51 protein-coding genes (2 of these 51 only partly in view) are annotated in these 57,058 nt (G+C 71.7%); 18 read left to right on the top strand and 33 right to left on the bottom strand.

All coding sequences use genetic code 11. The features are described from left to right. The 3 genes in view from ABD714_RS02780 to ABD714_RS02770 are tightly spaced (at most 39 nt apart) and all read left to right on the top strand, a layout consistent with a single transcriptional unit that may run on beyond the window. On the top strand, positions 1–34 hold the 3' end of the coding sequence (locus ABD714_RS02780) for a T3SS effector HopA1 family protein (RefSeq protein ID WP_344810739.1). It extends 1,082 nt beyond the left edge of the window; 34 of the gene's 1,116 nt are visible here — the last part of the coding sequence; its start codon lies off the left edge, out of view; it ends in the stop codon at positions 32–34. Further along, complete coding sequence (locus ABD714_RS02775; RefSeq protein ID WP_344810738.1) at positions 31–1,332, top strand: lanthionine synthetase LanC family protein; 1,302 nt, start codon at positions 31–33, stop codon at positions 1,330–1,332. Before ABD714_RS02780 ends, ABD714_RS02775 begins: the two co-directional genes overlap by 4 nt. Before the next feature lie 39 nt (positions 1,333–1,371). Next, entirely contained in the window at positions 1,372–1,605 is a 234-nt protein-coding gene (locus ABD714_RS02770) for a hypothetical protein (RefSeq protein ID WP_344810737.1), read from the top strand. A gap of 100 nt (positions 1,606–1,705) precedes the next feature. Here ABD714_RS02770 and ABD714_RS02765 read toward each other — a convergent pair whose 3' ends face one another. From ABD714_RS02765 to ABD714_RS02740, 6 genes are all read right to left on the bottom strand, one after another. Next, entirely contained in the window at positions 1,706–3,052 is a 1,347-nt protein-coding gene (locus tag ABD714_RS02765; RefSeq protein WP_344810736.1) for a M14 family zinc carboxypeptidase, read from the bottom strand. Between the two features lie 372 nt (positions 3,053–3,424). Next, positions 3,425–4,408: a cation diffusion facilitator family transporter gene (locus tag ABD714_RS02760; protein ID WP_344810735.1), complete on the bottom strand. Its 984-nt coding sequence runs from the start codon at positions 4,406–4,408 to the stop codon at positions 3,425–3,427. 45 nt (positions 4,409–4,453) lie between these two features. Then, positions 4,454–5,476 carry an SIS domain-containing protein gene (locus ABD714_RS02755; protein WP_344810734.1) on the bottom strand — a complete coding sequence of 341 codons (1,023 nt, stop codon included), beginning with the start codon at positions 5,474–5,476 and terminating at the stop codon, positions 4,454–4,456. Between the two features lie 3 nt (positions 5,477–5,479). Continuing rightward, positions 5,480–5,887, bottom strand: a complete 408-nt coding sequence (locus tag ABD714_RS23015; RefSeq protein ID WP_425562324.1) for a Trm112 family protein — start codon at positions 5,885–5,887, stop codon at positions 5,480–5,482. 54 nt (positions 5,888–5,941) lie between these two features. After that, entirely contained in the window at positions 5,942–7,297 is a 1,356-nt protein-coding gene (locus tag ABD714_RS02745) for a phosphomannomutase/phosphoglucomutase (RefSeq protein ID WP_344810733.1), read from the bottom strand. Between the two features lie 33 nt (positions 7,298–7,330). Next, entirely contained in the window at positions 7,331–7,711 is a 381-nt protein-coding gene (locus ABD714_RS02740) for a DUF3499 domain-containing protein (RefSeq protein ID WP_344811267.1), read from the bottom strand. A gap of 38 nt (positions 7,712–7,749) precedes the next feature. On the opposite strand from ABD714_RS02740, the gene ABD714_RS02735 reads away from it, so the two are divergent. Beyond that, a complete protein-coding gene (locus ABD714_RS02735; protein ID WP_344810732.1) occupies positions 7,750–8,172 on the top strand; it encodes a metallopeptidase family protein in 423 nt (140 codons plus the stop codon). Between the two features lie 22 nt (positions 8,173–8,194). Here ABD714_RS02735 and ABD714_RS02730 read toward each other — a convergent pair whose 3' ends face one another. The 4 genes from ABD714_RS02730 to ABD714_RS02715 all read right to left on the bottom strand — a co-directional run bounded on the left by ABD714_RS02730 (position 8,195) and on the right by ABD714_RS02715 (position 14,606). Next, positions 8,195–9,649 (bottom strand): DUF5719 family protein, encoded by a 1,455-nt coding sequence (locus ABD714_RS02730; RefSeq protein WP_344810731.1) that lies wholly within the window; start codon positions 9,647–9,649, stop codon positions 8,195–8,197. Further along, the gene (locus ABD714_RS02725) at positions 9,646–12,924 is read right to left on the bottom strand and encodes a glycosyltransferase (RefSeq protein ID WP_344810730.1); all 3,279 of its coding nucleotides are present in this window, start codon (positions 12,922–12,924) and stop codon (positions 9,646–9,648) included. The genes ABD714_RS02730 and ABD714_RS02725 overlap by 4 nt, the downstream gene beginning before the upstream one ends. Positions 12,925–13,102: 178 nt before the next feature. Next, positions 13,103–13,354, bottom strand: coding sequence for a WhiB family transcriptional regulator (locus tag ABD714_RS02720; protein ID WP_344810729.1), 252 nt, complete (start codon positions 13,352–13,354; stop codon positions 13,103–13,105). Positions 13,355–13,625: 271 nt separating this feature from the next. Further along, complete coding sequence (locus ABD714_RS02715) at positions 13,626–14,606, bottom strand: hypothetical protein (protein WP_344810728.1); 981 nt, start codon at positions 14,604–14,606, stop codon at positions 13,626–13,628. 38 nt (positions 14,607–14,644) lie between these two features. Here ABD714_RS02715 and cofD point away from each other — a divergent pair, with 38 nt between their 5' ends. From cofD to ABD714_RS02700, 3 genes are all read left to right on the top strand, one after another. Next, the gene (gene cofD, locus ABD714_RS02710) at positions 14,645–15,628 is read left to right on the top strand and encodes a 2-phospho-L-lactate transferase (protein WP_344810727.1); all 984 of its coding nucleotides are present in this window, start codon (positions 14,645–14,647) and stop codon (positions 15,626–15,628) included. 13 nt (positions 15,629–15,641) lie between these two features. After that, positions 15,642–16,553, top strand: coding sequence for a coenzyme F420-0:L-glutamate ligase (gene cofE, locus ABD714_RS02705; RefSeq protein ID WP_344810726.1), 912 nt, complete (start codon positions 15,642–15,644; stop codon positions 16,551–16,553). Between the two features lie 64 nt (positions 16,554–16,617). Next, a complete protein-coding gene (locus tag ABD714_RS02700; protein WP_344810725.1) occupies positions 16,618–17,355 on the top strand; it encodes a DUF3105 domain-containing protein in 738 nt (245 codons plus the stop codon). Between the two features lie 44 nt (positions 17,356–17,399). On the opposite strand, the gene ABD714_RS02695 is transcribed toward ABD714_RS02700, so the two are convergent. Beyond that, positions 17,400–18,479: a mannose-1-phosphate guanylyltransferase gene (locus ABD714_RS02695; protein ID WP_344810724.1), complete on the bottom strand. Its 1,080-nt coding sequence runs from the start codon at positions 18,477–18,479 to the stop codon at positions 17,400–17,402. Positions 18,480–18,540: 61 nt separating this feature from the next. Between ABD714_RS02695 and ABD714_RS02690 the strand changes: the two genes are divergently transcribed. Continuing rightward, the gene (locus ABD714_RS02690) at positions 18,541–19,323 is read left to right on the top strand and encodes a TIGR03089 family protein (RefSeq protein ID WP_344810723.1); all 783 of its coding nucleotides are present in this window, start codon (positions 18,541–18,543) and stop codon (positions 19,321–19,323) included. 87 nt (positions 19,324–19,410) lie between these two features. Here the strand turns inward: ABD714_RS02690 and ABD714_RS02685 are convergent, their stop codons facing one another. Then, complete coding sequence (locus ABD714_RS02685) at positions 19,411–20,220, bottom strand: VIT1/CCC1 transporter family protein (protein ID WP_344810722.1); 810 nt, start codon at positions 20,218–20,220, stop codon at positions 19,411–19,413. Positions 20,221–20,339: 119 nt separating this feature from the next. Here ABD714_RS02685 and ABD714_RS02680 point away from each other — a divergent pair, with 119 nt between their 5' ends. Next, a complete protein-coding gene (locus tag ABD714_RS02680) occupies positions 20,340–21,959 on the top strand; it encodes a hypothetical protein (protein ID WP_344810721.1) in 1,620 nt (539 codons plus the stop codon). 58 nt (positions 21,960–22,017) lie between these two features. Here ABD714_RS02680 and ABD714_RS02675 read toward each other — a convergent pair whose 3' ends face one another. The 10 genes from ABD714_RS02675 to ABD714_RS02630 form a co-directional block, all read right to left on the bottom strand. Further along, entirely contained in the window at positions 22,018–23,511 is a 1,494-nt protein-coding gene (locus tag ABD714_RS02675) for a CoA-acylating methylmalonate-semialdehyde dehydrogenase (RefSeq protein WP_344810720.1), read from the bottom strand. Between the two features lie 55 nt (positions 23,512–23,566). Continuing rightward, positions 23,567–24,484, bottom strand: coding sequence for a TIM barrel protein (locus ABD714_RS02670; RefSeq protein ID WP_344810719.1), 918 nt, complete (start codon positions 24,482–24,484; stop codon positions 23,567–23,569). A 53-nt stretch (positions 24,485–24,537) separates the two neighbouring features. Next, positions 24,538–26,436: a 3D-(3,5/4)-trihydroxycyclohexane-1,2-dione acylhydrolase (decyclizing) gene (gene iolD / locus ABD714_RS02665; protein WP_344810718.1), complete on the bottom strand. Its 1,899-nt coding sequence runs from the start codon at positions 26,434–26,436 to the stop codon at positions 24,538–24,540. Between the two features lie 2 nt (positions 26,437–26,438). Then, positions 26,439–27,326: a 5-deoxy-glucuronate isomerase gene (gene iolB, locus ABD714_RS02660; protein ID WP_344810717.1), complete on the bottom strand. Its 888-nt coding sequence runs from the start codon at positions 27,324–27,326 to the stop codon at positions 26,439–26,441. An 11-nt stretch (positions 27,327–27,337) separates the two neighbouring features. Next, positions 27,338–28,198, bottom strand: coding sequence for a Cgl0159 family (beta/alpha)8-fold protein (locus ABD714_RS02655; protein ID WP_425562342.1), 861 nt, complete (start codon positions 28,196–28,198; stop codon positions 27,338–27,340). A gap of 53 nt (positions 28,199–28,251) precedes the next feature. Beyond that, on the bottom strand, positions 28,252–29,280 hold the full coding sequence (iolC, locus tag ABD714_RS02650; RefSeq protein ID WP_344810715.1) for a 5-dehydro-2-deoxygluconokinase: 1,029 nt from the start codon (positions 29,278–29,280) through the stop codon (positions 28,252–28,254). A 115-nt stretch (positions 29,281–29,395) separates the two neighbouring features. Then, on the bottom strand, positions 29,396–29,785 hold the full coding sequence (locus ABD714_RS02645; RefSeq protein WP_344810714.1) for a tautomerase family protein: 390 nt from the start codon (positions 29,783–29,785) through the stop codon (positions 29,396–29,398). Between the two features lie 286 nt (positions 29,786–30,071). Beyond that, a complete protein-coding gene (locus ABD714_RS02640; protein ID WP_344810713.1) occupies positions 30,072–30,698 on the bottom strand; it encodes an endonuclease domain-containing protein in 627 nt (208 codons plus the stop codon). A 660-nt stretch (positions 30,699–31,358) separates the two neighbouring features. Continuing rightward, positions 31,359–32,381, bottom strand: coding sequence for a glycosyltransferase family 2 protein (locus ABD714_RS02635; RefSeq protein ID WP_344810712.1), 1,023 nt, complete (start codon positions 32,379–32,381; stop codon positions 31,359–31,361). Between the two features lie 35 nt (positions 32,382–32,416). After that, positions 32,417–33,994 (bottom strand): LCP family protein, encoded by a 1,578-nt coding sequence (locus tag ABD714_RS02630; RefSeq protein WP_344810711.1) that lies wholly within the window; start codon positions 33,992–33,994, stop codon positions 32,417–32,419. Between the two features lie 129 nt (positions 33,995–34,123). On the opposite strand from ABD714_RS02630, the gene ABD714_RS02625 reads away from it, so the two are divergent. Then, entirely contained in the window at positions 34,124–35,431 is a 1,308-nt protein-coding gene (locus ABD714_RS02625) for an LCP family protein (protein WP_344810710.1), read from the top strand. A 72-nt stretch (positions 35,432–35,503) separates the two neighbouring features. After that, positions 35,504–35,815, top strand: a complete 312-nt coding sequence (locus ABD714_RS02620) for an EthD family reductase (RefSeq protein WP_344810709.1) — start codon at positions 35,504–35,506, stop codon at positions 35,813–35,815. Positions 35,816–35,820: 5 nt separating this feature from the next. Here the strand turns inward: ABD714_RS02620 and ABD714_RS02615 are convergent, their stop codons facing one another. The 3 genes from ABD714_RS02615 to ABD714_RS02605 are packed head-to-tail and all read right to left on the bottom strand — an operon-like array spanning position 35,821 to position 40,507. Continuing rightward, a complete protein-coding gene (locus tag ABD714_RS02615; protein ID WP_344810708.1) occupies positions 35,821–36,567 on the bottom strand; it encodes an AAA family ATPase in 747 nt (248 codons plus the stop codon). Positions 36,568–36,627: 60 nt separating this feature from the next. Further along, a complete protein-coding gene (locus tag ABD714_RS02610; protein ID WP_344810707.1) occupies positions 36,628–39,297 on the bottom strand; it encodes an AAA domain-containing protein in 2,670 nt (889 codons plus the stop codon). A 40-nt stretch (positions 39,298–39,337) separates the two neighbouring features. Next, positions 39,338–40,507 carry an acyl-CoA dehydrogenase family protein gene (locus tag ABD714_RS02605; RefSeq protein WP_344810706.1) on the bottom strand — a complete coding sequence of 390 codons (1,170 nt, stop codon included), beginning with the start codon at positions 40,505–40,507 and terminating at the stop codon, positions 39,338–39,340. Between the two features lie 94 nt (positions 40,508–40,601). Here ABD714_RS02605 and ABD714_RS02600 point away from each other — a divergent pair, with 94 nt between their 5' ends. After that, positions 40,602–43,142, top strand: a complete 2,541-nt coding sequence (locus tag ABD714_RS02600; RefSeq protein WP_344810705.1) for a glycoside hydrolase family 2 protein — start codon at positions 40,602–40,604, stop codon at positions 43,140–43,142. A 172-nt stretch (positions 43,143–43,314) separates the two neighbouring features. Here the strand turns inward: ABD714_RS02600 and ABD714_RS02595 are convergent, their stop codons facing one another. Next, positions 43,315–44,418, bottom strand: coding sequence for a Gfo/Idh/MocA family protein (locus ABD714_RS02595; protein WP_344810704.1), 1,104 nt, complete (start codon positions 44,416–44,418; stop codon positions 43,315–43,317). Then, positions 44,418–45,182 (bottom strand): sugar phosphate isomerase/epimerase family protein, encoded by a 765-nt coding sequence (locus ABD714_RS02590; RefSeq protein WP_344810703.1) that lies wholly within the window; start codon positions 45,180–45,182, stop codon positions 44,418–44,420. Before ABD714_RS02590 ends, ABD714_RS02595 begins: the two co-directional genes overlap by 1 nt. A 147-nt stretch (positions 45,183–45,329) precedes the next feature. Here ABD714_RS02590 and ABD714_RS02585 point away from each other — a divergent pair, with 147 nt between their 5' ends. After that, positions 45,330–46,343 (top strand): LacI family DNA-binding transcriptional regulator, encoded by a 1,014-nt coding sequence (locus ABD714_RS02585; protein ID WP_344810702.1) that lies wholly within the window; start codon positions 45,330–45,332, stop codon positions 46,341–46,343. 14 nt (positions 46,344–46,357) lie between these two features. Here the strand turns inward: ABD714_RS02585 and ABD714_RS02580 are convergent, their stop codons facing one another. Genes ABD714_RS02580 through ABD714_RS02570 form a run of 3 tightly spaced genes read right to left on the bottom strand, consistent with a single transcriptional unit; the run spans position 46,358 to position 48,837 of the window. Further along, entirely contained in the window at positions 46,358–47,149 is a 792-nt protein-coding gene (locus ABD714_RS02580) for an EI24 domain-containing protein (protein ID WP_344810701.1), read from the bottom strand. Positions 47,150–47,152: 3 nt separating this feature from the next. Continuing rightward, complete coding sequence (gene purE / locus ABD714_RS02575) at positions 47,153–47,665, bottom strand: 5-(carboxyamino)imidazole ribonucleotide mutase (RefSeq protein WP_344810700.1); 513 nt, start codon at positions 47,663–47,665, stop codon at positions 47,153–47,155. Beyond that, on the bottom strand, positions 47,662–48,837 hold the full coding sequence (locus ABD714_RS02570; protein ID WP_344810699.1) for a 5-(carboxyamino)imidazole ribonucleotide synthase: 1,176 nt from the start codon (positions 48,835–48,837) through the stop codon (positions 47,662–47,664). The genes purE and ABD714_RS02570 overlap by 4 nt, the downstream gene beginning before the upstream one ends. 137 nt (positions 48,838–48,974) lie before the next feature. Here ABD714_RS02570 and aztD point away from each other — a divergent pair, with 137 nt between their 5' ends. Continuing rightward, a complete protein-coding gene (gene aztD / locus ABD714_RS02565; RefSeq protein WP_344810698.1) occupies positions 48,975–50,258 on the top strand; it encodes a zinc metallochaperone AztD in 1,284 nt (427 codons plus the stop codon). A 7-nt stretch (positions 50,259–50,265) separates the two neighbouring features. Here the strand turns inward: aztD and ABD714_RS02560 are convergent, their stop codons facing one another. From ABD714_RS02560 to ABD714_RS02550, 3 genes are read right to left on the bottom strand one after another with little or no spacing between them, the layout of a single operon-like run. After that, positions 50,266–51,249 carry an aldose epimerase family protein gene (locus ABD714_RS02560; RefSeq protein WP_344810696.1) on the bottom strand — a complete coding sequence of 328 codons (984 nt, stop codon included), beginning with the start codon at positions 51,247–51,249 and terminating at the stop codon, positions 50,266–50,268. Further along, positions 51,239–52,420, bottom strand: a complete 1,182-nt coding sequence (locus ABD714_RS02555) for a mandelate racemase/muconate lactonizing enzyme family protein (protein ID WP_344810695.1) — start codon at positions 52,418–52,420, stop codon at positions 51,239–51,241. Before ABD714_RS02555 ends, ABD714_RS02560 begins: the two co-directional genes overlap by 11 nt. Beyond that, positions 52,420–53,259: an IclR family transcriptional regulator gene (locus ABD714_RS02550; protein ID WP_344810694.1), complete on the bottom strand. Its 840-nt coding sequence runs from the start codon at positions 53,257–53,259 to the stop codon at positions 52,420–52,422. Before ABD714_RS02550 ends, ABD714_RS02555 begins: the two co-directional genes overlap by 1 nt. Before the next feature lie 132 nt (positions 53,260–53,391). Here ABD714_RS02550 and ABD714_RS02545 point away from each other — a divergent pair, with 132 nt between their 5' ends. The 4 genes from ABD714_RS02545 to ABD714_RS02530 all read left to right on the top strand — a co-directional run. Then, the gene (locus tag ABD714_RS02545; RefSeq protein WP_344810693.1) at positions 53,392–54,342 is read left to right on the top strand and encodes a carbohydrate ABC transporter permease; all 951 of its coding nucleotides are present in this window, start codon (positions 53,392–53,394) and stop codon (positions 54,340–54,342) included. Next, positions 54,339–55,208, top strand: coding sequence for a carbohydrate ABC transporter permease (locus ABD714_RS02540; RefSeq protein ID WP_344810692.1), 870 nt, complete (start codon positions 54,339–54,341; stop codon positions 55,206–55,208). Before ABD714_RS02545 ends, ABD714_RS02540 begins: the two co-directional genes overlap by 4 nt. A gap of 69 nt (positions 55,209–55,277) precedes the next feature. Then, positions 55,278–56,627: an ABC transporter substrate-binding protein gene (locus tag ABD714_RS02535; protein WP_344810691.1), complete on the top strand. Its 1,350-nt coding sequence runs from the start codon at positions 55,278–55,280 to the stop codon at positions 56,625–56,627. After that, positions 56,627–57,058 carry the beginning of a zinc-dependent alcohol dehydrogenase gene (locus tag ABD714_RS02530; RefSeq protein WP_344810690.1) on the top strand. 618 nt of this gene lie beyond the right edge of the window, so 432 of the gene's 1,050 nt are visible here — the first part of the coding sequence; its start codon is at positions 56,627–56,629; the stop codon falls past the right edge of the window. Before ABD714_RS02535 ends, ABD714_RS02530 begins: the two co-directional genes overlap by 1 nt.

Here is a 57,058-nt window from a genome sequence, read left to right as displayed (position 1 = left end):
CGACGTCGCCGCGATCGAGCGGGTGGGCCGATGACCGGTCGGACAGGCGGTGGAGACACCGAGTACGCCGCCGCGGCCCGGCACCTGGCCGACCGGCTGGAGTCGCTGGCCACCGCCGGGGCGGACGGCAGCGCCACGTGGTCCGGCGACGACGTCGACCCGGACCGTTCGAGCGGGGACCGGGTGGTGCTCACCCACGGCCCGCTCGACGACGCGCTGCACACCGGTCGTGCCGGTGTCGCCGTCGCCCTGGCGGTCTGCGCCCGGCTGCCCGGTGGTCGGGCCTCGTGGGCTCGGCTGGCCGGCGAGGTCAGCCGGTCGACAGTGCGCCGGGCCCTCGGCGACGCGCCGGCCCCGGCGGCTCTGGGCTGGTCTGGTGGCTGGCTGGGCATCGCCCGAGCCGCCACCCTGGTCGCCGGCTGGACCGAGGACGCTCGGCTCGGGGCGGCGGCGACGGAGCTGGCCCGCCGGGCGGTCGGGGCGCTCGCCGAGGATCCGGAGCGCTGCCCGGACTACCCGGACCTCCTCGACGGCTGGGCCGGACACCTGACCGCCGTCCTCGCCGCCGACCTGGCGCCGGACCTGGAGCCAGCGCGCCGCCGCGCCGCCACCGCCCTGCTCGACCGGTTGCTGCCGTACGCCGACGACCGCGGTGCACCGGACGGACCGGTGAGCTGGCCGATGGCCGGCACCGAGCAGCCGGTGATCGGGCTGGCGCACGGCGGCTCGGGCATCACCGTGGCTCTGGCCGCGGCCCGCGCGGCCGGGCTGCCCGCCCCGGTCCCGCTGGACGAGCTGACGGCGCGGACGCTGCGGTGGGAGGACGGCCACTTCCGCGCCGACACCGGCGGTTGGCCCGATCGGCGCAGCCCGGACGACGCCCCGGGTCTGGCCTGGTGTCACGGGGCCCCCGGGGTGGGCATCGCGGCCGCCTACCGGGCGCGGGCCGGTTCCCCGGACGGCACGCAGCGCACGTACGCCCGGGCCGTCGCCACCGTGCAGGCGGACGGCCTCCCGGCCGGCGGCGGCCCGTTCGACGGCACCCTGTGCCACGGTCTCGCCGGCCTGGTCGAGCTGCACCTGGCGGGGGTGGACGCCTGGCCGGCCGCGGCGCCGGAGCACCTGGCCTCGGCCCGGTTGCTGGCCCGGCACCTGACCCGGGCCGGGCGCTCCGGACCGGGCTGGGTCTGTGGCGTCCGCGGCGGCCGCACCCCGAACCTGCTGACCGGGTTGGCCGGGGTCGCGTACACGCTGGCTCGCTGCCACGACCCCGCGCTGGCGCCGAGTCTGGCCCACCCGGGTCTGCCGGCGCTCGTGGCCGCCACCGGGTGATCCCTTCCCACGGTCGCCGCCAGGGTCGACGATGACTGCATGCCGACGCGTGTCCTCGTCACCCTGCAGCCCGACGCCGACCCCGGGGAGGTGGCTGCCGCCCTGACCGCCCTCGGGGCGCTCGAGGTCCAGCCGCCCCGGCCCGAGCTCCCTGACGTGCTCGTCACCGACATCGACGAGGAGCAGCACCCGGCGCAGGCCTGGGCCACGTCGGCGACGCAGGTGCCGGGCGTGGCGAGGGCCGAGGTCGACCAGCTCCGGTGGAGCATGTGACCTCGGCCCTGCCCGCGTACCTGAACAGCAGGCGACGCCCTGAACAGCAGGCGACGCCCTGATCAGCAGGCGACGCCCTGATCAGCAGGCGACGCCCTGATCAGCAGGCGACGGGGGTCCCGTCGGCGATCTTGTACTGCGACCGGCTGTCGAACAGCAGCGGGATCAGACCCCGGGTCGGCTGCGCCAGGGTGACGTAGCGGCCTCCGGCGTCGTTCCGGCTGGTGATCCCGTGCAGCGCCAGCTCGTCCCTGACCTCGGTGAAGGTGGCGGTGGTCAGCTGGTAGCCGCACATCGGTCGGGGCTCGACCTGCGAGGCGCTGGTCGGGATCATGTCGTCCTGGCCGGCGAAGTAGATCACTCCGGAGCCGGTCCGACCCGCTTCGGTGTTCCGGGCGGCGGCCGCCAGGGTCTCCCGGGCGAGCAGCTCGCGGTTCTCGATGAGCATCTGCACGGAGCCGACAGCGCTCGCGTAGTTGACCTCCACCCGCCGGCGGTTCACCAGCGCCGGGTCGGCCTCCTCCGCGTCGTCCAGGGCGTCGTTGGCCGTCTCCGACAGCATCCCGGCCACGTTGACCAGCCCGGCGTAGTTGCGCAGGATCCTCGCCTGACCGTCACCCGCGACCTGCCGGAACGGCTCCCCGTCCTTGACCAGCTGGCCGTAGACGCCGGAGCTGTAGCCCAGGCTGGTCACCTGCGCCGAGGAGTACTTCTCGCTCATCTCCCGGGCCAGGTCGTGCATGATCGGGTCGACGTTGCGGTTCCGCGGCCACAGGTGCAGCAGGTCGGTGTCGTAGAACTCGCCGGGACCGTACTCGTGCAGGTCGTTGAGCACGTCCGGCTTCCAGTCCCGGATGATCTTGACGATGGCCCGCGCCTCCGGGGTGCTCAGCGCCATGTAGTCCCGGTTCACGTCCACCCCCTCGGCGTTGCCCCGGGTGTCAGCCACCCAGCCGTCGGGGTTCGGGTTCACGAACAGCACGGTGGTCCGCTCCAGGAACCGGTTCAGCGCGGCGTCGGTGGTGAAGGCCAGATCGCGCGCCATCTGCAGGCAGGCCTCGCGCCCGGAGTTCTCGTCCCCGTGCACGGAGCAGGTGAACAAGGCGACCGACCCGCCGGCCGCGGCCGCCTGGGTGGCCGGCGCCGGTGACCCCACGGCCACCAGCTGGATCGGCCGGTTCTGCAGCGACCGGCCCACTGTCTGCACCCGTACGCGCTCGCTGGCGGCGTCCAGGTCGCGCAGGAACCGCTGGGCCTGCGGCTGGGTCGTCCACGCCGCCCCGTTCGCGGTCTCGAACGGGGTCTTGAGGTTGTCCGGGGCGGCGGCGAGCGTCGCCTTCAGACCGGCACCCTTCGGTGGATCCGCCTCTGCCTGGTTGCCCGCGACCAGCACCAACGAGGCGGCCAGTCCTGCCGCCAGCGTGGCGGCCATCATCCGTCGTCTCACCCTCAGTCCTCCCGGCTGAGACCGCGCAGCTCCCACGATCCGACCTGCACGGCCGTCTGTTCCCCGAGCTGAAGAGTCCAGCCAAATGTCTACCGAACAGAATGTCAATGGGTGAAGAATTGACGCGGACTCGGGCTCGAGCGGCCCGGTGGCCTGAACATTCCGTCACCCGACGGCATCTGCCCCACCCGAGGCCGTACGCAGCCGAACATTCCGTCATCCGACGGCATCTGCCCCACCCGACGCCGTACGCAACCGAACATTCCGTCGAGTGACGGAATGTTCAGAGTCGAAGCAGGGAGCAGGGAGCAGGCAGGTGGCAGCAATCAGGTGGCAGCAATCAGGTGGCAGCAATCAGGGGGCGCGGGCAGATCAGTGCGTCGGGGCGCCGGGGCGTTCCGGGCGTTCGGCCGGTACGTAGTCCTCGTGGTAGATGTCCGGCTCCAGGTAGAGCGAGGTGACCATCGGCTCGGCTGCCCGGACCGCGACCTCGGCCGCGTCGATCGTGTCGGCCACCGCCTGGGCCGTGGACGCCGCACGGACCCCGATCTTGGCCGCGACCAGGATCTCCTCCGGTCCGAGGTGCAGCGTCTTCATGTGGATGACCCGCTCTACCCCGGCGACGCCGGTGAGCGCGGTCTCGATCCGGCCGATCGCCTCCGGGGTCGCGGACTCACCGAGCAGCAGGCTCTTGGTCTCGATGGCCAGGGTGATGGCCACGCCGACCAGCAGCAGGCCGATCATCGCCGTGCCGATCACGTCGAAGATCCCGTTGTGGGTGATCAGGGTGAGACCGACGCCGAACAGCGCGAACAGCAGGCCGAGCAGGGCCGCGAAGTCCTCCAGCAGCACCACGGGCAGCTCGGGCGCCTTGGCCGACTTGATGAACCGCGCCCAGGACTGGTGGCCCTTGGTCTTGGACGACTCCCTGATGGCGGTCCGGAAGGAGAAGGACTCGGCCACGATGGCCAGCCCCAGCACCAGCAGCGGCACCCACCACCACGAGCTCTCCAGCAGGCTGTTCGGGTGCCCGGAGCGGACCTCCTCGTACTTGTGGAACGCCTCGTACAGGGCGAACAGACCGCCCACCGAGAACAGCACGATGGAGACGATGAAGGCGTAGATGTAGCGGTCCCGACCGAAACCGAACGGGTGCTCCGGGGTGGCGGCCCGCTGGGACCGCTTGCCCCCGATCAGCAGCAGGGCCTGGTTGCCGGAGTCGGCCACCGAGTGGATGGCCTCGGCGAGCATCGACGACGCCCCGGTCAGGGCCCAGGCGGCGAACTTGGTCGCGGCGATGAACAGGTTCGCCGTCAGCGCGGCCACGACGGCCTTGTTCCCGCCCTCGGTGCTCATCGGGTCCCACCTTCGCTGCTCATCGGGTCCCGCTCTCGGTCGTCATCAGCTCTCCAGGTAGCGGCCGAGGCCGACCGCCAGGTAGACGGCGGCGTACATCCCGGTCTGCAGCAAGGTCGCATACCGCTCCACGTCGGACCCGGTGGCGTGCTGGATCACGCAGACGCGGGCGTCGTTGCGCTCCGCGGTCGCCTTGAGCCGGGCATCGGCGGTCCGGATCGGGGACTCCGGGTTGCCGTCGTCCAGGATCACCAGAGCGGGTCTCCGGTCGGCCGACACCGCGTCCACGAACGGGTCGGCGAACGGGTCGCGGGGAGCGGCCGACTCGAGCACCGGGATCAGCTCGTCCGCGTCGGCGGCGAGCGCGGCCCGACCACTCGCGGCGCGGAGCGCCTCGGCGACCCGCCGGCTCGCCCGGGAGGCCAGCACGGATCCGCCCCAGACCAGCGGCTGGGCCTCGGCCAGACCGGTGGCCAGGTCCTTGGCCGGGTTCTCGGCCACGTCGGTGTACGGCGAGCAGTCGGTGGCCACCTGGTCCATCGCGTCCGCCACCTGCCACGGATCCACCTCCGGACCCAGCTGCATCCGGTGCAGGGCGGCCAGCGAGACGATCGCGGCGGCCAACGGGTCGGCGGTCGCGGTGGGCAGCAGGATGGTCGAGCTCGAACCGGCGTGATCGGCGATGGTGGAGGCCGGCGGACAGGCGATCAGCAGCTGGGCCCCCCGGCGCACGGCTTCGTGCACGGTGGCCACCAGGGCCGGCGAGCTCGCCTCGCTGGCCATCACCACCACCAGGTCAAGCGCTCCCACCCAGCCCGGCAGACCGTACGCCGGCCAGGCGACGAACGGGACGGGGCAGACCGGCTCGAGCATGGCCCGGATGAAGCGGGCCTCGCTCCCGGCGGCGATCACCGCCCGGGGTCGGTCGAGCTGGCCGATCTGCAGCAGCGGTTCCTCGGCCTCACCGATCTCACGGCGCAGCCGGGCGCCCGCCTCGGCCAGCCGGCGCAGCCCCACGTCGGCCCGACCCAGGGCCTGCTGGTCCTCCAACCAGGAGTCGTCGAACATCGGTCAGGGACGCTCGTCGGCGTCGGTCGCCGAGGCACCGGTGGCCGGGCCCGAGACCGGCCCGGAGGCCGAACCCGGGGCCGAGGCCGAGCCGTTGCTGCTGGCGTCGGCGCCGGCGGCCGTGGTCGGGTCGGCGGCGCCGGCGGCCGTGGTCGGGTCGGCGGCGCCGGCGGCCGTGGTCGGGTCGGCGGCGCTGGCGGCCGAGACGGCTGAAGGCGGCGGCAGATCGGGTCCGGGCCGACGCGCCTCGTCGATCAGCAGGACCGGGATCCCCTGCCGCACCGGGTAGGCGAGCCCGCAGTCGGCGGCCAGGCAGACCAGCTCGTCGCGGTCGTGGTCGACCGCCAACGACCCGTGGCAGTTGGGACACGCCAGGATGTCCAGCAGCTCGGTCGCCAGGTCGATGGCCATGCAGTCTCCTCAGTCAGGACGATCGTCGGTCGACGCTCCAGTTCTACCGCACGATCAACTGCGGATGACGGCCAACGCCTCGTCGCGCAGCGCCACCACCTGCGCCTCGGTGGGCGCCTCGACGTTGAGTCGCAGCAGCGGCTCGGTGTTGCTGGGCCGGACGTTCACCCACCAGCCGTCACCGGTCAGGGTGAGACCGTCGACCCGGTCCGGAGTGGCCCGGTCGCCGAACTGCTGCTCCAGCGCCGCCAGGACCGGCTCGACCTCGGCCACCGTGGAGTTGATCTCCCCCGACGCGGCGAACCGGCTGTACCGGGCCACCAGCCTGGACAGCGGCTCGGTCGTCTCCCGCAGCGCCGCCAGCACGTGCAGGGCCGCCAGCATGCCGGTGTCGGCGCCCCAGAAGTCGCGGAAGTAGAAGTGGGCGGAGTGCTCGCCGCCGAACACCGCCCGGTGCTCGGCCATCGCCGCCTTGACGAAGGTGTGCCCCACCCGGGTGATGACCGTGTGGCCGCCCGCCTCGGCGACCAGCGCGGGCACCGAGTGCGAGGTGATCTTGTTGATCACGATCGTGCCGCCCGGGTCGCGTGCCAGCTCGCGGACGGCGATCAGGCCGGTGATGGTCGACGGCGAGACCACCTCACCCCGCTCGTCGATGACGAAGCAGCGGTCGGCGTCGCCGTCGAAGACCACCGCGAGGTCGGCGCCGTTCGCCCGCACGGCCGCCTGCGCGTCCAGCAGGTTGGCCGGCTCCAGCGGGTTCGGCGGGTGGTTCGGGAAGCTGCCGTCCAGGTCGAGGTAGAGACCGACGATCTCCAGGTTCTGGCTGCCCAGCACGGCCGGGGTGGTCAAGCCGCCCATCCCGTTGCCGGCGTCGACCACCACCTTGAGCCGCCGGATGCCCGACAGGTCGACCAGCGACAGCAGGTGGTCGGCGTACGCGCCCAGCAGGTCACGGCTGGTCGCGGTGCCCGGTTCCGCGGCCGGGGTCGCCGGTCCGGCCAGCGCCCGCTCCCGGATCGCCACCAGCTCGTCGGGCTCGACCGGCTGCGCACCGGGGTGGCAGAACTTGATCCCGTTGTAGTCCCCGGGGTTGTGGCTGGCGGTGAACATCGCCCCGGGCAGCCCCAGCGAACCGGACGCGAACCAGAGGCCGTCGGTGCTGGCCAGGCCGATGTCGATCACGTCCGCCCCCCGGCTCAGCACGCCACCGGCGAAGGCGGCGGCCAGCTCGGGGCTGGTGGTCCGCATGTCGCGTCCCAGGACCAGTGCGCCACCGCCGTCGGACAGCCCGAAGACGTCGGCGGTGGCGGCCCCGATCGCGTACGCCCCGGCGGCGTCCCACTCGGGCTCGGGCCCGGTGACGACGCCGCGGATGTCGTTGGCCTTGAAGATGCGCGTCTGGATCATGGTGCGCCGATCCTAGGGAGTCGGATCGGCGGGTCAGGCGTCGGGATCGGCCAGCACGGTGAGATGGCCGCGCCGACCCAGCTCGACGATGCCGGAGCGCCGCTCCCGGGGGGACCCCTCGGGCGGGCCGCCGGCCGCCGGCTGGTCGTAGGAGAAGCCGATCTCGCGGACCGCGTCGGCCAGGGCCAGCAGGTCGTCGACGTCGGGCTGGGCGTCGGCCGAGGCCTCCAGCCGGATCACCTCCCAGCCCCGGGGGGCGGACAGGTTCTGCGCGTGCTGCTGGCACAGGTCGTAGCCGTGGGGCTCGTTGCGCGCCGCCAGCGGTCCCAGCACGGCGGTCGAGTCGACGTACACGTACGTCAGCGTGGCCACCGCGCCACCCGGGCACCCTGCTCGCGAACAACGCCGTGACACCACGCCCGAGACGCTACCCGCGGGCTAGAGTGCACGCCATGTCGACTCGCCGCAGGGACCGCCACCAGCGCGGTCTGCGTGGCCCCCTCGCGCTGCCCAACCCGTACGGCGGCCCGGCCCGCCCGCCACGACCCGCGAGTCGATCGGCGTTCTTCGACGACGCGGTGCACGCCGCGGTCGACAAGATCGCCGTCTCCTGCCCGGACGCCCTGGTGGGCGTCACGTTCGGCATCGAGGACGTGCCCAACCTGCCGCCGTCGTGGGCCGGCGACCGGGTGCCGCTCGCGGCGGCGGTCGAGGCCGACGCGGAGCGGATGGCCCAGGTGGTGGTCTACCGGCGTCCGCTCGAGCACCGTGCCGCCAGCCGTCGGGGACTCCGGATCCTGGTCCACCGCACGATCGTGGAGCAGCTGTCGGCCCTGACCGGCCGACCGGTCGGCGACTTCGACCCCGAGGAATGAGCAGAGCCGCTCGCGACGGGGGTCAGCGACCGACTGTCGGGTCGAACTCGGCCTGCGGCGCCCGGCTGGCGACGTCCGGGGACAGGACCGGCACGGTGGCCACGCCGGCGATGCCGCCCGACGAGGCCAGGAACGTCACCCCACCGACCACCGACGCCTCCGCCGGGACGGTCACCACCAGGTAGGCGGGCTCACCGGCGTCCAGCCGACGGGTCGCGGTGGCGTGCGGGACGAGCAGCACGTCGTCGTCGTCGATCTTCACGCCGTCGTAGCCGTACACCTCGAACGACAGGGGCACGTCGGTGTCGCCGCCGTTGCTCAGCACCAGCTCCGCCTCGGTCTTGTCCAGCTGGACCAACGGCACCACCCCGGTCCGCACGATGGGGGCGGTGGCGGACTGCACGGCCAGATCGGGCAGCGCGTCCGTGCCGATCGCCTCCGAGACGACGGCCGCAGTCACCGGTTGGTCGCTGGTCAGCTGCAGTCCGGCGGCGGCCCCGGCGAGCCCGGCCGCAACCGAGATCTCGGCGGTGCTCTCCGGCGGCACCTCCAGCTGCTCCGCCCCGGCGGGCGCGAACGCACCGTCCACCCCGAGCACCTGGACTCCGACGCTGGCCCGCTCCATCCCGGGGTTGGCCACCACCAGGGTGCGGGTGCCCGCCCCCTCGGGCACGCCGGGCACCACGAGCGAACGGGTCGGCGCCACCGCCGAGAGCTGCCAGTCGGCCCCGGTGGGTCCGAAGTCGACGCTGCGGCGGTCCAGGGCCACCGCGGAGACGCGTCCGGTGCTGGCCCGGACCGAGACGGTGAGCGGGCCCTCGACCGTGACCAGGGTGTCCAACGAGACCGTCCGGCTGCTGCCTGGATCGACCACCAGTCCCGGGCTGCCCGGGACCACGACCAGGCCGTTGCGGCCGTAGAAGCGCAGGTCGACCTCCGCCTGGCCGGCGTCGGGGTTGGTCAGCACCAGGTCCGTCCGGTACGCCGGGGTGGCGCCGACACCGACGAACCACTGCTCGGTGGCCGGGGTCACGCACGGGGCGGCCATCAGCCCGGACTGGTCGCCCTTGGTCGCCCGGCTGGTGATCATGCCGCTGCCGGCGGTCGCCATCACGCCCTGTCCGGTCAGCACCACCGGTGTCGCCGGCGCGGTCTGCTGGTCGCCGAAGCCCTGGCGGTCGACGGTCAGCAGCGGGGCGGTGGTGCCGACCGGGACACCGGTGAGGACCCCCTCCCGGCCGGGGGCCTTGCGCACCGCGACGGCCGACACGGTGGCCGTGGCGTCGGTGGCGGGTGAGGTGGTGCAGACGGTGGTGGTGCGCCCGACCAGGGGCAACTGGCTGGCCCGGAAGGGAGCCGTCTGGGGTGGGATCAGGCCGCCGCCGACAGCCACCACGGCCACGGCCAGGAGCGCGGCACCGGTGGTCACCAGCCGGCGGACCAGGCCGACGGAGAGCCCGCGGGTCCCGGGACTCACTGGGCCCGCCCGCCGACGAAGGCGGCCCGCCGCGCGGAGCGTACGGGATCACGGAGCTCGAGCCGACGGATCCCCGGTGCCGCCAGGACCAGGGCCGCCGCGACGACGACACCCTGACCGATCAGCAGAACGAGAGTCGGCGAGGCGAGGTGGTACGACACCGTCCCCCCGGTCGCCGGCAGCGCGAAGCCCTGCTGCCAGCCGACGGTCACCGGCGTCAGCGCGACGCCGTCCGCGCTGGCCCGCCAGCGCGGGTCCACGGCTTCGCCGAGGCGGAGCTCACGCTGCGACCCGCCCGGGGGCACGACCACCGGGAGGGTGGCGACCGCCGTCGTCTGGTCGCCCTCCGCGACGACGACGCGGGTGACGGCCGGCTGCAGCTGCCAGACCGTGGTCGCGTCGCTGCCGCTGGCGGTGCCCAGCGCTGGGGTGTTGTCGATCCGGGCGGTCTCCTCGGTGGTCGCCCCCGTCACCCAGACGTAGCCGATGCCGAGACTGCGCAGCTGCGGGCTGATGTCGGAGTCCGCGGTGCCGGCGACGATCCGCTGGACCAGGTCGCCGATCTGGTCCGGCGCGGTCACCGAGCCGCCGAAGGCGAACCCCCGGTCGGCATCGCCCAGCCGCAGCTGGTCACCGGCGACCACCGAGTAGTGCGCCTCGGCCACCGAGGGACCGGTGTGCTGGAGGTCGATGGCGAGCACCCGGACACCGGCGTCGGAGGTCATCGCGTTCTGCAGGTACGGCGGCAGCGCGTCCAGCCGCTGTCGCTCGATCGGCCCGGCGGCTCCCGCCCAGACCCACCAGCCGGCGGAGCCAAGGACGGTGAGCGCGACCAGGGTCCCGGCCACGACGCTGGTCGGCTGGACCCAGCCGAAGCTCCGTCCGCGCAGCTCGGCGGCGAGCCCGTCGACCCCGGCGGCGGCGGCCAGCACGAGGGCGGCGAAGGCGATCAGCAGGTACGCCCCGGTCCACGGGCGGATCTCCGCGCCGGTGGGGGGCACCGGTACCACCAGCCGGCTGAGCAGCGTGGCGGCGAGCAGCGCCGTCACCGCCGCGACCCAGGACCCCACCACCACCACGCTCCGCGGCCGCCGGAGCAGACCCACCAGCGACACCGCCCAGATGATGCCGAAGGCGACGGCGCCCCACCACAGCGGCGGCAACCCCGGACCGACCTCACGGCCGATCAGCAGCTGCCAGACCTCGGGCGCCGGGCCGGCGCCGGTGAGGGCGGCATCGGGACCGGCGAACAGCCGGCCCGGGAAGGCGATCAGCGACGGCCACCACGGCGCCCAGACCAGCAGCGGCAGTCCGACGGCCAGGCCGATCCGGCCGACCTTGCGGGGCGTACGCCGCAGCCAGATCGCACCGACCGCGCCGAGCGCCACGGCCACCACGATGATCGAGGGTTCGAAGGCGGTGAGGCCGATCAGCACCGCGCCGGCGCCCCAGCCGCCGCGCCACGCCTCGGGCGCCCGGGGGCGGCGCTGCACCAGTCCCCGCAGCGCCAGGACCAGCACCGGGAGGAGGACGGCGACCACGCTCAGCGTCAGCCGACCCTGGTTCGCCCCGCCCAGCAGGACCGGGAGCAACGCGTACGCCACTGCCGCGCAGAGGCGGACCCGACGGTCCTCGACGACGGTGCGGAACAACGGGTAGACCGAGAGGTAGGCCAGCGGCACGATGCCCAGGATCAGGACGGTCACCAACCACTCGGGCTGGCCGGCCAAAACCGTGGAACCGAGCGCCATCAGCGCCAGCCAGGGCGGCGGTGCGACACCCGGAGCACCGGGGACCGGGGAGGCAGCCGACCGCCACAGCTCACCCAGGCGGTCGGGGGCGGGCAGCAGGGCAGGCGCGTCCAGGTGGCCGAGCCCGAAGAGCGTGCGGGCGGCGACCAGGCTCGCCAGCACCAGCAGACCACCCACCACCACCACCGGGGCGAGCCACGGGTGCCGACCGCGGTCGTCGCGGACGGCGGCGAAGTCGTCCCCGGTCAGCTCGTCCAGCGTGGTGGCCTCGCTGTCGCCGGCCAGCTCGCGGTAGCGGTCGGAGACCGTGCCGGTCACCGACTCCGCCGCCAGCCGCAGTCCCGACCACCACGGCGGACGAAGCCCGGCGACGAGGGCCGCGGTGCCGGGCTCGGTCGGCGTCCGGCGCAGCCGGTGCCGGTAGGCGCGGATCCGACCCGGGTGCAGGACCAGCCAGCCGAGGGTGGCCAGCTCGTCGCGGGAGCGGGCCGGCGCCTTGCCCAGCAGGTAGCCCAGGGCCCGGGTCAGGCAGCCCAGGACCAGCCGCAGCCAGGTGAACGGCAACCGCCACGCCGGGGCGTGACCGGCCACCAGCAGCAGCCCGAGCTGCTGGTCGACGCGGTCGGGGTGTCGTCCGCCGGCCCCCCGGGGTCGCAGACCCGCCCGCCCCACCTGGCGGTGCACCATCTCCGCCCCCGGGGTCGTCACCACCCGCAGACCGGACGCGGTGGCCCGCCAGCCGAGCTCGACCCCGTCCCGGAAGCAGGGCACGTCGGGGTCCAGCCCATCGAGGGCGTCCCAGTCGCGGCGGCGGATCAGCAGGCCGCAGGTGGACACCCCGAGGTGCTGTCGCGGCTGGTCGCGCTGACCCTGGTCGACCTCTCCCAGGTCGAGACCGAGGTGCCGGCGACCCGTCCGGGAGATCGTGACGCCGACCTCGCTGAGCTGGTGACCGGCCCGGTGGCGGCGGCGCGGGAAGACCAGCTTCGGACCGGTGATGTCGACGCTCGCGTCCGCGGTCACGTGGGCGAGCAGCTGCTGCAGGGCGTCGGCGGCCGGCACGGCGTCGTCGTGCAGCAGCCACAACCAGTGGTCGGGGCCGCCGTCGCCCTCGGTCGACCCGGTGGGCTCCGCCGCCAGCGCGGCGGTGATCCCGGCACCGAAGCCGCCCCGCGTCGGACCGCTGACGACCGCGTCGAGCAGCCCGTGGCGCTCGGCCCGCTCCAGCAGCTCGAGCGTGGCGTCGGTGCTGCCGCTGTCGACGGCGATCAGCCGGTCGGGTCGGTGCGTGAGCCGGGACAGACCGGCCAGCGTCTCGGGCAGCCAGGCCTCGGCGTCCAGGGTGACCAGCACCGCGGTGACGGTGGTCCCCGACAGATCGGGCAGCGCGGCGTCGTCCCGCGTCTCGGTCAGCCAGGCCCAGCGGTCGGCCTCGTCCTCGGGGTGCGCGGTCCGCAGGTCATCCCAGCTGTCGGCCGCCGCGGACCGGGTGCTGCGGCGCCGCTCACTCACGTCATCGTCCATGAGTGTCGGGAGAACCTCGCGAGAGTCGTACGGCGGGCGGGTGCGGCCCGCGCTCGTGCGCAAGGCGTCGACCACTGTAGGCGAACTCCAGCCGCGGTGCGCAGTCGGCGACGGGACCCGGCTCCGGCGCCGTGGGTCCGGCCGACGACTGGGGAGGTCCGTCGGCCGGGTCAGCTCGTCAGACCGCGCGCTTCTTCAGCTTGCGGCGCTCGCGCTCGGACAGCCCACCCCAGATTCCGAAGCGCTCGTCGTGTCCGAGGGCGTACTCCAGGCACTCCGACCGCACGTCGCAGGACAGGCAGACCTTCTTGGCCTCGCGCGTGGAGCCGCCCTTCTCGGGGAAGAAGGCCTCCGGATCGGTCTGGGCGCACAGGGCTCGCTCCTGCCAGCTCAGCGCACCTTCGTCGACCTCAGCTTCGTCGTGCTCCATCGTGTTGCCTCCTCGACCCCGGGGTTCATTGCCTGCCGAGGGGTTCGCGGCCCCACGGCGCTCATGCGTCGACCACACGACCTCTCCCGGCGCCCCCGTGGCGTCGGTGCTGGTCACGATCGAACAACATGGGTGAAATTACACGCCCGTAAATGCATCCAAGTCAAGGCCGAGTTTGGTATTGGGCTGTTTTGCTCACCGGTGGCCGATGAGGTAAGGCGGCATTTCATGCGTCCGTCGTACGTTTGTCGCCAGGCCCGACCGCCGGCGCTCAGCGCAGGTCGTCGTCCTCGGCGGCGGCGGGCGGCCGGTTCGGCCGCGTGGGCCGGCCGTCGTCGGGTCGCGTGACGTCTCCCCCAGCGCGCCCTACGACGTCCGGCCCGGCGGCCGGGGACGGGGCCGGGTAGGGGTCTGGGGCTGGGTTCCAGCCCGGGAACGGTGTCGGGGTCCGGTCCGTCGACGTCTGAGGGTTCGGACCGACGGCGGGGTTCGGACCGACGGCGGGGTTCGGACCGCCGGCGGGGTTCGGACCGACGGCGGGGTTCGGATCGACGGCGGGGTTCGGACCGACGGCGGGGTTCGGACCGACGGCGGGGGCCCAGGGTCCGGTGGTCAGCGCCCCCGCCACCGGCGGGTTCGACCACGACAGGCCCGGCTGGCCCTGGGCGGCGTCGTCGGCGGTCAACCAGACCGCGCCGGTGGCCTCGTCGGCCAGCCAGGCGGCCGGCAGGCGCTCGGGGGCGGCCGTGACGGCCGGCACCTCGGTCTCGTCGGTCACCGCCGCGGCGGAGGTGTCGGCCCGGGGGCGCGTGGGGGCGGTCCGGCGCAGGGCAAGAACGACGGCCCCGAGCGCGGCCGCCGGCACCACCAACCGGAGGACACCGTCCGCGCCCAGCAGCACCCACCCGATCTCGGGGGTCGGCCACGTCACGAGGTCGATCACGGTGCCCACGGCGACCACCGACCACAGCAGCACGGTGGCGCCGACCACTGTCACGCCGGCCAGCGCGAGCGCCCGGGCGTGGGGACTCGCCGCCGACTCGGTGTCGCCGGCAGGTCGGGTGCACCAGAGCACGGAGGCCGCGGCCGCCAGCAGCAGGAGGTCGTCCCCGCCGGGGATGGCGCCGTAGCCGACTCCGCTGCCCGACGCCACGTTCACCCCGAGGGCGACGGCGCGGACCACCAGCATCAGGGCCAGGGCGACCAGCAGCACGACGGCCAGAGGTTCCCGCCACCGGTGCCAGGGCTGCATGCCGCTCACCCTAACGGGGCCGTGGAACACTGGGCGCCGTGCAGGTGGTGGTGCTGGCCGGTGGTGTCGGGGGTTCGCGGTTCGTCGCGGGAGTGCGGGCGGCGTACCCGCAGGCGGAGCTGACGGTGATCGTCAACACCGCCGACGACATCACGCTGCACGGTCTGCGGATCTGCCCGGACCTGGACACCATGACCTACACGCTGGGCCGCGCCATCGACGCCGACCGCGGCTGGGGTCGCTCGGGCGAGAGCTGGCGGGTGAAGGACGAGCTGGCGGCGTACGGGCTGGAGCCCAGCTGGTTCGGCCTCGGCGACCTGGACCTGGCCACCCACCTGGTCCGGACCCAGCTGCTGGCGGCCGGACTGCCGTTGTCGGAGGTCACCCGGCGGGTGACGGCCCGCTGGCTCGGGCACGACCCGTTGCTCACCCTGCTGCCGATGACCGACGACGTGGTCGAGACCGAGGTCGCGATCGGCGACACCGACTCCCCCGGCGGACGCCGGTGGCTGCACTTCCAGGAGTACTGGGTGCGGCTGCGCGCAGCTCCCGACGCCCTGGCCGTCCGGCGAACCGGCATCGAGCACGCGCACCCGGCGCCCGGTGTCGCCGAGGCGATCGCCGGAGCCGACCTCGTGCTGGTCGCCCCCAGCAACCCGGTCGTCTCCATCGGCCCGATCCTGGAGGTGCCGGGCATCCACGCCGCGCTGCGCGCCACCCCCGCCCCGGTGCTGGGGTTCGCCGGCATCCTCGGGGGCGCACCGGTGCTGGGGATGGCCCACCGGCTGCTGCCGGCCATCGGCGTGGCCGTCGACGCCGCGGCGGTCGGCCGGCACTACGGCGCCCGGGCCGCCGACGGCGTGCTGGACCTGTGGGTGATGGACTCCGCCGACGCCGCTGACGCGGCCGGGCTGGAGGTCGACGGGCTCCGGGTCGCCGTCACCGGCCTGATGATGAGCAGCCCGGAGGCGACCGCCGAGTTCCTCCGGCTGGCCGTCAAGGCCCTGCCCGGTCCTTCATGAGGGCAAGGCCCTGATGGTCCTCCTGTTCGCGCCCGCCGGTCTCGGCGAGGTCACCCCGGAGACCGACCTGGTCGCGGAGATCCTGCGGGTGACCGGTGACGAGCCCGGACCGCTGCACCCCGGCGACGTCGTCGTGGTCACCTCCAAGATCATCAGCAAGGCCGAGGGCCGCTACGCCGACGCCGGCGACCGGGAGGACGCCATCACCGGCGCCACCCGGCGGGTCGTCGCCCAGCGCGGACCGATGCGGATCGTCCGGACCCACAGCGGGCTCACCCTGGCCGCCGCCGGCGTCGACACCTCCAACGTCGATCCCGGCCGGATCCTGCTGCTGCCCGTCGACCCGGACGCCTCCGCCGAGCGCCTGGCCGCCGGTCTCAGCGCCGCCGTCGGCGGCGACGTCGGGGTGGTCGTCTCCGACACCGCCGGTCGGCCGTGGCGCCTCGGCCAGACCGACCACGCGATCGGCGCGGCCCGGGTCCGGGTGCTGGCGGCCTACGCCGGGCAGGTCGACGGCTACGGCAACGAGCTCGCGGTGACCACGATGGCCCTGGCCGACGAGCTGGCAGCCGCCGCGGACCTGGTCAAGACCAAGCTCGGCGGGCGACCGGTGGCCGTGCTGCGCGGGTTGGGCGACCTGGTCGGTCCCCAGCCCCCGGAGGCGGCCGACGCGACCGCCCTGCTGCGCACCGGCCGCGAGGACCTGTTCAGTCACGGCTCCCGGGAGGCCGTCCTGGCGGCGCTCTGTCACGCCCTGGACGTGCCGGAGGCGTACGCGCAGCTGGTGGGTGCCGACCCGGCCGCGGCCGGCACGGCACTGCTCGCCGCGGGCACCGCGCCACCGGATCCGGAGGCCCTGGTCCGCCGGTTGCTGGAGGTCGCGCAGCACCTCGGGGCGACCGAGAGGTCCCCGTTCCCGGGATAGACTCCGCGCTTTCCTGTCAGTTCGTCGAGGGTCTGCACACCGCCCGAGCACCCGAGGAGACCCTGTGGCCAAGGCACCCGCCCCCAGCGGTGGCAACCGCCGGCAGCAGCTGGCTGCGTTGCAGGACCAGCAGAAGTCCACCCAACGTCGCCGCACGGTCGGTCTGCTCGGGATCTGCCTGGTCCTGGCGGCCGCGCTGCTGTCGTACCCGGTCTATCTCGTGGTCAAGGACAGCCGGGCCGGCAACGCGGTGCTGGCCGATCTCGGGGTCGCGGCGGACGCGGCCGCCTGCGATGCCGTGGCCACGCACCCGGCCTCGGGCAACCAGAACCACGTGGCCGACGGCACCAAGGTGCCCTACGACCGGACGCCGCCGGACTCCGGCCCGCACTACGCCTCGCCGGCGCCGTTCACCAAGCGGTTCTACACCGTCGACGACCGGCCGGCCGTGGAGACCCTGGTGCACAACCTGGAGCACGGCTACACAGTGGTCTGGTATCGCGATAGCGCCCCGCAGTCCGACCGGGACGCCCTGGCGGCGATCGCGAAGACCTTCACGTCGGAGGACTACGACCCGACTCAGAAGTTCATCGCCGCCCCGTGGTCCGACGCGGACGGCGCCGGCTTCCCCGACGGCAAGAACGTCGTGCTGACCCGGTGGACGGCGGACCCGGCGAACCCGACCGACACGACCAAGCAGCTGGGGGTCCGGCAGGCCTGCGGCGCAGTCAGCGGCGGGGCGATCGCGTCGTTCATGCAGACCTATCCGTCGACCGACTCCCCCGAGCCGAACGGCGCCTGACTCTCGGCGGGCGCCTGGCACTCGGCGGCGGCGGTTGCGGGCGGTCAGGCGTAGGACTGCCCGAGGCGGGCGGTCACCTCGACCACCAGCTCCTTGATCCGCTCCGACTCCCCCAGGGGTGCCACGACAGTGATCTTGTCGGTCTGCACCATCACGGTGTCGGTCATCCCGAAGACCGCCAGCAACCGGCCGTCGGCGCACTCGTTGAGCACCAGGTTGTCCCGCGAGCCGACCACCACCGCGGTGCCGGTGACCGCGTTGCCGTGCTCGTCCCAGGGCAGCTGTCGACGCAGCGAGGGGTACCCACCGACGTCGTGCCAGATGATCGGCAGCTGGACCGCGACCACGTGCGCGTCCGTCCGCCCCTGGGAGACCGGCTCCATCACCGCGTAGTCGACGCTGATCTTGGCCAGCATCGGGTAGATCTCCGCCAGCCGCTCCGGCCGCGCGGCCAGCTCGGTGACCAGCCGGTGCGTGTCGGGCAGCAGCTGACGCAGGATGTCGAGCACCGTGCTCGCCCGCCAGACGAACATACCCGAGTTCCACCAGTAGTCGCCCGACTCCAGGTAGCTCTCGGCCGTCGGCCGGTCGGGCTTCTCCTTGAAGGCCAGCACCCGGCGCACGTCGGGTCGGTCCGGCAGCGCCTCCCCCTGGTGCAGGTAGCCGTAGCCCGTGTGGGCGGTGGACGGCACCACACCGAACGTGACCAGGGCGTGCGGGTCGTTCTCGGCGACCTCGAAGCCCTGGGCCAGCGCCTCCTGGAACGCCGCCGTGGGCCGCATGATGTGGTCGGAGGCGACCACGGCCATCACCGCCTCGGGATCGCGCTCGGCGAGCACCGCCGCGGTCCAGGCGATGGCGTTCATCGAGTCCCGACCCTCGGGCTCGCCCAGGATGTTCGCGGGGTCCAGCTCGGGCAGCTCGGCCGCCACCACGTGGGCGTAGTCGGCCCCGGTGCAGACCCACACCCGGGACGGGTCGACCACCCCTTCCAGCCGCTCGTACGCCAGCCGGAGCAGGCTCTGTCCGCCCAGGATGCGGAGCAGCTGCTTGGGCATGTCCTGCCTCGACAGCGGCCACAGGCGTTTTCCCGAGCCGCCGGCCATGATGAGCACGTGACGCATCGCCACAGGCTAGTGGTTGCGGGCGTCGATAGCGGGCACCGACGGCCTTACGATCACGCCCATGCAGTTGATCTCGCAGCGACTCCGCCGGCGCACCGCGACGGCCGGGGCCGATCCGCTGGTGACCTACTACGACCTCGGCACTGGTGAGCGGACCGAGCTGTCGGCTGTCACCGTGGCCAACTGGGTGGACAAGACGTGCCACCTGCTGACCGACGAGTACGGCCTGGACGTCGGCGACGGCGTGCTGCTCGACCTCGCCCGCACCCACCCGGGGCACTGGGTGACCGGCTGCCTCGAGCTGGCCTGCTGGGCGCTGGGGGTGACGGTGGTCGTCGACGACGGGGCCGCGTCCGGCGGGACCGCGTCCGGCGGGACCGCGTTCGGCGGGACTGGGGGCGAGGCGGTGCGGCTGGTGGTCGCCGGTCCGCTCTACGCCACCGCCGCCGAGCGGGCCACGGTCCTCGGCGCCGAGCTGCTGGCCTGCAGCCTGCACCCGCTCGGGCTGCCGTTCGCCGAGAAGCTGCCCGCCGGGATCGCCGACTTCTCCCTCGAGGTGCGTGGCCAACCCGACCAGTTCGCGGGCCCCACGGTGTCGGCGGATCTTCCGGCCTGGCGCTCGGTGGAGGCCACCCTGACCCAGGCGGAGGTGGCCACGGTGGACGGGACGTCCGGACGTCGGCTGCTGCGACCCTCGACGCCCTGGTCCACCGCCCGCGACGGCATCGTCGCCGCCCTGGTCGGCGGGGGCTCGGTGGTGGTGGTCGTGGGTGACGACGACGCCGCCCTGGAGCGGGTCCGGGTCACCGAGAACGTCGACGACGAGATCGGTCGGGCCGGCTGAGTCGGACCGGCCCGGCAACGGATGGAGTTGTCCCCGATGACGGACACAACTGCATCCACTCCGCCGGCCGACGCCGGCCGTCCGCCGCTACAGTCCCGAGGCGCCCAGCAGCCGGCCGATCAGGTACGTGGCCGTCATGGCCAGGCTCCCGCCCAGCACCAGCCGCAGCACCGCCGGCCCCACCCTGGCCGACCCGAGCCGGGCACTGACCGCGCCGGTGATCGCCAACGCGACCAGCACCGTGGCGAAGGTGAGCGGGATCCGCAGCGCCGGACCGGACAGCACCATGGCCAGCAGCGGCAGGATCGAGCCGATGGTGAACGCGACGGCCGAGGACAGCGCCGCCTGCCACGGACTGGTCAGGGCGTCCGGGTCGATACCCAGCTCGACGTCCACGTGGGCGGCGAAGGCGTCCTTGGCGGTCAGCTCCTCGGCCAGGCGACGAGCGGTCTGCGGACTGGCACCCTTGGCCACGTAGAGGGCGGCCAGCTCCTCCAGCTCCTCCTCCGGTGACGTGGCCAGCTCGGCCCGCTCCTTGTCCAGGAGCGCCCGCTCGCTGTCCCGCTGGCTGCTGACCGAGACGTACTCGCCGAGTGCCATCGACACCGCCCCGGCCACCAGGCCGGCGATACCGGCGGTCAGGATCGGGCCCCGCTCGGCGGTCGCCCCGGCCACCCCGACGACCAGAGCCGCGGTGGACACGATGCCGTCGTTCGCGCCGAGCACGCCGGCCCGCAGCCAGTTCAGCCGCTGCGACAGCCCACCGCCGTGGGGTTCGGCGCCGTGCGGGACCGCTCCTGCGGGGGCAGCTCCTAACAGGCCCGGGTCGGTGGGCGTCGGGTCGGTGGGGACCGGTTCGGTGGGGACCGGGGGGATCGGGGTCTGGTCGTCAGCCATGGTGATCACCGATGCTAGAGCGGGCGGGGAGGTGGTCAGCCTCCCGGGGCCCCGGCCGGACCCCCACTGGACATCCGCTCGTCGCCGGAACGTCCCCCGCCGCCTCTAGCGTCTCCGCCGTGCTCCACACTCCACGGCGGGTCCGGCACCGGTTCGCGGTGGTGGTGACCGGAGTCGCCGTCCTCGGGCTGGCGCTGATGGACCTGGCGGCGCCGCTGAACGCGAACCTGCGCTACGAGGCCGGCGTCAAGATCGCCGGCACCGACACCGCCGCCGGCACCTTCTCCCACCGGCCCCTGGCCTACCGCCTGGTGATGGACGCCGTCTTCCGGTCCGCCCATCTCCTGTCGACCGGGGCAGTCACGTTGGAGCTCGCCGTCCGCGTCCTGCTGGCGCTGCTCGCGCTGGGCGCCGGGTTCCTGCTCCGCCAGGGTCTCGCCCGGCATCGGGTCGCCCAACCCGGCCTCCACGCCGCTGTCGCCGTCGGCGGTCTGGTGATGCTCGGCCTGGTCAGCGCCGGTGAGCCCGACTGGCTCGCGGTCGTGTTCACCCTCGCCGGGGTGGGGGTCGCGCTGCTGGGCGATCGCGGACGACCCTGGCTGTACGCCATCAGCGCCGGGATCCTGTTCGTCGCCGCGGCCGGCGTGAAGATCGTCACCCTCCCGCTCGCGATCATCGGGCTCGTCGTCGTCCTGGTCGTCGACCGACGCCTGGCCGGTCGGGCGCTGGTCGCCTCCCTCGGCGTCGGTGTCCTCTACGTCATCGCCACAGTGCTCTGGGTGCCGTGGGAGATCCAGTGGCTGCTGGACCTCCGCGCCGTCCAGAACGGTGCCCGAGACGGCCTGGTCGACGCCGGTCCGTACGCCGTCGCCCTCGTCGCGCAGCGACCCGTGCTGGCCCTGCTCCCGGCCGCGGCGATCCTCGCGGCCGGGCGCGAACGCGCCCTGGTCCTGGGGGCGAGCGCCGTCACGGCCGGCCTGATCGTGGCCCAGGGCCAGTACTTCGCCTACCACGCGGTGCCGCTCGTGGTCGTCGCCGCAGTGGCCGTGTTCCGGGTCCTGCGGGACCGGTTGTCCGCGGTCGCGGGGGCCACTCTGCTGGCCGTCGCGGTGATCCTGGCCGGGCTGTCTGCGGTCGACCCGGTCTGGGCCGTCGACCACGAGCCTCTGCGGGCCGGTGGGCTCGCCGCCTTCGCCCTCACCTCCGTGATCTGGGCCCTCGGAGTCCGGGCTCGACCGACGGTCCGTCGTCCCGGCCGTGCCGCGTACGCCGCCCTGATCACGCTCGCCCTCGTGGTCCCCGGCGCCACCCCCTGGTCAGCCCAGCTCCTCCGGGCCGAGAACACCGACGGCACCCGCCCCCCGAACGCCTTCCAGCTGCGGACGGCCAGGACCGCGACCGCCGAGCGCGTCCACCGGGTCATCGGCGGTCCGGACGTCGACGTCACCTACCTGACCAGCGGCGAGTGGACCTACTGGCTGCAGAACCCGACGCGCTGCCGCTACCCCTCGCCCCTGTTCCTCCAGCGCACCCGCAAGCCGGCTCGGCTGCTGACGGCCAGCTACCGGGAGAACGTCGGTTGCCTCACCGACCCCGCCGCCCGCTGGCTGATCATCGAGACCGCGTGGTTCATCCCCGGACGCCAACCCGCTGACGTCCGGGACGTCCTCGCGCGCCACTGGGACTGCCAGGACGCCACCACGACCGGCGGTCTCCGTCTCTGCCCCCGTCGGGTCTGACCCGCCCTGGCTCCGGACCCGTACGGTCCCGCCGTCGGCCCGGCCGGACCCGCGGCGCTCAGCTGTTCTGGGGGAAGCCGAGGTTGAGTCCGCCGTGGCTCGGATCGAGCCAGCGGGAGGTGACGACCTTGCCGCGGGTGAAGAAGTGCACACCCTCCATCCCGTGGGCGTGGGAGTCGCCGAACAGGGACGACTTCCACCCACCGAAGGAGTAGTAGGCCATCGGGACCGGGACCGGCACGTTGATGCCGATCATGCCGACCTTCACCTCGTTCTGGAACTGCCGGGCCGCTCCCCCGTCGTTGGTGAAGATGGCGGTCCCGTTGCCGTACGGGTTGTCGTTGATCAGCTTGACCCCGTCCGCGTAGGTGTCGACCCGGACCACCGACAGGACCGGACCGAAGATCTCGTCGGTGTAGATGCTCATGTCGGTCGAGACGTGGTCGAACAGCGTCGGGCCGACGAAGAAGCCCGCGCCGTCGGCGTCGGGCTGCACGGTGCGGCCGTCGACCACCAGCGTCGCCCCGGCGGCCTCGCCGGCGTCGATGTAGCCCGACACCCGCTGCTGCGACGCCGCGGTCACCAACGGGCCCATGTCGCAGCCCCGGGTCCCGTCGCCGGTACGCAGGCCGACGGTGCGCTCCTTGATCTTGGCCACCAGCTCGTCGCCGACCCCGCCGACGGCCAGCACCGCCGAGATCGCCATGCACCGCTCGCCGGCCGAGCCGTAGCCGGCGTTGACCGCCTGGTCGGCCGCCAGGTCCAGATCGGCGTCGGGCAGCACCAGCATGTGGTTCTTCGCCCCGCCCAGGGCCTGGACGCGTTTGCCGTGCGCGGTGCCGGTCTCGTAGACGTACTTGGCGATCGGGGTGGACCCGACGAAGCTGATCGACTGGACGTCGGGGTGGGTGAGCAGACCGTCGACGGCGACCTTGTCGCCGTTGAGCACGTTGAACACGCCGTCGGGCAGACCGGCCTCCTTCCACAGCTCGGCCATCCACAGGGCCGCCGTGGGCACCTTCTCGCTCGGCTTCAGCACGACGGTGTTGCCGGCCGCGATGGCGATCGGGAAGAACCACATCGGCACCATGGCAGGGAAGTTGAAGGGCGAGATGATCCCGACCACCCCGAGCGGCTGACGGACGGAGTGCACGTCGACCTTGGTGGAGGCGTTCTCGGTGAACGCCCCCTTGACCAGGTGCGGGATGCCGCAGGCGAACTCGACGACCTCCTGGCCGCGGGAGACCTCACCGAGCGCATCGGAGAGGACCTTGCCGTGCTCGGAGGTGATGATCGCCGCGAGCTCGGACTTGCGGGCGTTCAGCAGCTCGCGGAACGCGAACAGCACCTGCGCCCGCCGGGCCAGCGAGGTGTCCCGCCACGCCGGGTACGCCGCGGCCGCCGCGGCCACGACAGTGGTCACGTCGGCCTCGGAGGCCAGCGCGAGCTGGGCGGTGACCTCGCCGGTCGCGGGATTGGTCACGTCGGAGAAGCGGCCGCTGGTGCCGTCGAGGAGCTTGCCGTCGGCCCAGTGCTGGAGCGTCGTTGCCATGGTGGTCGTCCTTACGTGGTGGGAGATCAGGGAGTGGTGGGTGAGAGGGAGAGCGTCACCGCACGGCCCCCATGTCGATGGACACGTTGCTGCACGAGGACAGGTAGGTCTTGGTCCGCTTGGCGATGGGCAGCGGCACGTCCGGGGCGCACGGGTAGAGATCGTGCTCGATGATGCCCTTGATCTCGCGGCCGAGGCCGGCGAGCGCCTCCAGCACCGGCGGCATGTCCGGCAGGCCCAGCGGCGGCTCGATCATGGCGCCCATCTTCACCGCGGCCGGGAAGGACAGGTCCTGCTCCAGCACCGCGGCGACGACGGCCGGGTCGACCTGCTTGAGGTGCACGTAGCCGATCCGCTCCGGGTACCGGGTGATCAGGTCGACGGAGTCGCCGCCGTAGTAGGCGACGTGACCGGTGTCCAGGCACAGGTTCACGTAGTCGGGGTTCGTCGCCTCCAGGAAGCGCTCGATGTCCGGCTGGTAGCCGACGTGGCTGTCGGCGTGGGAGTGGAACTGCACGTGCAGGCCGTACTCGTCCAGGATCCTCCGGCCCAGCTCGTCGTGACCCGAGGTCAGCAGTCCCCACTGCTCGTCGGTGAGGCTGCGCTCCTCCTTGGGCTCCCCCGTCTTGTGGTCGCGCCAGACGTCGGGGATGACCACGATGTGCTCCCCGCCGACCGCCTGGGTCAGCGCGGCCACGTCGGTGACCTGCTTCCAGACGTCGTCCCACGACCCCGGCTGGTGCAGGTGGGAGAAGACGGTGCCGGCGAGCACCGACAGCCGGTGCTTCTCCAGCGTCTCCTTCAGCTCGGTCGGGTCGTTGGGCAGGTAGCCGTACGGGCCGAGCTCGATGGCCTCGTAGCCGGCCTCGACGACCTCCGCCAGGAAGCGCTCCGCGGGCACCTGCTCGGGGTCGCTGGGGAACCAGACCCCCCAGGAGTCCGGGGCGGTTCCGATCGTGAGGGTGGAAGTCACGTGCTGCCTCTCTGCTGCGTTGCTGGGTGGTGGGTGTCGTCGTGCCGGTTCGGTCACGCCGTCGGCGTGAGGAACGTCTTCTGCTCGGTCTTCTTCTGCCGGTAGAACTCGCCGGCCTGCTGGGTCGAGGCGAGGGTGGAGGTCGCGCTGACCGGCACGTCCCACCACGACTCCGAGCTGGGCGCGTCCAGCAGCGGGTCGGTCTCCACGTAGATCACGATCGGGGCGTCGGAGGCCTTGGCGACCTTGATCGCGTCGGCGAACTCCGCCCTGGTGCTGGTCTTGATCACCTCGAGACCGAAGCTGGCCGCGTTGGCCGCCAGGTCGATCGGCAGCTTCTCCCCGTCCAGTCGACCACTGGCCGCGTTGCGCTTGCGGTACGACGTCCCGAACCGCTGGGAGCCCAGGGACTCCGACAGCGAGCCGATGGAGGCGAAGCCGTGGTTCTGGACCAGCACCGTGATGATCTTGATGTCCTCCTGCACCGCCGTGGCCAGCTCGGTGGCCATCATCAGGTACGACCCGTCACCGACCATCACGAAGACGTCGCGGTCGGGGCAGGCCAGCCGCACGCCGAGGCCACCGGCGACCTCGTAACCCATGCAGGAGTAGCCGTACTCGACGTGGTAGCCCTTCGGGTCCCGCGTCCGCCACAGCTTGTGCAGGTCACCCGGCATCGAGCCGGCCGCGCAGACGACCACGTCGGACGGGTCGGACAGCTCGTTGACCAGACCGATGACGGAGTTCTGGGTGAGCAGCCCGGGGGCCGGCTCCTCCTCCGCGTACGCCTTCGCCACGGCGGCATCCCAGGCCGCGTCCAGCTCGGTGTAGCGGGCGGCGTACGCGTCGTCCACCCGGAAGCCGTCGAGCAGCCCGGTCAACGCGGTCAAGGCCTCCCGGGCGTCGGCCTGCACGGCCAACCCGGAGTGCTTGACCGCGTCGATCGGCGCCACGTTGATGTTGACGAACCGCACCCCCGCGTCGGCGAACGCGGTCCGGCTGGCCGTGGTGAAGTCCTCGTACCGGGTACCGATGCCGATCACCACGTCGGCCTCGGCGGCGATCGCGTTCGACGCGGTGCTGCCGGTGGAGCCGATCGCGCCCAGGCACTGCGGGTGGTCGTAGAGCAGGGTGCCCTTGCCGGCCTGGGTCTGGCCGACCGGGATGCCGGTCGCGTCGCAGAAGGCGGCCAGCGCCTCCGTGGCGCCGGCGTAGTGCACCCCGCCGCCGGCCACGATCAGCGGCCGCTTCGCCGAGCGGATGATCTCGGCCGCCCGGGCGGTCACCGCGGTCTCCGGCAGCGGCCGCGAGACGTGCCAGACGCGCTTGGCGAACAGCTCGACCGGCCAGTCGTGCGCCTGCGCCTGCACGTCCTGCGGGAAGCAGACGGTGACCGCACCGGTCTCCGCCGGGTCGGTCAGCACCCGCATCGCCGAGAGCAGCGCAGCCGGCAGCTGCTCCGGCCGCCAGATCCGGTCGAAGTACTTGCTGACCGGGCGGAACGCGTCGTTCACGGTGACGTCCCCGGCGTACGGCAGCTCGAGCTCCTGCAGCAGTGGCGAGGCCGCGCGGTCGGCGAAGGTGTCCGCCGGCAGCAGCAGCACCGGGATCCGGTTGATGGTGGCCAGAGCGGCACCCGTGACCATGTTGGTCGCGCCCGGTCCGACCGAGCTGGACACGGCGTACGTCTGCAGCCGGTTCCGCATCCGGGCGAACGCGACGGCGGAGTGCACCATGGCCTGCTCGTTGCGGCCCAGCACGTACGGGAGCGCACCCGGCTCGTCGATCTCGGCCTGCAGCAGCGCCTGTCCGAGACCCGCGACGTTGCCGTGGCCGAAGATGCCGAAGCAGCCCTCGAAGAACTTGTGCTCCACGCCGTCGGACTCGCTGTACTGCTGGCTCAGGAACTTCACGGTCGCCTGGGCGACCGTCAGCCGTGCTGTCTCGGCCATGATCAGGAGTCCTTTCGAGACGTCGCGGTCAGTCGCGGGTCGACCGGCAGGTCGTCCCAGGTGCCCCGGATCCAGGTCTGGTCGGGGTGGTCGGAGATCTTCCAGGCCCGCTCGCCGCCGTTCGGGTTCGGCGGGCCGGCCATCACGTTCAGGTAGTACATGTCGTGGCCGGGCGCAGCCACGCACGGCCCGTGCCAGCCGTACGGCACCAGCACCGCGTCCCGATCATGGACCTCTTCGCAGATGTCGATCTCGTGTCCGGGCGAGGAGGAGGTACGCATGAAGCCCAGACCCGGTTGACCCTCGGGGCCGGCGGCGATCTCGAAGTAGTAGATCTCCTCCAGCTCCGACTCGGTCTCGGTCGCCTCGTCGTGCTTGTGGGCGGGGTAGGACGACCAGTTCCCACCCGGCGTGATCACCTCACAAGCGATGATCGCACCGGCTGCCAACGCCTGTGGCGTCCCGAAGTTGCGGACCTGCCGGCTCGACTGGCCCGCCCCACGAAGCTCGACCGGGACCTCGGCGACGGGGCCGTAGTGCGCCGGCAGCGCGGCGTCACTCACGGCGCCGCACAGGGCGTACCGGCCGCCGTCGGTGGAGGTGAGCGTGGCGGTGGAACCCGCCGGCAGGTAGACGATGTCGGTCGGTCCGGCGAACACGTCGGCCCGCCCGACCAGCGCGAAGGTCTCGTCTCCGGCGGTCACCGATGCACCACCGGACAGCGGCACCACGATGATCTCCTCACCCGCACAGGAGAATCCGTGGTCGGCGCCGGCCGCCAGGGTGATCACCCGCAGGCTCGAGTAGCCCCACCCGGCCGAGGCCGGCGTGATCTCCAGGTCGTAGGGTCCGGCGGCAGCGGCGCCGGCGGGCAGGTACAGCTCGGTCATCGTCACGTTCCTCACCGCACCAGCGAGACGGCGGTGTCGACCGCTTTCGCCACGTCGTCGTCCGCCGGGTAGAGCATGGTGCGCCCGACCACCAGACCACGCACCGACGGCAGGGCGAGGGCTGCCTCCCAGGCCGCGTACGTCTCGTCCGGATCGTTGTCCGGATCGCCGCCGAGCAGCAGGGTCGGCAGCGTCGTCGCCGCCATCACCCGCTCCATCTCCGCCACCACCGGCAGCTTCATCCAGGTGTACGCGCTGGAGGCGCCCAGCCCCGAGGCGATGGCGATCGACTTGATCACCGCGTCCGGGCTCAGGTCGTTGACGATCGTGCCGCCCACCCGGCGGGACAGGAACGGCTCGACCAGGGCGATCAGCCGGGCCCGGTTGAGCTCGCTGATGATCTTGCCCTGGGTCTCCAGGGTGACCACGGTGGCCGGGTCGTCGAGGTCGATGCGGGTCAGCATCTTGGCTCCGTCGAAGCGGGCGTCGATGGTGCCCTGCACGTCGTAGCCGGTGCTGCGGTCGTCCAGCTCGAAGACCGAGCCCTGCAGGCCGCCCCGGTTGATCGAGGAGAAGACGACCTTGTCCTCCAACGCACCGAGCAGCAGCAGGTCCTCCGCGATGTCGGCGGTGGCCAGCAGACCGTCCACGCCCGGGCGGGAGAGCGCAGTCACCAGCCGGCCGAGCAGCTCGGCGCGGTCGGCCATGGCGGTGGCGTTGCCCGAGGCCCCCAGTGCCCCGCGGGCCGGGTGGTCGCAGGCCACGATCATCAGCCGTCCGTCGCCGCCGGCGATGGTGCGTCGACGTCGGGTGGCCAGCAGCTCGCCGACCCGCTCCGGCTCGGCGAACCGCGTCTCGCTGAGCTCGGCGATCGAGGAGACGAACCGACCGGCGACCGAGGAGACGGGCAGCGTCCGGGTAGCGGTCACGTGGACGCCCCCGCGGTCTCGACGTGGACGGCCAGCCCGTCGGGCAGACCCTCGTTGGGGTCCCCACCGGCGAGCAACGTCTCGATCTCCGCGGTGGTGGGCATGGCGGTGGAGCACTCCAGCCGGGAGGCCACGATGGCGCCCGCGGCGTTGGCCCGGGCCAGCACCTTCTCCAGCGGCCAGCCGGCCAGCAGACCGTGGCACAGCGAACCGCCGAAGGAGTCGCCGGCGCCCAGCCCGTTCAGCGGGGTGATCGGGATCGGCGGCGAGACCACGCGCTCGGTGCGGGTCTTGGCCAGCACGCCCTTCGGACCCTGCTTGACGATCGCCAGCTCGACCCCCGCGTCCAGCAGCGCGTCGGCCGCCTTCTCCGGGTCGGTCTCACCGACCGCGACCTCGCACTCCTCGCGGTTGCCGACGGCCACCGTGACGTACGGCAGCGCCTTGCGGACCTGCTCACCGGCGGCCTCCGGGCTGTCCCAGAACATCGGCCGGTAGTCCAGGTCGAGTGCGGTGATCGGCTTCCGCGCACGTGCCTCGAGCACGGCGAAGTGCGACTCCCGGCTGGGCTCCTCGCTGAACCCGGTCACCGACAGCCACATCAGCGCGGTCGCCCGGACGGCGTCGAAGTCGATGTCGGCCGGCCGGACCTGCAGATCCGGCGCGGTGGGCTTGCGGTAGAACCAGAGCGGGAAGTCGTCCGGCGGGAAGATCTCGCAGAAGGTGACCGGGGTGGCGTACTCGGAGTTCGTCACCACGTGGGTGTCGTCGACCCCGAGCTCGGTGAGCGCCCGGCGGACGAAGCGGCCGAACGGGTCGTTCCCGACGCCGGTGATGATGCCGGTGCGACGCCCCAGGCGCGCGGCGGCGACCGCGACGTTGGCGGTGGTGCCACCGAGGTACTTGCCGAAGCTCGTGACGTCCTCGAGCCCCACCCCGATCTGCTGCGGGTAGATGTCCACCCCGCTGCGACCGAAGGTCAGCACCTCCAGGGCGGACGACGGGGACTGAGCAGAGCTGCTCATCACTCTCCTTCGAGGGGTGCGGGCCGGCGCGGCGACGCCTGCGCTCGACCGTAGTAGCGGGTCAGGGCGGACGTCAAGATTTGTACAGACAAATTATCATTCTCCCGGTGGGCGCTCACAGGTCGCCCTCGAGGAACTGCGCGCGCCCCAGTCCGAACGACCAGTCCTCCCGGCCGTTGGCCACCACCGAGACGATCAGATCCGTGGGGGCGACCTCGCACTCGGCCTCCAGCCGCTTGGCCAGCTGCGCGTACGCCGCCTTCTTCTGCTCCGCCGTCCGCCCCTGCTGCACGATCTGGATGACGACCACACCAGCTGTCCGCTCGAACCCGAGCCCGGTGTCCTCGGCGATGATGTGGCCCACCGGGTGCTCGGTGATGATCTGGTACCGGTCCCCCGGCGGCGCCGCGAACACCTCCAGCATCACGCCCTGGACCACGTCGGCGATCTTCCGCAGCTCGGCTGGTGTCCGGCCCTGCTGGACGTCGATGCGAACAAGGGGCATGGCGGCGACCTCATCTCGTGGGGAGAACTCGAGCCTACTTTGTCAGGACATAATGTCAAGCTGGTCGAGTGATCGCCGCGGGCTTCAACATTCCGTCAATCGACGGCTTCGGCGGCCCGCAGGCGCCTCGGGCTTTGAACATTCCGTCAGTCGACGGCATCTTCGGCCCTGCCGGCCCCAGGCCCTGAACATTCCGTCAGTCGACGGCATCTTCGGCCCTGGCCGCCCCCACGCCCTGAACATCCCGTCAGTCGACGGATTCCGCGGCGACCAGGGGCGGCCAGAGTCAGGCCGCCGACGGCCGTCCCGGGTGGCACCGGTCCCATTCGGGCGACAACCGACGCCTCCCGAGGTGCTGGCCACGGTCGACGAGCGCGGTGCGAATACGGTCCACCGTTGCCGCTGGCTCGTCGTACACGTCCTCGCTGACCAGCACGATGAACAGCCAGCCCTCGCGTTCGAGCTCCTCCCTCCGCACGAGGTCCGAGCGGCGTTGCGCCGTTATCAGGTGGTGACGGCCGTCGTACTCGATGACGATCCTGAGGCCGACGTAGCTGAGGTCCAGCCGACGCCGCCAGTCACCGTTCGGATAGCGGAGGATGTGGTTGGTGGTCGGTTCGGGCAGACCGGCCAGCACGATGAGCATCCGCACCCGAGACTCCATGGGCGAGTTCACTCCGGTACGGACCAGGCGTGCCGCGCGGCGCGCGAGCCGGCACCATCGGCCGGTCCACCCATCAGCCGCGGCCACCAGTTCCTCCGGAGACACCACGGCTGCGGTCACCAACGAGTCGCCCGCGACCACCAGATCGACCAGGTTCGGGCGTGTCGACGCGAGTTCCAAGAACGCTCGCGCCGGTGGGCTGACGGTCACTCCTTGACGCCGTCGAGGCGTGAGTGCCGGGTCGGCCACGTGCGCCACGACACCGCGCCGCTCCGACCGCGTCGCCCTGATCGGCGAGCTGAGGTGGACCTCGGAGGTCGGAGGCGACCACCCACCCCACAGTGACACGGCCGTGTGGTGGCTCGCGTAGGAGCCGGGCGGGGCGACCAGCAGCGCAGCTCTGGCCCGAACGCCGACGGTGATCTCGACGTCCGCGGCGACGTAGATGCCGTGCAAGATGCGTCGGAACCGGTGACCGGCCAGGTCGTTGTCGGTCATCCCGGACAGGAGAGCTTCTTTCCTGGTGAATGGTCTGCGCGTGTTCAACACCTTCGGCACCTGGGTCGTCATGCCGTACAGCGTCGAGTCTCCACGACGGCCGTGGAGGCCTCGTGTGTCTGCCGTTCGTCGACGGTGGTGACCGATGTCCGTCGTTGTTGGTCGACACCGCGCTGGTGTTGTCCCAAACACGCTTCAGCGTCGCGCCAGCCCGATCGACCCGTACTGGAAGATTCCGTCAGTTGACGGGGTTTGGCGATGTCCGCCCGCCGGAGCGCGAGCTCCCCGTCGGCTGACGGAAAGTTCTACGCCGTCGACCTCGGAGGACCGCAGAAAGCCGTCGACTGACGGAAAGTTCGAAGAACAGGCCGCGACCGGCTCACGCCAGCCCACCGGCTGCCGAGGAACCGGTCAGCGGCGTCCGACCAGGAACCCGCTTCCCCACGCCAGGTGGGTGGCCGCGATCACGGCCGGCAGCCACCGTCGCGCCTCGGGCGGCAGGGTGGCCGGGGCCGTCGACGTCGCGTACGCCACGAAGGCGCCGTAACCGGCCGGAGCCACGGCCCCGAGCTGCAGGAAGCGAGAACCGGTGGCGCGGCCGACCAGCACACCCAGCGTGCCCAGACCGATCGCCACGACAGCCGCGGGCGGAGCCAGGTAGCGCACGCTCGCGGTGTCCGGGTGCCGCCGGACGACCTCGCGCCGCCACTTCCCGGTGTCGTACATCTGCTTGACCAGGGCCTTGAGGGTCGACCGTGGCCGGTAGGTGACCCGCAGCTCCGGAGAGAACCAGACCAGCCGCCCGGACTGGCGGAGCCGGTAGTTCAGCTCCCAGTCCTGGGCCCGGAACATGGTCTCGTCGAACCCGCCCACGGCCTTCACCTCGGCCTTGTCGAACACCCCGAGGAAGACCGTGTCGGCCGGACCGGCCGGCACGTCGCCCTGGTGGAACGCCGCGCCGCCCAAGCCGTAGCGACTGGTGTAGACGAAGGCGACGGCCTGCTCGAACGATGTGCGACCGCGCGCCTCCATCACCCCGCCGACGTTGGCCGCGCCGGTCTCGGCCAGCAGCTCCACGGCCCGGGCGATGTAGCGCTCCCCCAGCTCCCCGTGCCCGTCGACCCGGACCAGGATGTCGTGCCGGGCGGTGGCGATGGCCAGGTTCAACGCATGGGGCGTACGCCCGGCGGGGTTGTCCACCACGGTCAGACGAGCGTCGGCCGCGGCCAGCTCCTCGGCGATCTCGTGCGTACCGTCGGTGCACGGGCCGATCGCCATGATCAGCTCGAGGTCGCCGGGGTAGTCCTGGTCGAGCACCCCGGCCACGGCGGCCCGCAGGTGCTGCTCCTCGTTCAGGACGGGCATCACCACGCTCACCCCGGGCCAGGCGCGACCCGCCCCTCCACCGGACGAGGCCGACTCCCGAGCAGACATGGACCCATTGTGTCGCTCTGTCACCGGTTCGGCCCTCAGCTCGCGGCGCAGACCGACCCGAGGTCCTCGGTCTGCTGGCCAGGCTTGAGCGTGGCGGTCGACTTCCTGGTCTTCTTCTTGCTGCTCGACGGGCTGGGCGAGGCGGAGCTGCCCGACTCGCCGGCGGGCACCGTGGTGGGCTGCTCGGTGGCCGTCGGCGCCGGGCTGGGGTTGTCCTTGGCCTCCGCCTTGGCGATCTTGGTCGCCACCATCTGGTGCATCTTGGGGAAGTCCGGGCTGCCCGGGTAGATCACCGGCGGGATGAAGGCCACGCTGGAGATCGGCTTCTCCTTGGCCTTGAGGGCCAGCTCCATCAACGTGTCGATCTTGCGCGGCGGGATGTCGGTCTCCACGATCTCCTTGCCGGCCGAGGCGATCTGGTTGAAGTTCGTCAGCACCGTGACCGGGTCGAGCTGCTTGAGCATCGCGGTCATCACGCACTTCTGCCGCGCCATCCGGTCGTAGTCGGAGGAGTCCGATCGCGACCGCGCGAACCACAACGCCGAGCGGCCGTCGAGGAGCTGGTTCTTGCCCTTCTCCACGTAGCCGTACAGCTTGGCGTGGCCGCCACCGATCGGGATCCGGCGGTTGACGTCGATCCGGATCCCGCCGACGGCGTCGACCAGGGCCTCGAAGCCCTTCATGTCCACCATCGCGTAGTAGTTGATCTTGAGACCGATGGCCCCCTCGACGGCTTCCTTGGTGGCCTGCACCCCGGGGTCCTTGACGCTGTCGGGGTAGATGCCCGGATGCGTGCTGGCGTAGGTGTAGACGGCGTTCAGCATGCAGGAGTGGTCCTTGCAGCCGTAGCCCTTGGGGAACTTCTCGTGCATGGGCGAACCCTCGGGGAAGGGCACGTCCTCCATGTTCCGGGGCAGGCTGATCAGCACCGTACGGCCGGTCTCGGCGTCGATGCTGGCCACGGTCAGGCTGTCGGGGCGCAGCCCGGTCCGGCCCTTCCCGGCGTCCCCCCCGAGCAGCAGGATGTTGTAGCGACCGGCCTGGGCCTTGGTCTCGCCGCCGCCGGCGAACACCGAGGTCATCAGGCTGCGCTGCGAGGACACGATCGAGGCCGAGGCCACCAGTCCGCCGACGACGACGAGCACGAGCACACCGCTCATGGCCGCGAAGCCGAGCCGGTGTCGTCGGGCCAGCTCGGGCGGCCGGCCCAGCCGCCAGGCGTCGATGAACAGCAGTCCCCAGCCGAGGCCGAGCACGACGAGCAGCACCTGCAGCACCACCAGCACGGCGGCGTCGGTGAACAGCCCCACCACGGCGGACCGCCAGACCACCGCCCCGAGTCCGAGCACCAGCAGCAGCGCCCAGAGCGCGATCCAGGTGCGCAGGGCGATCCGGCCGATCCGCTTGTTCCCAGCGGCGATCTGGGCCGACCCGGGCAGCACCAGGGTCATGCCGAGGAAGCCGACGCCGCGCCGCAGCTTCACCCGCTCGCTGCGCTGCTGCGGGGTCCGCAACGACGGCGTCAGCTGCGGCGACGCGGAGGTCGACGATCCTGCCGAGGTCGACGGGAGCGGCTGCGACGAAGCGGGACCGTCCACTTCGGAGTCGGGCACGAGGAGCCTTTCGTCGGTCGGGAAACGTGCGTCCTGCGAAGAACTCACGCCAGTATGGGCGCCGCGAGCGGGCCGTCCGGGCGCGCCACGCCGGGTCCGGCGGGAACGCCTGCGGGTACGCTCGCAGGCATGGCTCCGAGTGGCGACGACGACCTGGACTGGTTGTACGGCCGCGACGATCGCCGTCGGTCCGACCCCGAACCGACCCAGGTGCTGCCGCCCGAGGCGCTTGCCGCCGGTCGACCGGCAGCGCCCGCACAGCCCCCGCGGCCGGTTCCCGACCCCACGCCCCCGCAGCCGTACAGACCCTCGAGCCAGGCCTACGGCGGGCCTCCGACCCAGGCGTACGGGCCCCCGACCCAGGCGTACGGGCCTCCGCAGGCGCCCGGGCCCGTCCGACCGCGGCCGGCACCGCCACCCCAGGGGCCGCCCGGCGGTCCGCCCCCCGGCGGCGCCTCCGGCAAGCCCCCGAAGCGCAAGCGGCCCGTCCGGCGGGTCCTGGCCGTGCTCGCGGCCCTGCTGGCCGCCCTGCTCGTCTGGCTGATCGCGGTCCCGGTCTACGCCTGGAGCAGGATCGAGCGCGTCGACGACGTCCCCGCCGGCGAGCGGCCCGGCAACCAACCCGGCACGACAGTGCTGCTGGTCGGCTCGGACTCCCGCGAGGGCCTGACCAAGGCGGAGAAGAAGAAGCTCGGCACGGGCAGCACCGCGGGCCAGCGGACCGACACGATCATGATCTTGTCCATCCCCCCGGGCGGCAAGCCGGCGCTCATCTCGGTCCCCCGCGACTCCTACGTGCCCATCCCCGGCAACGGCACCAACAAGATCAACGCCGCGTACGCCTTCGGTGGCCCCGAGCTGCTGGTGCAGACCGTGGAGCAGAACACCGGGCTGCGGATCGACGCCTACACCGAGATCGGTTTCGGCGGCTTCGTCAACGTCATCGACGCGCTGGGTGGGATCGAGATGTGCCTGCCGAAGGCGATCAAGGACGCCGACTCGCACCTCAACCTGAAGAAGGGCTGCCAGACGCTGTCCGGCACCAACGCCCTCGGCTACGTGCGGATGCGCAAGGCCGACCCACTGGGTGACCTCGGCCGCGTGCAGCGACAGCGGCAGATGCTGGCCGCCATCGCGAAGGAGTCGGCCTCGCCGGCCACGGTGATCAACCCGGTGCGCTACGTCACGCTGGCCACCGCGACCGCGGACGCGATCACCATCGGCGACGACACCACCTTCATCGAGATGGCGCGGATGGCCAACGCCATGCGGAAGGTCTCCAGCGGCGGGGGGTTCACCCTCACCGTCCCGGTGTCGAACCCGGGCGCCTCGACCCCGGTCGGCTCGGCGGTCCTGTGGCACGAGAGCAAGGCCAAGGCGATGTTCGCCGACGTCGCGCGCGGCGACACCAGCGACCTGGCCAAGTACGCGAAGTGACGGCGTCGACAGCCCGTTGGTCCCGTCGTACGGTTTCCTTCTCGGTCCGAGGCTGACGACAGGCGGTAGCTCATGAGCGCGAAGCTGGTGGTTCTCTACAACCCCCCGACCGATCCGTCGGCGTTCGACGCCCACTACGAAGCGCAGCACGTGCCACTCGTCAAAGCCGTGCCGGGTCTGGGATCGATCACGGTCAGCGTCGGTCCGGTCGGCACCCCGGACGGCCCGGCGCCCTACCACCGGGTCGCCACCATGACCTTCGCCTCGATGGCGGACCTGCAGGCCGGTCTCGGCTCACCCGAGGGGGGCGCCGCGGCGGAGGATCTGGCGAGCTTCGCCACCGGTGGCGCGACGATGCTGGTCTTCGACGAGGTCGAGCTCTAGCGCGGTCACTCCGGGAGCAGGTGCCGCAGGTACTGCATCGGATTGCCCAGGAACCGGCGGTAGTGGTCCACCACCGTCAGGGCCTCCCAGGCGGTCGGGGTCAGACCGTCGCCGTCCAGCTGGAGCAGGGTCGCCCCCGGGATCGCCGTCAGCACCGGTGAGTGCGTGGCCACCAGCACCTGGGCTCGGGCGTCGGCGGCCAGGAGACCGACCAGCACCAGCAGGCTCTCGAAGGACAGGCCCGCCTCCGGCTCGTCCAGCACGAAGAAGCCCGGGTCGGTGAACCGATGGGTGCTCAGCATGGCCAGGAAGGACTCACCGTGACTGAGCTCGTGGAAGGTCGGGTCGTCGCCGCCGGGGTTGTCCTCCAGGTAGCTGAACAGCCCGTGCATCGTCTCGGCCCGGAGGAAGTAGCCCCAACGCGCCGCGCCCGCCCCGCGGGTCAGCTGCAGGTGGTCGGCGAGGGGGGACTCCGACGGTCGGGTCGAGTGCCGCGCACCGGTCGAGCCACCTTCGGGGGACAGCCCGTACGCCATCGCCACGGCCTCCACGATGGTGGACTTCCCGGCCCCGTTCTCCCCGACCAGGATGGTCAGCCCGCCGAGATCGAGCCCGTCGTCCAGCAGCTGCCGCACCGCGGGGAGCGTCGCCGGCCAGCGGTGGCGCGGCAGCGGGTGGGACGGGTGCTCCGTGACGCGGCGGACCGGGTGCTGATCGAGCCAGCCGCCCGTCGGTGGCTTCCGGGCTTCCATCGAGCCGATGCTAGGCCGGTCCTGCGACGATGCGGCGCACTACCCACGCTCGGTCAGTCGTCAGCCCAGGTCGCCGAGCCCTCGCCTCTCGAAGTTGGCCTTGCCCTCGAGCCCCGCCAGCGCACGCATACCCGGGCTGTCGCAGCCGACCACGAACGGCCAGCTGCCGATCAGGAAGATCTGCTTCCTCCCGCGGGTCAGAGCGACGTTGAGGAGCTTGGCTGCGCTGACCGCTCGAGCTGGTCCGCTCAGATCGGCCGCCGCCACCCACCGCGGCCGGTCGTCCTGCATGAGATCGATGATCACCCGGGTGAACTCACGGCCCTGGAAGCGGTGCGCCGTGCCGGCCTGCACAGCAAGTCCAGCCCGGTCGAAAGCCGACTCCATCGCCAACGCCTGAGGGGCGTACGGGCTGACGTAACCGAGGGTGTCGGCAGGATGCTCGGTGACGAGCCGCTGGGCCAGCAGCAGCGCAGCCGCCTGCGTGGGTCGACACACCCAGGATCCGTTGCGGGGTTCCAGGTGCACACCACCACCCGACGTGTCGATGAAGGTGATCGTGCTTCCGTCGCTGTCCTTGCTCGGCCGATCGCTTTCCAGGAGGCCGGCGTAGCAGAAGGCGTTGACCACGTCCCCGACGATGGAGGGATAGCGGTACTGCCGGACGAGAGCCACGCAGCGCGGGTGCCGCTCCGCGGTCCAGCGGTCGTGGATGCCTGCCAGGCCGAAGATGTCCTTCGACTGCCAGGCAACGATCCTGCGGGTCTCATCGTCGACGGCGTCGTCGACCTCCGCGATCGGGGCGTTCTGCAAGAAGTCGCCGACCAGGGCCAGCGTGCGGTCGGCCCGGGAGCCGGCGTAGACGATCGACGCAGCCTCGGCGCTGGCAGCCTCGTCGATGATCACGACGTCGAAGCGTCGCTTGGCCAGCTCGCGGTTGGAGGCGAGGCTGGTGAGCGTGGTGGCGATCACCGGAGCCTCAGCCAACAGCGTCAGTCGAGTCGCCTGGTACTCGTCCTTCAGCTTCTCCTCCGCCTTCTTCAGCTCTGCCAGCTCCTCGTCCAGCTCCGCCAGCTTCTGCAGGACTGAGTTGTAGCGCGTCACCAGCACGAAGGCCCCGAGGTCCTGAAGCCTCGCGATCCGGGTCTCGTGATCAGGGTCCGTCGGCATCTGTTGCAAGGCAGCCTCGGCCGACCTGAGGCGATCCGCGGCCGCCTTCGCCGCGTTCGCCGCGGCGACCGCGCGGTCCAGCTCTGACGCAGCGACGGACTCGGCGTGCGCGCGCTCGACGGCCCGCTCGAGACGTGGCTCGAGGTCACTGATCTGGCGCCTTCTCAGGGTCTGCTCGCGTTCGGCGACACGGAGACCCGCCGTCGCGGCTGCGTACGCCTCCTCGCGGCTCACGACCTCGACGTCACTGGCAGCGAGGTCCCGCCGGCGCCGGCTTGCCGTCCACGGCAGGATCATCGCGCGTTTGAGCTGCGCGGCCGCCGCGGCAGTGGTCCGCACAGCACGCGCCTCGGCCAGACGCCTGCGCTCGACGGCGCACGACCGCTCACTCTCCTCGACAGCCACCGCCGCTCCCGCCAGCAGGTCCTTCGCCTGCCCCAGCAGCCCCTCTATCGCTCGCCGCTCGTCGGCGGCTCCGGCGACCTGGTGAAGGGCGGCCGTCTTCTCGGCACTTCTCGCGACCGCCTCTCGCTCGTGGTCCGCTGCTTCCTCCAGCTCAGCGCGGACACCGCAGAGAAGCTCTCGAGTTTCGACGACCTTCCTCAGCGCCCGCACCTCGACCACGTCTATCCCGGCGTCGTCGAGCTCGTTGCGGAGCCGAGGCTCCTCCTCTCGGGTGGGGTTCCCCTCGTTCTCACGCGATGCCGCACGAAGGGACTCGGACCGCTCGACGAGGTTGACCGCGGCCGCTGCCGCCTTGTCCAGAAGGAGGTGCGGATGGTCGCGCACCGAGGGCAGGATCTTCGTCTCGTCCGCTGGCGGGTTCCGCACCACAGCGCCGAGCTCGAGCAGCGGTCGTCCCGCCTTGGCGTCCTCTGCCATCAGCGCCTCGAGCACGTTGTCGACGGCTACGTGCGTGTGGGAGGAGAGGAGAACTGAACGGCCGTGCTGCAGGGCGTCGCGCACGGCACTGGTGATCACCGTCGTCTTCCCTGTGCCGGGCGGGCCCCACACGAAGCACCCGCCCTCCGACGTCATGGCGGCGAGCGCCCGTCGCTGTCCCTCGTTCAGCTGCTGCCGCGCACTCGACGGGCTGAGCTCGCGGCGCCCGCGGGACCAGAGATCGGCTATCCGTGGGCCACGAGTCACGTCGGTCAGGGCTGCGCGCAGCTTGAGCTTCAGCTTGAGGTCCTGGTCATCCACCCGGTAGACCCGCACCCTCGTGACCGCCGCGAGCGCATCGCGAGTCGCGTCGGGGACGTCGAGTCTCAGTGTCCTGGTCTTCGGGTTGAACACCGGTTGCTCCAGCGGCTGCCGATGCGGTGGACGATCGGAGAGATCCGCGTCGACGGCGAAGTACTGGCAGTCTCGCCAGTAGACACCGCGGGCTGGACCTGGCACCAGCGTGAGCCGGTTGTGGTCGGGCGGCCAGGGAACGGGATGCTGTTGCACCAGCACGCCCTTGGCGCTGCGGCCGGCGATCAGGATCGCGGCGTCGAGTGCCTGCAACGCGGCCGCCTTGATACCCGGCCAGTCCAGCTCGTCTTCCTGACTCCCCATGGAGCGATGCTAGGTAGGCCCACTGACAGAACGGCGCCGGTCAGACCTGCGGCAGACCCGCCAGCAGCTGCCTCGCCATGACGATCCGCTGCACCTGGTTGGTGCCCTCGTAGATCTGGGTGATCTTGGCGTCGCGCATCATCCGCTCGACCGGGTAGTCCTTGGTGTAGCCGTAGCCGCCGAGGAGCTGGACCGCGTCGGTGGTGATCTCCATGGCCACGTCGGAGGCGAAGCACTTGGCGGCGGCGCCGAAGTAGGTGAGATCGGCGTCCCCGCGCTCGGACTTGGCCGCGGCCGCGTAGGTGAGCTGGCGGGCGGCCTCGAGCTTCATGCCCATGTCGGCCAGCATGAACTGCAGACCCTGGAACTCCGCGAGCGCCTTGCCGAACTGCTGCCGCTGCTGGACGTAGCCCAGCGCGTAGTCCAGGGCGCCCTGGGCGATCCCGACGGCCTGCGCGGCGATCGTCACCCGGGTGTGGTCGAGGGTCTTCATGGCGGTGCCGAAACCGGTCCCCTCGGCGCCGATCAGCCGGTCACCGGGGACCCGGACGTCGTCGAGGTAGACCTCGCGGGTCGGGGAACCCTTGATCCCGAGCTTCTTCTCGGGGGCGCCGAAGGACACGCCCTCGTCGCCCTTCTCGACCACGAAGGCGCTGATGCCGCGGGACCGCTGATCGGGGTCGGTCACGGCGAACACGGTGTAGAGGTCCGAGACACCCGCGTTGGTGATCCACCGCTTGGTGCCTTTGAGCACCCAGTCGTCGCCGTCGCGCACGGCGCGGGTCCTCATGCTGACGGCGTCGGACCCGGCCTCGGGCTCGGACAGACAGTACGAAGCCATCGCGTCACCGCTGGCCAGGGTGGGCAGGTAGCGCTGCTTGAGCTCGTCGGACCCGGCCAGCAGCCAAGGCAGCGAGGCCAGCTTGTTGACCGCGGGGATCAGCGAGGACGACGCGCACGCCCGGGCGATCTCCTCGATCACGATCACCACGGCCAGGGCGTCGGCGCCCACACCGCCGTACGCCTCGGGCACGTGCGGGGCATGGAAGTCGGCGGCCCGGAGCGCCTCGAAGGAGGCCTTGGGGAACTCGCCCAGCTCGTCGGCCTCCGCAGCGTGCGGGGCGACCTTCTCGTCGCACACCTCGCGCACCGCAGCCCGGAACGCCCGGTGCTCCTCGGTGGGGGTGTAGATCTCGTCGAACGCACTCACGGTTCCCACGATAGCCGTCGACCCTACTCGTGAGTAACAAGGTGCCACTGCGAAACCTTGTTGCTACTTAACCGGTCAAGTAGCCTTGGTCGTCGTGACTTCCGCATCCCCGGACCCGACCTTCCGCCGCACCTCGTTGGACACCGCCGACTCCCCCGCGGGGACCGGCTGGCAGCTCTCGCCGCTGACCGGGGTGCCCGCCGACTGGAGTGCGGTGGGCGCGACGCCGATCCGAGCGACCGTTCCCGGCGAGGTGGTCGCCGACCTGCTGGCCGCCGACCTGATCCCGGACCCCTTCGACGGCGACAACGAGAACCGGCTGCACTGGATCGGGTCGACCGACTGGTCGTACCGGACGATGTTCGCGTTCCAGCGGGGCGACCAGCAGCGGCACGACCTCGTCTTCGGCGGACTGGACACCGTGGCCACCGTGCTGCTGAACGGCACCGAGATCGCCCGCACCGCCAACCAGCACCGGTCGTACCGGTTCGACGTCACCTCCGCCCTCCGTGACGGCGAGAACGACCTCGAGATCCGCTTCGAGGGCCCCGTGAGCGCCGCCGAGCGGCTGTCCGCCGAGCTCGGCGACCGTCCGCGGGCGTACGCGCACCCGTTCAACGCGATCCGCAAGATGGCCGCCGGCTACGGCTGGGACTGGGGTCCCGACCTCGCCGGCGTCGGCATCTGGAAGTCGGTCGGGATCGAGTCGTGGAGCGGTGTACGGCTGGCGTCGGTGCGTCCCCTCGCCCTGGTCGAGGGCACCAGCGGTCGGCTGGCGACCCACGTCGAGCTGGAGTGGGCCGACCGGGCCGGCGACGCCGTCGAGGTCGCCGTCACCCTGGCCGGCCAGACCGTCACCACCGAGGCGTCACCGGGGCAGACGTCCGTCGTGCTCGAGCTGACCGTCCCGGAGGTGGAGCTGTGGTGGCCGCTCGGCCACGGCGCCCAGACGCGCTACGACGTGACCGTCGAGGTGGCCGGCCAGTCCTTCGCCGCCGCCGTCGGCTTCCGCACCGCCGAGCTGGTCACCACCCCGGACGCGTACGGCACCGGCTTCTCCCTGGTGGTCAACGGCACCCCGATCTACGTCCGGGGCTTCAACTGGATCCCCGACGACGCGCTGCTCACCCGGCTCACGCCCGACAGCTACCGCAGCTCGATCGGCGAAGCGGTTGCCGCCGGGGCCAACCTGCTGCGGATCTGGGGCGGCGGCATCTACGAGAGCGACGACTTCTACGACGTCTGCGACGAGCTGGGCATCCTGGTCTGGCAGGACTTCCTGTTCGCCTGCGCCGCCTACAGCGAGGACGAGCCGCTGCGCAGCGAGGTCGTGGCCGAGGCGCGCGAGGCCGTCGCCCGGCTCGCGTCCCGCCCCAGCCTGGTGGTGTGGAACGGGAACAACGAGAACATCTGGGGCTACGTCGAGTGGGGCTGGCGGCAGCAGCTGGCCGGTCGCAGCTGGGGCAACGGCTACTACACCGAGCTGCTGCCCGCCATCGTGGCCGAGCTGGACCCGCGGACGCCGTACTCCCCCGGCAGCCCGTTCTCCTACGCCGACTACCACCACCCGAACGACCCGCGCAGCGGCACCGTGCACATCTGGGACGTCTGGAACCAGCTCGACTACACCCACTACCGCGACTACCCGGCCCGCTTCGTGTCCGAGTTCGGCTTCCAGGGCCCGGCCGCCTGGTCGACGCTGTTCTCCGTCGTCCATGATCAGCCGGCCGACCCGTACGGCACCCAGATGCTGGTGCACCAGAAGGCGCACGAGGGGAACCTCAAGCTGGAAAGGGGTCTGGGTGATCATCTGCCGGTGTGGCGGTCCGATCCCACGCCGGACATGGACGACTGGCACTGGCTCACCTCGCTCAACCAGGCCCGCGCGGTGGCGTACGGGATCGAGCACTTCCGCAGCCTCTACCCGCGCAACACCGGCGCGATCGTCTGGCAGCTCAACGACAACTGGCCGGTCGTGTCCTGGGCGGCCGTGGACCACGCGGGCATCCGCAAGCCGCTGTGGCACGCGCTGAAACGCGTCTACGCCGACCGGCTGCTCACCTTCCAGCCCAGGACCGACCACGACCGCACCGCCGACCCGGGTGTCGAGGTGCTGGCCCTGGTCGCCCACAACGACGCCCCGGACGCCTGGACCGGTGAGCTGGTGATCGCCCGCCGTGGCACCGGGGACGGTTCGCCGGTGCTGGCCGAGCAGCGGCTGCCGCTCCACCTCGACGCCCGCTCGGCCATCACGGTGGCGTTGGACGCCGACGTCGTGACGACCGACGACCCCACCGGTGAGTTCCTGGTGGCCACGGTCACCGGCGACGCCCCGGCAACCGCCTACGGCTACTTCGTGGAGGACACGGCGCTGCGGCTGGTCGGACCCGACGAGGCGTACGCGGTCGACGTGACCCCCGTCGAGGACGGCTACCGGGTCCGGCTGTCCGCTCGTGCGCTGGTCAAGGACGCGGCCCTGTTCCCTGACCGGCTCGGCGCCGCGGCCCGGGTCGACTCGGGCCTGGTCACGCTGGCCGCCGGCGACACCCACACGTTCGTGGTGAGCGGTGCGGCGGTGGACGAGGTGGCGCTGACGGCCAGGCCGGTGCTGCGCAGCGTCAACGACCTGGGCTGACCCCCGGCCCGGCGTCGCCCCGGTCGGCACGGACGAGCCCGAACGCCGATCTGCTCAGCCCGAACGCAGATCTGCTCGGGTTTGTCGGCCTTGCTCGGTCTATAGACCGAGCGAGACCGACAAACCCAAGCAGACCCGGGACGCCCGAGCAAGACCCCGGGGCGGGCAGACCTCAGACCGTGGCGGCCAACGGGTCCCAGTCCGCCGGCAGCGGCTCGGACGGCTGGACGGTGCTCTGCACCGCGACCACCTGTCCCGACTCCGAGGCCTCCGCGATCGAGACCATGATGTCGAGCACGTGGTAGGCCAGCGCGCCGGTGGCCCGGTGCGGACGGTCCTGTCGGATGGCCCGGGCGATGTCCAGCGCCCCCGTGCCGCGCTGCGACTTGGCCACCGTCGACTCGAGCGGCTCCCAGTCCTCGCCGCCCGGGCGGCGCAGCCTGATCTCACCGTCGAACATGTTGGGATCGGGGATCTCCAGCGAGGCCTCGGTGCCGGTCACCTCGAGCAGGATCCGCGGCACGGCGGAGTCGAAGCTCAGCACCAGGGTCAGTGCCTGGCCGCTCTCGAACCTCACCAGGGCGGTGGTCTGGCTCGGCACCGTGACGTCGAACTCCTCGCCGGCCTTGGGACCGGCGTGGATCGTGCGGCGCTCGCGGGCCTTGGAGCCGACGGCGGCCACGGACTCGACCGGACCGAACATCTGCACCGCGGCGGTGAAGTAGTACGGGCCGATGTCGAACAGCGGGCCCGCGCCCTCCTGGAACAGGAAGGCGGGGTTCGGGTGCCACAGGTCCGGGCCGGGCTGCTGCATCAGGAACAGCGCGCTCAGCGGTCGGCCGATGACACCGCCGGCCAGCACGCCGTTGACCGCCTGCAGACCCGAGCCCAGGAAGGTGTCCGGGGCACAGCCGACCCGCAGGCCGGCCGCCTCGGCGGCCTCCAGCAGGGCCTTGCCGCTCTCCCGGTTCAGGCCCAGCGGCTTCTCGCTCCAGACGTGCTTGCCGGCGGCGATCGCGCTGCCGCAGACCTCGGTGTGCACCGCGGGCGGGGTCAGGTTGATGACCAGCTCGATGTCGGGGTGGTTCAGCACCACGTCGTTGGCGCCGTGCAGCGCGACACCGTACTCAGCCGCCTTGGCCGCCGCGATCTCCGGGTAGAGGTCGGCGATGGCCAGCAGCTCGACGTCGGCGAACGACTTCAGGTTCTCGATGTAGGTGCCGCTGATCACGCCCGCGCCGATGATGCCGACGCCGACGGGTCCCTTGCCGGTCATCAGCGAGCACCCCCCTTGTCCGCAGAACCGGCGACCAGGTACGCCCGGCTGGCGCCGACGGCCTCCACGAGGTCACCCTCGGAGTCGTCGAGCTCGACCACGAACAGCGCGTTCGGGGCGGCGGCCATGTAGTCGTCGACGGGCACCGAGCCCGACCCGACCGCCACCTGCTTCTTGTTGTCCAACGATCCGTCTCCGTCCTTGATGTGCAGGGCGACGACGCGATCCCCGAGCCGCTCCAGCAGCGCGGGGACGTCGGCACCTCCGACGTGGGCCCAGTAGGTGTCGACCTCCAGCACCACACCGTCATCGAGCTGCTCGGCGAGCACCTCGAGACCGTGCACGCCGTCGATCGTCGAAACCAGCTCGTACTCGTGGTTGTGGTAGCCGACGGTCAGACCGTACTCGGCCGCCTTGGTGGCCGCCGCGTTGAGGTCGGCGGCGACCCCGGCGATGCCCTCCGCGGTCTCCCACGCGGTCCGGGGGCTGGACGGCACGATGACGGTCTTGATGCCCAGCTCCCGAGCCGCGGCCAGGATCTCGTCCTGGTCGTCGGCGGCCAGCAGCCCCATGTGGGTCGTCGGCGCGGTCAGCCCGTGGGCGCTCAGCCCGGCGGTCAGCTCACTGAGGTAGCGGGTGAAGGCGAACGGCTCGACCTGGGTGTAGCCGAACGCGGCGATCTTGGCCAGGGTGCCGTCGAAGTCCTCCTCGAGCGCCCCACGCACGGTGTAGAGCTGGACCGACAGCTGGTCTGGGTTGGGCATGCTTCTCCTCGTACGGAGCCGGGAACCGGCTCATGGTGTTCGTGGACGTCGTCCACCCTTTCACCAAACGGACGTTCAGGGAAGGCAGGCAGGGCGCTGATGTCGGCCGTATCGCAAAACCGGTTCAGTCGCTAGTCTCGTGCCACCATGAGCCGCGTCACCATCAACGACATCGCCCGTCGCGCCGGTGTCTCGAAGGGTGCCGTCTCGTACGCCCTCAACGGTCGCCCCGGGGTGTCGGAGGAGACCCGCCACAAGATCCTGGACGTCGCCCAGGAGCTCGGCTGGGCTCCCAACCGGACCGCCCGGATGCTCAGCGGCTCGCGCACCGAGACGTTCGGCCTGGTGCTGGCCCGCGACCCCCGCACCCTGGGCTCCGAACCGTTCTACATGGAGTTCGTCGCCGGTCTGCAGAGCGAGCTCTCCCGCCGGGGGTACGCCCTGCTGCTCCAGCTGACCCCCACCGCGGAGAACGAGCTCGAGCTCTATCCCCGGTGGTGGTCGGAGCGGCGGGTGGACGCTGTCGTCGTGGTCGACATCCGCGTGTCCGATCCGCGGGTCGCCGCTCTCGGTGAGCTCGGGGTGCCGGCGGTCTTCGTCGGCGACCCGGCCATGACGGGCGGCTTCACCACCGTGTGGACCGACGACGCCACAGCCATGGCCTCCGCCGTCCGCCGGCTGGTCGAGCTCGGCCACCGCCGGTTCGGCCGGGTCGCCGGGACCCCGGGCCTCAGCCACACGCGGGTGCGCGACCTCGCCTTCACCCAGGCCGTGGCGGCCGAGGGACTCACCGGCACGATCCTGCACGCCGACTTCTCCGACGTGGCCGGCGGCCGTGCCACCCGGGAGCTCTGGGACCACCCCGAGCCACCGACCGCGATCGTCTACGACAACGACCTGATGGCCATCGCCGGGCTCTCCGCGCTCTCGGAGCTGGGCATCTCGGTGCCGCACGACGTGAGCCTGCTGGCCTGGGACGACTCCGCGCTCTGCACCATCACCCACCCCAAGCTGTCGGCCATGCACCACGACGTGATGGCGTTCGGCGCGCACGTGGGACGGCGGCTGTTCGATCTGCTGGTGGGCGCCGAGCCCGCGGCTCACCTCGACTCCACCCCGGTGCTGGTGGAGCGGGAGAGCACCGCCCCGGCGCCCCGCTGACCACCCCGGTCCGGTCAGCTCGTCGACGGGCTCAGGCCCGATCCTGCCTGTTCGGGCGAGGTCAGCAGCTCCCGGGTGAGGAACACCCCACCGGCCGTGGCCACCGGGAAGACCACCACGGCGACGAACGGGATCGCCAGCAGCAGGAAGCAGGGGACGGAGAACCCGAGTACCCGCCAACGGCGGCGCTGCATGGCCGCACGACGTTGGGCCAGCATCGGGAAGCCGCGGCGTTCGAAGCTCGGACCGATCAGCTCGAAGCAGAGCATCCAACCACCGAAGCAGGCCGAGACCACCGGGATGACGGTCTGCCCGACGACCGGGATGAACTGGGCGAGGAACAGCGGGGCCGCCGCCAGCACGGAGATCGCGATCAGGGCGACCGACTGCCGCAGAGCCCGTGGCAGGGAGCTGCGCCAGCTCTCACCGGGGTCGGGCAGCGCTCCGGACAGCTCGGAGTCGACCGCCTCGCTGATCTTGTCGTAGACCGGCGCACCGAAGGCCATCGTCAGCGTGCTGAACGAGATGATCATGACCAACAACGTCGCCCCCAGCACCCCCAACGCCGCCAGGGTCTCCACCGTGCTCCTGGCCGCCGCTCCCCACCCGTCGGCGAACGGCGTCAGCGCGCCCCCGATGTCGGGCAGCCGGGTGAGCAGCAGCACCAGCAGCACCGCGAAGAGCACCGACATGATCAGCGGCGGCACCGCCCCCAGCCAGAAGAGGCGGGGGCGTCGGGTCAGGAAGCGCAGGCCCTTCAGGAGCAGGGACGCTCCCCCGACGGCCTCGGTGATCACGCCGGCCACGACTCAGACCCCGCCGACGGCGTCGCGGACCGCGGCACCCTTCGCCTCGGCCGTGGCCCGGAGCTGGTCGGCGAAGCCGATCAGCCGGGCGGTGAGCTCGGGATCGCCGGTGGCCAGGATCCGGGCCGCCAGCAGCCCGGCGTTGCGGGCGTTCCCGATCGCCACGGTCGCCACCGGGACCCCGCTGGGCATCTGCACGATGGACAGCAGCGAGTCCATCCCGTCGAGGTACGTCAGCGGCACCGGCACGCCGATCACCGGCAGCGGGGTCAGCGCCGCCAGCATCCCGGGCAGGTGGGCGGCCCCCCCGGCCCCGGCGATGATCACCTCGAGTCCCCGGGTGTGGGCTTCCCGGCCGTAGGTCACCATCGCCTCCGGCATCCGGTGCGCGGAGACGACGTCGGCCTCGTACGCGATGCCGAACTCGGTCAGCGCGTCCCCGGCGGCGCTCATCACCGGCCAGTCCGAGTCCGAGCCCATCACGATGCCGACCCGCGGGCCGTCTGCTGCACTCATACGTCTTCTCCCATCAGGTAGCCGGCGGCGTGCCGAGCGCGTTTGCGGACGTCGTCGAGATCGCGACCGTAGGTGGTCACGTGCCCGACCTTGCGGCCCGGCTTGACCTCCTTGCCGTACAGCTGGACCCGCAGCCGCCGGTCCCGGGCGAAGCAGTGCAGCAGCGCCGAGGGCAGATCCGTGACCGAGCCCCCGAGGACGTTGGCCATCACCGTGCACGGTTCGCGCGCCGCCGGGTCCCCCAGCGGCAGGTCGACCACCGCGCGCAGGTGGTTCTCGAACTGCGACGTGTGCGCGCCGTCGATGCTCCAGTGCCCGGTGTTGTGCGGGCGCATGGCGAGCTCGTTGACCACCACGGTGCCGTCCGGCCGCTCCATCAGCTCGACGGCGAGCAGTCCGACCACCCCCAGCTCGTGGGCGATGCCGAGGGCCAGCTGCTGGATCTGCACCGTCCGATCGTCGTCGAGCCCGGGTGCCGGTGTGGTCGTCTCCACGCAGACCCCGTTGCGCTGCACGGACTCCGACACCGGATAGGCCACCGCCTGGGCCGACGGCGACCGCACCACCAAGGCACTCAGCTCGCGGCGGAAGTCGATGAACTCCTCCCCGACCACCACGACGCCCGACGTGAGGTGCGTGAACGGCTGGTCCGCCTCGGCCGCCGAGTCGAGCTTCCAGACCCCCTTGCCGTCGTAACCACCCCGCGAGGTCTTGGCGATCACCGGCCAGCCGATCTCGTCACCGAAGGCGACCAGGGCGGCCGCATCCGGCACCACCCGGTAGGTCGGGCACGGCACCCCGAGGGCGCTCAACCGGTCGCGCATCACCGCCTTGTCCTGCGCGTGCACCAGGGCCTCCGGCCCCGGTCGTACCGCGATCCCGGCGTCCACCAGCTCGTGCAGCAGGTCGGTCGGCACGTGCTCGTGGTCGAAGGTGATCACGTCGCAGCCGGCGGCGAAGGCCTTCACGGTGGCCGGGTCGGTGTAGTCGCCGACGGTGACGTCGTGCACGACGGTCGCCGCCGAGGTGTCGGGGCCTTCCGCCAGCAGCCGCAGCCGCAGTCCCAGGCCGGTGGCCGCCTCGTCCATCATCCGGGCGAGCTGGCCGCCGCCGATCACGCCGACCACGAACGGGCGCTGGGGTCTCGATGCCGGCCGGGAGTCCGATGTCACCCGGCGAAGGATAGGGGCGAGGCGGCTCGCGGCGGAAACCCAGCATCTAATGAAAATGATTCTCATATTTGTTAGAGTGCCGGCTCCACTGCACCTGCACAGCCCAGCCGTTCCCCGAACCAGAGAGCGAACCCGCCATGCCCCTCGTCCTCCCCCGCCGATCGATCCGACGACCCCTCGCCCTGCTGACCGGGCTCGCCTGTGCGGCGGTCCTCAGCAGCTGCGGCACCGATGTCGATCCCGCCGCCCGAACCGATGGAGCGTCGCCGTCCGCCCCCTCTGCGGCCGCCCGGCCGGCCGAGGCGGCGGCAGCCACACCACGCCTCACGGTCACCTACGACGGTGGGGTGCAGATCCTCGACGCCGCCACCCTCGAGGTGCTCGCCGACCTGCCGCTGTCCGGCTTCAACCGGCTGAACCCGGCCGGCGACGGTCGCCACGTGCTCGTGTCCACCGAGGGCGGCTTCCGCGTCCTCGACGCCGGCACCTGGGGGTCCTCACACGGTGACCACGGGCACTTCTACACCTCCGCGCCGGCCCTCACCGACCTCACCTACCCCTCCCGCGAACCGGGCCACGCGGTCCCGCACCACGGCCGGACCGCCCTGTTCGACGACAGCACCGGCCGGGTGACCGTCGTGGACAGCGACAAGATCGCCGACCCGTCCGCGACGCGTCGCGACTACACCACCCCGCACGCGCACCACGGCGTCGCCCTCGAGCTGGCCGATCGACGCCTGGTCGTCTCCGCGGGCACCCAGGAGGCGCGTACGGGCATCCGCGTGCTGGACCAGGAGAACCGGGAGATCGACGAGAGCACCGCATGCCCGGGCGTGCACGGCGAAGCCACCGCCGAGGACGAGACGGTGGTGATCGGCTGCACCGACGGCGCGCTGGTCTACCGCGACGGGACCCTCACCAAGGTCGCCAGCCCGGACGACTATGGCCGGATCGGCAACCAGGCCGGCAGCGACGTCTCCCCGGTCGTGCTGGGTGACTACAAGGTCGACGAGGAGGCCGAGCTGGAGCGCCCCACCCGCGTCAGCCTGATCGACACGAAGAAGGCGAAGCTGACCCTGGTGGACCTGCCGTCGTCGTACACCTTCCGGTCGCTGGGGCGCGGACCGAAGGGGGAGGCGCTGGTGCTGGGGACCGACGGCGCGCTGCACGTGATCGACCCGACCTCGGGCAAGATCACCACCTCGCTCGCGCTGATGGCGTCGTGGACGGAGCCGGACGAGTGGCAGTCCCCGCGGCCGACGCTGAAGGTGAGCGGCGACATCGCCTACGTCACCGACCCGGCCACCTCGTCGGTCATGTCGGTGGATCTGACCACGGGCGCGGTGATCACGAGGACCGCCCTCTCCGTCACCCCCAACGAGCTGGTCGTGGCCACCGGGACGGCTGAGCACCACGACTGACAGCTGACTACCCGACGCGACCCACCCGGGCGGCGAGCGACCACGTCCGGGTGGTCCCGGCCGGCAGGACCTGGTGGGTGCCGGCCGCCACCCCGTCGAGCACCGACAGCGGGTGGCCGGTGCAGGGCTCCAGCACCAGGACGTCCAGTCCACGCCAGCCGCCGCCGTACGAGGCGAAGGTCCAGCAGGACGGCAGCTCGGCGGGGTCCCAGGTGAGGGTGAGTCCGCTGCCGGCGGTGGGGTGCTGCACCCCGCAGCGACCCTCGGTCAGGGCGGTGGCGAGCAGGAACTCCGACACGCCGCCGCCGACGGTGTCCGGCACCCGGCGGAAGTCGTGCTCGACCCCGTCCAGCACCACGTCCGGCCAGGTGAACCGGCCGCCCTCGGGCCGGACACGCGGCTCTCCGAAGGCGTGCACGTCGACCGCCCCGGCCGCCACGTCGATCAGGGTGTCGGGGTGCACCCGGACGGCCACGTGGGACTTCCACAGGAACGGGAGATCCCGGCGCCCGGTGTTGGTGACCCGGTAGTCGGTGCGCAGCTCGGGACCGCGGCCCAGCACCAACCGCTTGGTCACGCTCGTCGCCGAGATCGGCGTCCGCACATGCAGCTCGAGGACCGCCTCACCGGCGGCGGTGGCCACCCGCCGGACCTCCCACGGCACCGACCACAGCTCGCCGTGGTCCGGCATCGCCTCACCGGCCAGGACCTCCGGTTCGTCGTTGGGGAACAGCTCGTCCCAGCCGCCCAGGAACGCGTCGTCGTAGCCGGCGCCGAACGGCACCGGCCGGACCGGCACCCGGTCGTTGCGCCAGAGCAGCTCGTTGTCGGCCGCCTTGTCGACCAGGCTGATGATCTTGCCACCGAGACCGGGCAGCAGCACGGCGCGCAGGTGCCGGTTCTCCAGCACCACGGCGGGCTGACCGGCCAGCGACCACTCCGTGCTCACCCGCGGGTTCGTCGCCGACGAGGCCAGGGCGTCAGCGGACACGCAGGCGCTCCAGCACCGCCTGGTCGATCTCGATCCCCAGACCCGGACGGTCCAGCGGCACCCGGACCCGGCCGTCGACGAACTCGATCTCCCGACGCACCAGGTCGCGGGCGATCGGAGAGGTCGAGACCGTGTGCTCGATCAGGCCGCCGCCGGGGATCGCCGCGGCGAAGTGGGTCGAGGCGGCCACCAGCACCCCGCTCTTGAACGCGTGCGGGACGACCCGCCGGTGTCGGGTGTGGGCGAGCCAGGCCAGCCGCCGCCCCTGGGTGAGTCCCCCGCAGCGGGCGAGATCGGGCTGGATCAGGTCGACACCGCCCTCGTCGATCAGCCGCTCGAACGCGCCGTAGTCGCTCTCCGCCTCGCCCCCGGCGATGACCAGCGAGCTGCGGTCGGCCAGCGCCCGGTAGCCGGTCAGGTTGTCCGGGGCCACCGGCTCCTCCAGCCACCCCACGTCGTACGACTCGAGCATGGACGCCATCCGCAGCGCGGTCTTGGTGTCCCAGACCTGCCCCGCGTCGATCATGATCGTCACGTCGTCGCCCGCGGCCCGGCGGATCTCCCGCACCAGCGACTCGTTGAAGGCGAGGTCCTGACCGATCGGGCCCCAACCGAACTTGATCCTGCGGTAGCCGCGTTCGGCGTAGCGTGCCGCCTCGCGCGCCGCGAGGGCCGCGGTGTCGGGCATCACCAGGCTGGCGTACGCGTCCAACCACGACGACCGCGCCCCACCGAGCAGTCGGGCGACAGGCACCCCGAGCACCTGGCCGGCCAGATCCCACAAGGCGATGTCGACCCCGCTGATCGCGTGCATCGTCGCGCCGCCCGCGAAGTAGCGGCTGCCGTCCACCATGGCGTGCCAGCAGACGTCGATGTCCAGCGGGTTGCGTCCGAGCAGGATCGAGCGGAGCCCGCGGGCGATCAGGTGCGACGGCTCCGCCTCCACCACGGCCTTGGCCACCAGGGGCGCGGAGTCCACCTCGCCGACGCCCACGGTCCCGTCGCTGGCCGTGACGAAGATCAGGAGCGTGTCCTGGGTGCCGTCACACCGCTCGGCGTCGACCTGGTCCAACCGGCAGAACACGGCCCGCACGTCGGTGATCGTCAGGTCCGGCACCCGCGGCGGAGCCGCCGACGGGATCGACGGGGTCGGACGCGAGGGGTTCGGCATCAACGGTCTCCTTGCTGGGGTCGGGTCCGGGGCCGGCCCGGCGCCTCGTCGACCGTCGGCTGCTCGGGCGCCAGCACCCGCTCCCCCAGCTCCTCGCTGATGATCCCCCGCACCATCGGGGCCTGAGCCATCAGGTCGGCAGCAGAGGTCCGGCTGCACACGGCGCTGATGCTGAGCGCACCGGCCGGGACGGTCGGTGAGTCGAGGAACAAGGGAAACGCGATGCACACGATCCCCAGGTCGTTCTCCTGCAGGTCCAGCGCGTAGCCGCGCTGCCGGCCCTCGACGAAGGCGGCGTGGAGCTGGTCGGCGCTGACCAGGGTGTGGGCGGTCCGGGCCACCAACGGTCCGTGCCGGTCGACGTAGTCCTGGACCGCTGGGAGGTCGTGCAGCCGGTGCATCAGGAGCGCCTTGCCCAGACCGGTCCGGTAGGCCGGGTTCCCACCGCCGATCACCGAGCTCATCTGGAACGTCTTCCGGGTCGGTGAGACCTTGGCCTGGTAGACGATGTCGGCGCCCACCAGCACGCCGTAGTGCGTCGTCTCCCCGGTGGCGTCGGCCAGCCGACGCAGCACCGGCTCGACGGTCAGGCTGGACTGCTGGGCCTCGTGGTAACCGAACACGAGCTGCAGCAGGTCGAAGCCGAGGTGGTAGACGCCGTCCGCGTCCTGCCGGGCGAAACCGCTGTCCACGAGAGCCGCCAGAGCCCTGTGCACACTGGACTTCGGGGCCTCGACCGCCAGAGCTACCTCGCCGAGCCGGGCGCCCGCCGGCCGTTCCCCCAGGCAGCGCAGGATGGCCAGCACGCGCGCCGAGCCCGTCAGCCCGCCGTCCGACATCGTTCACCACCCACCGATACGCATCCGTTGTGCCAGGCCCTTGACCACGTCGACTGCTGTCGTACGATAACACCATCCCACTCAGAGGAAAGCCGTTCCGATAATCGGAATACTCAACGAAGAGAGCAGGGTATGACCGCACTCGCGTCGGCCTCCCGGTCGACTCCGGCCGTCCAGGAGCCGCAGCGGCGCCGCGGCACGCTGGCCCGGCGGCAGGCACTGTGGTGCTACGTGTTCATCGCCCCGGCCGTCCTCGGACTGCTGCTGTTCTCCCTGGGTCCGATGATCGCCTCGCTGTGGTTGAGCTTCACCTCCTACGACCTGCTCAGCTCACCGGAGTGGGTCGGCACCCAGAACTACACCGACCTGATCGCCGACGACCTCTTCCGGAAGTCGTTGAGCGTCACGCTGGTCTACGGGCTGGTGTCGGTCCCCTGCACGATGCTGATCGCGCTCGTCCTGGCGATCATGCTGAACGCCAAGATCCCTGCCCTGCCGTTCTTCCGGTCCGCCTACTACCTCCCGAGCGTGATCAGCGGGGTGGCGGTCGCGACGCTGTGGAAGTGGATGTTCAACGGCGAGTACGGGCTGATCAACGCCGGCCTCGCGCGGCTCGCGATCGCCGGCCCCGCCTGGCTGACCGACGAGCAGTGGGCGCTGCGGGCGCTCATCTTCATGAGCCTGTGGGGCTTCGGCGGCACCATGCTGATCTACCTGGCCGGTCTGCAAGGAGTGCCCAAGGAGCTCTACGAGGCGGCGCAGGTCGACGGGGCGAGCCGCCTCCGGCAGCACCTGCACGTCACCGTCCCGATGCTGTCACCCGTGACCTTCTTCAACCTGATCATGGGCATCATCGCCAGCCTGCAGGTGTTCGCCGAACCGTTCGTGCTGACCAAGGGCGGGCCCAACAACTCCACCCTGCTGCTATCGGTCTACCTCTACCAGAACGCCTTCCAGTACCTGAAGATGGGTTACGCCTCGGCGATCGCCTGGGTGACCTTCGCCATCATCCTGGTCTTCACCCTGCTCGTCTTCCGGTCGATGCCCATGTGGGTGCACTCCGAGGCGGGTGAGGAGAAGTGAGCACCACCGTCCGGTCGTTCCGGGCCAGCAAGACGCGTCCCCGGATGACCCTCGGCTCCTGGCTGGTGACCATCGCCCTGTCGCTCGGCTGCCTGCTGGTGCTGATGCCGGTGATCTGGATGGTGCTCACCTCGCTCAAGGCGCCCGACCAGGTGTTCCGGATGCCGCCGCTGTGGATCTTCTCGCCGCAGTGGGGCAACTACCCCGAGGTCCTGCAGCTGGTCCCGTTCCAGCGCTACATCCTCAACACCGCCACGATCGTCGGTCTGGTCACGGTGGGGACGCTGCTCAGCTGCTCCTTCTGCGCGTACGGGTTCGCCCGGCTCAAGGCCCCCGGTCGCAACGCCATCTTCCTGATCCTGATGGCCACGCTGATGCTGCCCACCACCGTCACCCTGGTGCCGACCTACATCGTGTTCAACCACCTCGGCTGGCTGAACACGTTCAAGCCGCTGATCCTGCCGGCGTTCTTCGGCTCGGCCTTCTTCATCTTCTTGTTCCGGCAGTTCTTCCTCGGCATCCCCAAGGAGCTGGAGGAGGCCGCCCGGATCGACGGCGCCGGCTACCTGCGGATCTGGTGGACGATCTTCCTGCCGCTGTCCTGGCCGGTCATCGCCACCGTGTCGGTGTTCACCTTCGTCGCTGCCTACAACGACTTCTTCGGACCGGTCATCTATCTGTCGGACGAGTCCAAGTACACGATCGCGGTGGCCCTGTCCTACTTCAGCGGCTCACCCCGGATCGGACCACAGACCCATCTGCTGATGGCCGCCACCACCATCGCCGCCCTGCCCTCGATCGTCGTCTTCCTGCTCGCCCAGCGCTACTTCATCAAGGGGATCGCCGTCAGCGGCGTCAGCAAGTAGCGACCCACCCCGGCCACACCCAACGCCCGCACCAGCACCAGCACCAGCACCCAACGAAGGGGATCTCTCATGGTCAGCTCGAGTCCGTTCCACCGTGTCCCGGTCAGTCGTCGCACCCTGCTCGGCGGGTTGCTCGGCGCGACCGCCCTCACCCTGGCCGGCTGCTCCGGCGGCGACGAGCCCGCCGCCCAGGCGCCGGCCCCGAGCAGCACCGAGGTCCTCGGACGCACCAACCTGGAGGTGCTGGCCTGGACCAACGGCCCCACCATCGACGACAACTTCAAGAAGCGCGTCGCCCAGTTCAACACCGAGATGGCCGGGAAGTTCACCGCCAAGATCAACTTCCTGCCCTACGACCAGTACTGGCAGAAGATCCAGCTGCAGTACGCGGCCAACAAGCCGTTCGACATCTACTACTGGGACGTGCAGGCGTACGCGCACTTCAAGAAGGGTCTGGTCCTGGACCAGCAGCCCGCCGTGGACGCCACCGAGATGGTCGACGCGGCGACCTACCCGACCAAGCTCTACGACCCCTGGAAGTTCGACGGCAGCAACCTCTACTGCGTGCCGGAGAACATCCAGTCGATGGCCCTGTTCTACAACAAGACGCACTTCGACGCCGCCGGCATCGACTACCCCGACGCCACCTGGACCTGGGACAAGGTGATCGAGGTGGCGCCGAAGCTCACCAAGTCCAGTGGCAGCAAGGTCACCCAGTGGGGTCTGGACATCGGCGACCTCGGCGTCTGGTGGGGGATCCAGACGCTGGCCTGGGCCGCCGGCACCGCCTTCGTGGACAAGCCGCTGGAGCCGACCGCGTTCCAGATGACCGACCCGAAGGTCATCGAGGCCATGACGTTCGTCCAGGACCTGATGTGGGACAAGCACGTGGCGCCTCGGCCCGAGGAGCGCGCGGCGGTGAGCGAGAACAACGGCGGGTTCTCCTCCGGCGCCTACTCGATGATGCCCGGTGGGACCTGGAACATCGCGTCCTACACCCAGATGAAGGACGAGTGGGCGATGGCGCCGCTCCCCCTCTACCAGGGCAACAGCACGGCGCCCTACTGGCTGGGCGGGTGGGTGGTACCGGCCAAGTCGGGCGCCATCTCGGCCGCCCAGGCCTTCGCGCTGTGGAGTGCCACCACGTTCCAGTCGACGATGGCCAAGAACCACGACTGGATCCCGTTGCAGAACGCCGCCCGCAGTGGGACCGACATGCTCGACGGCATGCCGGACGGGTTCACCGACGCGATGGAGAACCTGCCGAACGCCCGGATCGGGGACATCTACACGGGCAACATGCAGCAGATCTTCAACGAGGTGTTCGGACCGAACTTCGATCAGCTGTTCAACAACAAGCTGACCCCGGCCGACGCCGCCCAGAAGATGCAGGACGGCGCCACCAAGCTGTTGACCTGATGCGCGCCCTGGTCCTCGCCGAGGTCGGCAGGTTCGAGCTGGTCGATCTCCCGGACCCGCAGCCGGGAGCAGGCGAGGTGCGGGTGCGCGTCACCCAGTCGGGGATCTGCGGGTCCGAGCTCGGCGGGTTTCGGGGGACCGACGGGCTGCGGCACCCCGGGTTGGTGTTCGGCCACGAGCTGATCGGGCTCGTGGACGCGTACGGACCCGGGGTGCCGCCGGACCGGCGCCTCGAGCCGGGCAGCCCGGTCACCGTCAACCCCCTGTGGTCGTGCGGTCACTGCCCCATCTGTCGTGCCGGACGACCCAACGTGTGCCCGGACCGGCGACTGCTCGGCGGTCACGTGAACGGCAGCAACGCCGAGCTGGTGGTGGTCGATGCCGGGTCCCTGCACCCGATCGACGCCGACGGGTCGGACACGATCATCCTC

The organism is Microlunatus aurantiacus, assembly GCF_039536605.1.
GTDB classification, from domain to species: Bacteria; Actinomycetota; Actinomycetes; order Propionibacteriales; family Propionibacteriaceae; genus Microlunatus; species Microlunatus aurantiacus.
The sequence above is the reverse complement of the archived record's forward strand: the minus strand, read 5'-3'. Positions and strand labels throughout refer to the sequence as shown.

Excerpts from the sequence above, each read along its gene's own strand:
- ABD714_RS02695 (WP_344810724.1), bottom strand. The coding sequence starts at position 18,479 with ATGCGTCACGTGCTCATCATGGCCGGCGGCTCGGGAAAACGCCTGTGG.
- purE (WP_344810700.1), bottom strand. The coding sequence starts at position 47,665 with ATGAGTGCAGCAGACGGCCCGCGGGTCGGCATCGTGATGGGCTCGGAC.
- ABD714_RS02770 (WP_344810737.1), top strand. The coding sequence starts at position 1,372 with ATGCCGACGCGTGTCCTCGTCACCCTGCAGCCCGACGCCGACCCCGGG.
- ABD714_RS02595 (WP_344810704.1), bottom strand. The coding sequence starts at position 44,418 with ATGACCGGCAAGGGACCCGTCGGCGTCGGCATCATCGGCGCGGGCGTG.
- ABD714_RS02685 (WP_344810722.1), bottom strand. The coding sequence starts at position 20,220 with ATGGCTGACGACCAGACCCCGATCCCCCCGGTCCCCACCGAACCGGTC.
- ABD714_RS02555 (WP_344810695.1), bottom strand. The coding sequence starts at position 52,420 with ATGCCGAACCCCTCGCGTCCGACCCCGTCGATCCCGTCGGCGGCTCCG.
- iolC (WP_344810715.1), bottom strand. The coding sequence starts at position 29,280 with ATGAGCAGCTCTGCTCAGTCCCCGTCGTCCGCCCTGGAGGTGCTGACC.
- ABD714_RS02745 (WP_344810733.1), bottom strand. The coding sequence starts at position 7,297 with ATGATCCAGACGCGCATCTTCAAGGCCAACGACATCCGCGGCGTCGTC.
- ABD714_RS02725 (WP_344810730.1), bottom strand. The coding sequence starts at position 12,924 with ATGGACGATGACGTGAGTGAGCGGCGCCGCAGCACCCGGTCCGCGGCG.
- iolB (WP_344810717.1), bottom strand. The coding sequence starts at position 27,326 with ATGACCGAGCTGTACCTGCCCGCCGGCGCCGCTGCCGCCGGACCCTAC.
- ABD714_RS02760 (WP_344810735.1), bottom strand. The coding sequence starts at position 4,408 with ATGAGCACCGAGGGCGGGAACAAGGCCGTCGTGGCCGCGCTGACGGCG.
- ABD714_RS02775 (WP_344810738.1), top strand. The coding sequence starts at position 31 with ATGACCGGTCGGACAGGCGGTGGAGACACCGAGTACGCCGCCGCGGCC.
- ABD714_RS02735 (WP_344810732.1), top strand. The coding sequence starts at position 7,750 with ATGTCGACTCGCCGCAGGGACCGCCACCAGCGCGGTCTGCGTGGCCCC.
- ABD714_RS02625 (WP_344810710.1), top strand. The coding sequence starts at position 34,124 with ATGGCTCCGAGTGGCGACGACGACCTGGACTGGTTGTACGGCCGCGAC.
- ABD714_RS02675 (WP_344810720.1), bottom strand. The coding sequence starts at position 23,511 with ATGGCAACGACGCTCCAGCACTGGGCCGACGGCAAGCTCCTCGACGGC.
- ABD714_RS23015 (WP_425562324.1), bottom strand. The coding sequence starts at position 5,887 with ATGGCCATCGACCTGGCGACCGAGCTGCTGGACATCCTGGCGTGTCCC.
- ABD714_RS02690 (WP_344810723.1), top strand. The coding sequence starts at position 18,541 with ATGCAGTTGATCTCGCAGCGACTCCGCCGGCGCACCGCGACGGCCGGG.
- ABD714_RS02610 (WP_344810707.1), bottom strand. The coding sequence starts at position 39,297 with ATGGGGAGTCAGGAAGACGAGCTGGACTGGCCGGGTATCAAGGCGGCC.
- ABD714_RS02645 (WP_344810714.1), bottom strand. The coding sequence starts at position 29,785 with ATGCCCCTTGTTCGCATCGACGTCCAGCAGGGCCGGACACCAGCCGAG.
- iolD (WP_344810718.1), bottom strand. The coding sequence starts at position 26,436 with ATGGCCGAGACAGCACGGCTGACGGTCGCCCAGGCGACCGTGAAGTTC.
- ABD714_RS02755 (WP_344810734.1), bottom strand. The coding sequence starts at position 5,476 with ATGTTCGACGACTCCTGGTTGGAGGACCAGCAGGCCCTGGGTCGGGCC.
- ABD714_RS02720 (WP_344810729.1), bottom strand. The coding sequence starts at position 13,354 with ATGGAGCACGACGAAGCTGAGGTCGACGAAGGTGCGCTGAGCTGGCAG.
- ABD714_RS02535 (WP_344810691.1), top strand. The coding sequence starts at position 55,278 with ATGGTCAGCTCGAGTCCGTTCCACCGTGTCCCGGTCAGTCGTCGCACC.
- ABD714_RS02590 (WP_344810703.1), bottom strand. The coding sequence starts at position 45,182 with ATGCCCAACCCAGACCAGCTGTCGGTCCAGCTCTACACCGTGCGTGGG.
- aztD (WP_344810698.1), top strand. The coding sequence starts at position 48,975 with ATGCCCCTCGTCCTCCCCCGCCGATCGATCCGACGACCCCTCGCCCTG.
- ABD714_RS02715 (WP_344810728.1), bottom strand. The coding sequence starts at position 14,606 with ATGCAGCCCTGGCACCGGTGGCGGGAACCTCTGGCCGTCGTGCTGCTG.
- cofE (WP_344810726.1), top strand. The coding sequence starts at position 15,642 with ATGGTCCTCCTGTTCGCGCCCGCCGGTCTCGGCGAGGTCACCCCGGAG.
- ABD714_RS02620 (WP_344810709.1), top strand. The coding sequence starts at position 35,504 with ATGAGCGCGAAGCTGGTGGTTCTCTACAACCCCCCGACCGATCCGTCG.
- ABD714_RS02615 (WP_344810708.1), bottom strand. The coding sequence starts at position 36,567 with ATGGAAGCCCGGAAGCCACCGACGGGCGGCTGGCTCGATCAGCACCCG.
- ABD714_RS02550 (WP_344810694.1), bottom strand. The coding sequence starts at position 53,259 with ATGTCGGACGGCGGGCTGACGGGCTCGGCGCGCGTGCTGGCCATCCTG.
- ABD714_RS02585 (WP_344810702.1), top strand. The coding sequence starts at position 45,330 with ATGAGCCGCGTCACCATCAACGACATCGCCCGTCGCGCCGGTGTCTCG.
- ABD714_RS02635 (WP_344810712.1), bottom strand. The coding sequence starts at position 32,381 with ATGTCTGCTCGGGAGTCGGCCTCGTCCGGTGGAGGGGCGGGTCGCGCC.
- ABD714_RS02545 (WP_344810693.1), top strand. The coding sequence starts at position 53,392 with ATGACCGCACTCGCGTCGGCCTCCCGGTCGACTCCGGCCGTCCAGGAG.